This window comes from Halogranum rubrum (assembly GCF_900114455.1).
GTDB lineage: Archaea > Halobacteriota > Halobacteria > Halobacteriales > Haloferacaceae > Halogranum > Halogranum rubrum.
Map to the genome: position 1 here is coordinate 1,588,696 of NZ_FOTC01000001.1, position 54,910 is coordinate 1,643,605.

Consider the following 54,910-nt stretch of genomic DNA (forward strand, 5'->3'; position numbering starts at 1 on the left):
CTGTCGTCGACGTCGTCGAACCGATGGGCAACGAGAACAACGTCTATCTCGCCTTCTCACCCGAGCGAGAACACTCGTTCGTCGCAACCGTCGGCGGGATGCGCTCCGTCGAGTCCGGTCAGCCAGTCGTCGCGCGGTTCCCCGAGTCGGCCATCCACCTGTTCGACGCCGAGACGGGGGCGGCGCTCAAGAACCGCTCGCTCGACGAACTCGAATCGAGCGAACCTCGGCTCTAGGGCTCTAGCCGTCGAACGACTGCAACGCGGCCTCACACGCACCGATGGGGTGATACCCCGGTTCGACCGCCGGCCCCTCGTCGGTGTCGACGTACTCGTTTTCCTCCGTGAGTTTCGAATACCAGTTTCCGCCGGGAGCGACGAGATTCTCGACGGCGTACTCCCACAGACGGTCGTACCACACCTGATACACGTCTTCTCCCGTCGCCTCGGCGAGCACCGCCGCCGCACCGATGGCTTCGGCGACCGGCCAGCCGTACTTGTCGGCGACGATTGGTTCGCCGTCGAGGTTGTGCGTGTAGTAGAAGCCACCGCGTTCGGCGTCCCAACCCTCGGCGATGGCGACGGCGAACAGTTCTTCGGCCCGCGTGAGGGGCCACTTCTCGTCGACTCGGTCGCTCAGTTCGGTCAGTAGTTTCGCCCACTCGGCGTGGTGGCCGGGTTGGTACCCCCACGGGCGGAACTGGTGGGCCTTCTGCTCGACGTTGTACTCCATGTCTGGGTCCCAGTCGGCGGTGTAGTGTTCCCAGATTCGACCGTCGGTCTCCCCGGCTAAGTCGACGGTGAGACGGCGGGCGATGGCGCTCGCCCGTTCGAGGTAGCGCTCGTCGTCGGTGGCGTCGTGCGCCGCGAGGTGTGCCTCGCACATGTGCATGTTCGCGTTCTGTCCTCGGTAGGGTTCGACCGGTTCCCAGTCAGCGTCGAGTTCGCTTCGACACAGGTTCTCGTCTGCCTCCCAGAAGTGCCGCTCGACGAGCGCGTACGTCTCGTCGAGTGCCTCGCGTGCGCCGTCGATACCGACCGTCGTGGCCTCGGCGAGTGCGAGCAGGACGAATGCGTGGCCGTAGGGCGAGCGACGTTCGTCGACCGGGTCGGTGCCGTCGAGGAGCCAGTGGTAGCCGCCCGTCTCCTCGTCGCGGTGGTGGGTGAGCAGAAAGTCGACGCCGTGTTCGGCGGCCGCGAGCGCCCAGTCGGGTCCGTCGTCGCGAGCGGCCCGACAGAAGTTGACGACGAATCGGCAGGTGGCGACGAGGTGCTTGCTGTCGGCGTCGTACACCTCGCCGGTCTGTTCGTCGAGTTGGGCGACGTAGCCACCGCGCTCTTCGTCCATGCACGTCGGGTAGTAGAAGTCGAGGACGGCCCGCCGATGGCTTCGGAGCCACGCCGGGTCTGTCGCGTGAGACGTGTCGAAGGTGTCAGTCATCGCTCGAAACCGATGCGGGCGACCCGCAAAAATATGGGGGGCTCAGGCGTGTTGCTCGTACTCTTCGGGCGTGTAGGTCTTGATCTCCATCGCGTGGATGTCGGTCGTCATGTGGTCGCCGAGGGCGTCGTACACCATCTGGTGCTGTTGGACGAGACTCTTGTCGGCGAAGGCGGGCGAGACGACGACGGCCGCGAAGTGGGCGTCCTCGTGGTTCTGGTCGGGGCTTCGCGGACGAGAGACGGTCGCCTCGGCGTCGTCGATACCGGCCTCGATGAGTCGCTCGATTTCCGAGAGGTCCATGCGGAGAGGAAGGAACTCGCGTGATAAAAGCGGGGCGGTGAGGCGTCGACGGTCAGTCGAGCGCTCGGTACGCCCTGACGCCTTGTGCGAAGCTGATAGCTGCGAGTATGAGCAGTACCGTCGTCAGCGCGGTTACTCCGTCCGTCACGTAGTAGCCGACACCGAACAGGAGGGCGAACAGCGCGACGCCGACCAGTCCGAGGAGGTAGACACGTAAGTCGTCCAGTAGTTGCCCGGTGCCGACGACGCCGACGGTCACGCACAGACCGGCGGCGAACAGTGACCCGACGACGATACCGAAGTAGACGGCTCCCGCCGTGGCGACGAGAAGCAGGAGGCTCCCGGCGACGTATCGTGCGCGGTCGCGGTTCATAGTGACAGTAATCAGAGAGGATTGTGAAAAGTATTCTGACCCGAGGCGTGACCGGCGGGAGTTATCTCTGTCGCGCGTCCACACGGTGACGTGTCCGACGACGTCCCCGCCACCGTCCGGTCGTACCTCCTGACGGAGCACACCGACCTGCTCGCTACCGCCAGTGACTGCGCCGACGCCGTCGTCGCGGGATGGGACGGTAAGTCGACGACGGACCGCGACGCAGTGACCGGCCCACTGACGGCGACGTTACGCCGCGCGGGCGTCCTCGACGAACTCCCGGAGGTGCTCGCGGGCGCTGTCGACGCCGCGGGCTACGCGCTTCGAGCGCAACCGGTTCCCGCGCCGCCGTACGTCGTCGTCACGAGCACGGGTCCGGTGTTGCGGGCGACGCTCGCAGACGGACGACTGGTTATCTCTCTTCGGCTGTTCGCGATCAAGCGTGGTTCGGAAGGCAGAGAACAGCGGTACGTACGCGGGCCGCAGGCTGCAGAGAGAGTCGTCGACGTCGCGTTTCGCTGAGTCAGGTCCAGCGGTCGAGTCCGGTCTGGACGAGCGACTCCTCGATACGCTCGAAGCCGCGAGCGACTTCGTCGGCGTCGACTTCCCACTCGTCGACGACGTAGCTTCGCGCCGCCTCTAGATCCGGGTCGATGTCGAGGTCCACGTCGTAGTCGTCGGTGACCGGCGGGTCGAGAAAGAGGTCTCGAATCCGGTCGGCGTGGTCGATGTGGAGGTCACGCGCGTCGAGGACGCCCCACAGGTCGCCGTGTTCTTTCACTGCCTTCAGCGCCGTCTTCGGGCCGATTCCCTTGATGCCGGGGTTGAAGTCCGTTCCGACGAGGATGGCGATGTCGACCAGTTGTTCGTAGGAGATGTCGTGTTTGGCTAAGGTCGCATCGAGGTCCATCAACTCGGGGTCGCCTTTGCTCGTCAGTTGCCGGAGGGTGAACGGTGCGCCGAAGAGGAGCGTGTCGTAGTCCTCACTGCCGACGTAGTCGGCGTCGCCACGGCGAGCCATGTAGGACGCTTGGGCTTCACCCTCGGCAGGTGCCTCGATGTAGGGCACGTCGAGCAGGTCGAGAAAGTCGCGGGTCGTCTCGTGGATGACGGCCGTGAGTCGCTGGGTGCGCGCTTCGAGGCGGGCGGCCTCGACGGCGTCACCGCGTTCGCGGGCTTCTTCGAGTCGTTCCTGTGCCTTCTCTTTCTGTTCGCGGCGTGCCTCGACTTCGGCGTCTTTCAACTCCGTCACGCCGCCGTCGAAGACGAAAACCGGCGTCAGGTCGTGTTCGAAGAACTTGGGGAGTCCTTGGACGAGACCGACGAGGTTGGCGACTTCGTCACCGCCGCTCGTCGTGTACTTCGCGTCGCTCGTCCACTTTACCGTCGTCGTCAGATAGCGATAGAGCCAGTTGTGCGCGTCGACGGCGACGACGCTCCCGCCGAGTTCGTCGAACGAGACGTCGGAGAGTGCCGCCAGGTCACGGAGGTCCGCGTTTCCCATCGTCTTCACTTCGACCGTCCCGTGCTTTAAGCTCCCGTGTCGTGTCGCTCTCGTCTTCGCGTTCGGCGTCGACTGCGGGCAGGCCGACGACGTCCGGTGGGTCCTCCCCCTCTCTCGCGGCGAGGAACGCGCGCTCCTCGTCGGAGAGGTCACGTTCGCGGAACTCGTCGAGACCGCACTGATACGTGGGTCGGTCCCGTTCGCCGGGTCGTTCGAGGACGAGTTCGGCGAGGCCGGTCTGCCGACCGGTGTAGGCGAACCCGGCTTTGTACATCGCGTGGTACGCGAAGGGGTTGTTGACGGCGATTCTGAGTCGACGATAGCCGTGCGCTTCGGCACGTTCGGCGAGGAACGTGGCGAGTCGTGGCGCGAGTTCCTCACCGCGGTGGTCCGCGTGGACCGTGATGTACCGGAGCCACAGCACGCCGGGGTCCGTCCGGTCTTCGTTGAACGCGACGGCCGCATACACGTCGTCTTCGAAGACCGACGGGTCGACGGTCGACGGGGGGTCAGCCGACGCCGAGGTAGCATCGTCGCTCGCGAGTGTCGGGTCGCGAACGACTGCCTTCCCCGTCGTCGACATCACGAACTTCCCCGCGTAGCTGAACGTCCGGTAATCGAGCCGGAGCGTCGGTCCCTCGTCGGGCCAGCCCAGCAGGGCGAACTCCATACCCCTCGCTATTGGCTGGACGAATAAGAGGGCAAGGCTTTGTATCGAATCGCCCGACAGTCAACTATGCACGGTGTTGGCGACGTTCGGTTCTTCGACCGCATCGCTCGTCTCTACGACTTCGTGATGCCACCTGCGGAGCGCGAGAGGCTGCTCGACGGACTCGCTCGGGCCGACCGCCCTGTCGACCACGTCCTCGACGTCGGCGGCGGGAGCGGCCGCGCGGCGATGGCACTCGAGACGGGAGACCGACAGGTGACCGTCGTCGACATCTCACGGGGGATGCTCTCGCGGGCACGAGGACGTGGACTGTCCTGCGTGCAGGCCGACGCCCGACGCCTGCCCGTCGCCAGCGAGTCGGTCGACGCGGTCACCATCGTCGACGCGCTTCACCACATGCCGACCCAGCGAACGGTGCTCGGCGACGTCGCTCGGGTGTTGGCTCCAGGTGGCGTCCTCGTCGTTCGGGAGTTCGACCCCGAGACGCTGCTCGGTCGAGCGACCGAGTTCGCCGAGAAACAGTTCGGGATGGGGTCGCTGTTCACCGGGCCGGACGACCTCGCGCGAGCGCTCGAACGGGCTGGACTGGACACACAGGTACTCGACCGCGGGTTCGGCTACACCGTCGTAGGCGTGAAACAGGAGAATAATTAGACCCCACGTCAGAGAGACGGTATGGCTAACTCCCAGAAGTCGTTCCTCGAGAAACGCCTCGATGGAGACGCCCTCCCGCTCGCCGTGGGAGACTTCGTCGTGCTCATCGCACTGCTCACGGTCGGCGCAATCAACCACCACACCACCGCCGTCCTCTCGATGCCAGCGGAACTGGCGACGACTATCCTCCCGTTCATCGCGACGTGGCTCGTCTTCGCCCCGCTCATCGGCGCCTACTCCGCCGGTGCGGCCGAGTCGGCCAAAGCGGCCATCCCACTCGCGATTCGGTCGTGGATACCGTCCGCCATCGGCGGCATTCCCATCTGGTATCTGATGCCCGGTAACATCACGACCCTCGTCGGCGCGGCCATCTTCGCGACGGTCCTCGTCGTCCTCGGGTCGCTCGGACTCGGCATCTGGCGCGCGCTCTGGTTCAAACTCTCCTGACGGTTCTCTTCTTTCTCTCCCCTCTCTTCCCGCTCACCCTGTCACTCGAAGTGGTGACGCACGCCGAGATTCACTCGTTCGTCGGGCGCGTCGTCCGTGACAGCACGACGCCGATGACCGACGCGACGGCAGCGATGCCGGCGAGCGTCGTGAACAGCACCGGCGGCGACGCGTAGGTCAGAATCGTCCCGGCGATGACGCCGCCGAGTGCGCCGACGCCGAACACGCCCAGGTAGGTGAAGCCGTACGAGAGACCGCGTGTGCCGGCGGGCGTGTACTCTGCGATGGCTGCCTGATAGAGCGGTTGCACGACGAAGAGTGCGAAGCCGAGGACGGCCCCGACGAGCAGGAGGGGGCCGAACCCGGCGTTGGCGATGGGCAGAAACGCCAGTGCGAGGAGCGCGAGTCCGCCGAACGCGCCCGCGATGCCGTGTTCGATGGCGATTCGGTCGGTGAGTCGCCCGCCGACGTACTGTCCGAGGACGCCGACCATGAGGATGCCCGAGTAGACGTAGTTCTGCGGTTGCAGCGTCTGTTCGCTGGCTCCGACGCCGAGCATCTCGACGAGACCTGCCGGCAGGAGCGACGAGATGGGCACGGGTGCGAAGCCAGGGAGGTCGGCGAGGAGACCGGGGAGGAACGTCAGGACGCCGCGGTAGTAGAGCCCCGAACACATGGCGACGACGAAGACGAGGACGAACTGTCCCGCGAACAGTTTGCGGGATTCCGTGAGGAGTTCGGCGAGCGACGAGATACCCGAGGAGGCTTTCGAGTCATTCGAGTCGCCCGAGTCGTCTGACGCACCGCCATCGGCGGCGACGGCCGCGCTCTCGTCGAACTCCGCACGCGTCGCGTAGGCGGCGGCGACGAGCGCCGGGAGCGCGAGGATACCCGCGACGGTTGTCCAGTCGAACGCGAGGAGGAGAATCGCCGTCAGCAGGGGACCGAGGCCGATACCGACGTTGCCGGCGATACCGTGGTACGCGAAGCCGGTGCCGCGCTCTTCGATGCCTTTACTGATGAGTGCGAGTCCAGCCGGGTGGTAGACGCTCGCGGCCGCCCCCCAGAGGAGCAAGCCGATAGCGACGACGACGAGCGACGGAGACAGCCACAGGAGGAGAAACGAGGCGGCCATCCCGAGGAGGCAGGCGCTGATGAGTCGCCGTGAACCGACACGGTCGACGACGATACCGCCGGGAAGTGCACCGAGGCCGAACAGCGCGTAGCCGGCCGTGACGACGGCACCGAGCGTTGCCTGGTTCACCGGGAACTGGGTAATACCAAGGTCGATGACTTCGTACTGGGTCAGCCAGATGGTGACGAAGATGGGAATAGAGAGTTCGTAGGTGTGGACCATCCCGTGAGCGAGCATCACGAGGCCGGCGATGGCGCGGTCGTTCCGATTCACAACTCTCACTTCCCCCACACCGGGAGTTAACCCTCCGGTCTGGGCAAAAACACCCGGCGCAGACGAGCGGGGTTCTGCCCTTCGTATAGGTGACATAAATTCAGATATTCTGTTAGTCGAGACAATATGCGTGGCCGTCTACGAGAAATTTCCGATTCGGAAGCTGCCGATTTCGATAGTTTCGGGGCGTGTGTCGTGTGTTCACAATCCTATAACTTATGAGGAAGTTACCTCAAACCACCACAGAGAATACGTCTCAGCTACGGGAAAGAATTATATACGTGCTGTCCATAGTTTGTATCGTATTATGACCGGATATTATGACTATGTGCTTGGGGTTATCCCACTCGCCTTGCTCGGAATTACCGCCGTCCTCAGTGTCGTCGGATTCCCCTTGGCGATGGCCGTCCCCGCTGGTGGGGGCGTGGCAGCGCTCGTCATCGGTCACGCACTCTTCGTCAACGGTCCGGTGAATCCGACGGCGCAGTCTCAGGGTCCGCAGGCGCCGCAGACGCCGCAGACGCCACAGACGCCGCCCGTCAACGCCGACTAACGCACTTTTCTCCCTGAATCGCCTGTTGCCCGCAGTATTTTGGTCGTGGCTTCCGTCCGTCGAGTCATGACGGAGACGCTGTTTCTGACGAGCGAGGACGTCACCGGGTTGGCGACACCGGCCGAGTACGTCGATGCCGTCCGTGACGGCTACCGCCAACGTGGACAGGGGGCACCGGCCGAACCCCGTACCAAACTCGCTAGCGACGACCCGAAGGGGATGTTGACCACTTACGCCGCCGTCCTCCCCGATACGGGTGCGATGGGCGGCTACATGTACGACGCCGGGTTCGGTGCCCGCGACGCGTGGTTCATGACGCCGCTCTTCGACGCCGACTCCGGCGAACCACTCGCACTGCTCGACGGAGCGAGTATGAACCCGTTCAAGACCGGCGCGGTGGGGGCCGTCGGCGTCGATGCGCTCGCCCGCGAGGACGCAGAGACGGTGGCTATCATCGGAAGCGGTGCACAGGCCCGCGGACAGCTTCGCGCCGTCGACACGGTTCGTGACCTCGACACCGTCTGGGTCTACTCGCCGACGCCGGAGAACCGCGAAGATTTCGCCGCACAGATGAACACGCAACTCGATGCGAGCGTCGCATCCGTCGCCTCCAGCGCCGCCGCTATCGAGGGTGCGGACATCGTCATCACCGCCACGACGGCGTCGGACCCCGTCTTCGACGGCGAGACGCTCGAACCGGGGACGCACGTCACGGCGATGGGGCAGTACCACCCCGAGAAACGCGAACTCGACACGACGACAGTCGAGCGTGCGACGTACGTGTTCGACCTCCGCGCACGGGCGATGCGAGACGCGGGGTCGTTCATCCACGCCGTCGACGAGGGTGTCGTCGACGAGGACCACGTCCACGCCGAACTCGGTGACGTCGTCGCCGGGACGACCGAGGGCCGTACCAGCGACGAGGAGATTACCGTCTTCGACAGCGGTGGCACCGGTATCGAGACTGTCGCAGCGGCGTATCTCCTCTACGAACGTGCGGTCGAACAGGAACTGGGGACGACGCTCGACTTCGCCCCCGCGAGCGAGGCACTCACGGGCGAGTGAAGAGAGGCGCCGTCCAAACCGGACACTGGCACGCGAACCGAGTGTGAACTGCGGCATCCCAGGGGAACCGAAACCAACCCCCCAGTAAGGCCAAGTTACGCCACCCCCCTCTCACTGACCGTTGTAGCGACAATGTACTTAAGACAGGTCGACGCCGTGACTGCTTTCTGGCCCTTCCTCAGAGCGGAGCAACGTGTGTCGGAGAACCTTCTCGTTCGCGCGTCGCACGCGCATCGAGAGCGCCTGCTGTGAGATACCGAGTTCCGGTGCGAGTTCGGCGAGCGTCGCCTGTCGCGGTGAGGCGAAGTAGCCACGTTGGACCGCGAGAACGAGTGCTTCGCGTTGCTCCGGTGTGAGGCCGAACTGGTGGCCTTGGTCGAACGCCTTCGTCAACGTGTAGACACGCTGGAGATGCATCGGGACGTCGTTGTCCGAACAGTAGTTGTAGAAGTTCGCGAGCGTGTTGTGGTCGGGAAAGCGGACACGGAACGCCCACTTGTCGCTGTTGCCGCGCACTTCGAGAATCGTCCCGTCGGTCTCGCCGATGCCGGAGATCAGGTCGTCGATTCCGTTCCACTCGATGCGGTAGAGTACGCTGTCGCGCACTCGGTCGAGCGACGTGAGTCTCTCGACGTTCGGGTCTTCGAGGACGTGTCGCTCGAACGCTTCGAAGTTCGCGCCGGTCGCCCAGAGAAAGGGGAGGACGCCCGCGTCGGTCGGAACGACACGTTCGAGTGTGAGTTCCATTCCTTCTGCGGTAGCGAGCGCCGTGCCGAAGAGGAACTCGTCTGTGGAGATAGTGAACTCGACGATGACGCTCATCGAGAGACTATCGCGTCGGAGAGGCTTAACGCTGTCATCGAATCCCCCCCAGTCCGCCGCCTCCGGTACGTTCAGGTCGAATCGGTCCTTGCCTCGCATATGCAACTACATTGGCACCGCCGTGACCTGCGGGTAGCCGACAACCGCGGACTCACGATGGCTGCCGAGTCGGGCACCGTCGTTCCGGTGTTCGTGTTCGACGACGAGATACTGGCGCACGCCGCGTCGCCGCGAGTTCGGTTCATGCTCGACGCACTCGCCGAGTTGCGTGCGTGGTACCGCGACCACGGGAGCGACCTCCTCGTCGCACATGGCGACCCGAAGGAAGTGCTCCCCGAACTCGCAGACGAGTACGACGCCGACCGTGTCGTCTGGAACAAAGACTATAGTGGCCTCGCTCGCCACCGTGACGCCGCCGTCCGTCGAGCACTCGACGAGGCCGGCGTCGGCCGCGACGTCGTCCACGACGCGATTCACCACGAACCAGGGTCTATCACGACGAACGACGGCGAACCCTACTCCGTCTACACCTACTTCTGGAAGAAGTGGCGGAAACGAGAGAAAGAGTCTCCCTACGATGCTCCCGACGCCGACCGACTCGCCGACGTCTCGGGCGACGAGTTACCCTCAATCGACGAGTTGGGGTTCGACGAACCCGACGCCGACGTCCAGTCGGCCGGGACCGCCGCCGCCCGAAAACGGCTCGACGCGTTCTGCGACGACGCCATCTACCGCTACGACGAGGACCGCGACTACCCCACTCGGGATGCGACCTCTCGGCTCTCGACGGACCTCAAGTTCGGCACCATCGGTATTCGAGAGGTGTATCGAGCGACCGAGGAGGCGAAGGCGGCCGTCGCAGACGAGAGTGACAGCGAACCGGATGGCGACGAGGGAGACGCCGAAAGCAACGACGAAGCCACGAACGACGACGTCGAATCCGTCGAGGAGTTCCAGTCGCAACTCGCGTGGCGGGAGTTCTACACGCACGTGCTCTTCTTCAACCCCGAGGTGGTCTCACAGAACTACAAGGAGTACGACCACGACATCGAGTGGCGGAACGACGCCGACGAGTTGCAGGCGTGGAAGGAAGGGAAGACGGGCTACCCCATCGTCGACGCCGGGATGCGCCAGTTGCGAGAGGAGGCGTACATGCACAACCGGATGCGGATGGTCGTCGCCTCCTTCCTGACGAAAGACCTGCTCGTCGACTGGCGCGAGGGGTACGCCCACTTCTGCGAACACCTCGCGGACCACGACACCGCCAACGACAACGGCGGGTGGCAGTGGGCCGCGTCGACGGGCACCGACGCCCAACCGTACTTCCGTATCTTCAACCCGATGACGCAGGGCGAACGGTACGATGCCGACGCGGAGTACATCAAACAATACGTTCCCGAACTGGCGGACGCGACCGCCGACACCATCCACGAGTGGCACGAACTGTCCGAGATGGAACGAGAGCGTGTCGCCCCGGAGTATCCAGAACCAATCGTCGACCACTCGGAACGCCGCGAGCAGGCGCTCTCGATGTACAAGCGGGCGCGGGGGGACGACGAGAACGACTGAGCGGGAGGTGAGGAGTTCGTGGACTTGTTGGACGAGGGCCAGTGTTGCCGAGTCACCGATACAGCGAGTAGGAGATGAGACCCATCCCGACGAGGACGAACCCGGTTCGGAAGAGCCCCGTGTGGAGGAGGTTCGGGAAGTAGCTGTTCAGAAGCGAGCAATCCATCACGCCACCGAGGCTGATGAAGACGAACCCACCCGAGATGTAGAGCATCGTCGTACTCTGGTTCCGGCGATAGCCACGGTACGCTTGATAGGCGATGAAGAACCCGAGTGCGATGACGAGTAGGTTGGCTGCGACGAGTGCGGTACTCATTTGTCTCCCCTCCGGATGTCTTCCCAGACGCGAGTGAAGCGGTCTGCGACGTCAGATTGTTGTGTAATAGTCACGTTCAGCGCTCCGTTTTCGATGTCGATGTCGATGTGTTCGACCGCCGCCTCGTACGTCGTGTAGTGGTTTCCCGACGGGTCGAGTTCGGTCGCTTCGGTCACGAGACCCTGCGCGACCAAGTCGTCGACGCGACGGTAGACGGTCGTCAGTGACGCGTCACACGCCTCGGCCAGTTCCTGTGCCGAGAGCGATTCCTGACTCGTCGCCGTGAGAATCGACCGGGCGTACTCGTCGTGGAGTAGCCGGAGCACAGCGAGGTCGTCGGGGTCGTCACTCACAGGTTGTCCTCTCGTCGTGGGTATTGAAACCCTGTCGGGTGTTTTCCGAGCCAGCAAACGCCGACCATCCGTTATACTCGTCGTCGGAGAAGGGGGCCGTATGTCGCGGCAAACACGGCGAGCGCTGTTGCGCGGAACGGCAGTCACAGCTATCGCTGGACTCGCAGGCTGTAGTGCAACGGGGTCTACTGGGTCGACCGAAACAGTGGCAAACACAGACACCGGGTCGTCCGAGTCGACGGCGACGGAGCGGCCCACCGAGTCGACAGCGACCGCAGAACCGACTACGACCGTCTCGTCGAAACCAGTCACACCGGCGATGCACGCCGCCTCGGAGACCACCGGGTTCGGCGTCGACTTGGCCGGAGTGCCCGTCGTCGGTGACGCCGACGCGACGCTCGACCTCTACTACTGGAGCGACTACCAGTGTCCGTTCTGCCAGAAGTTCGAACATCGGACGCTCCCGAAACTCGTGCGGACGCACGTTTCGGAGGGCCGACTCCGCATCCCGTTGCTCCAGTTCCCGAACATCGGCAAGAACTCCACGACGTTGTCGGTGATGTCGCGATGCGTCTGGCGGCAGACCCGCGAGAACACCGAAGCGTTCTGGAACTGGCACACGACGATGTTCGAAGAACAGGGGTTCCCGAACGGCGACTGGTCGAAACGGTCGAACCTGCTGGAGTTGACGAGGGGAGTCGAGGGTGTCGACGCCGACGCCGTCGACGCTTGCATGGAGGAGAACCGGGACGCCATCGTCTCGAAAGTCGAAGCAGAACGGAAGCGAGGGCAGAACGCCGGACTCGACGGGACACCATCGTTCGTCGTCTACGACCCCGAGGCGGACCGAAGTGCCGACCTGCAGGGTGCACAGCCGTACTCGCGGTTCGACAGCACGGTTCGGTCGCTGTTGGAGTGACCATGTCGGGCCAGACTACGGCGACCCGGTGGCGAGGGCGAATCCGACAGTTCGGGTCACAACTCGGGCGAGCACTGGTCTACCCTTTCTCGTCCGGCCCGCGAATAGTCACGACGCTCGTCGTCGCCGCCGTCACGTTCGTGCTCCTGATACTGAGCACCTTCCCGACGTACACGATGCAGATGCTCGGGGCTGGCGTCCAGCGATATCTGGTGCAGGCGTTCGTCGACCTGCTGTACACGACGTACCGGTCGGTCGGCGTGGTGGGTGTCAGCCTCATCGTTGCCTACGCTGTCCTCACCGGCGTCGCACTGGTGAACGTCGCTGCGCAGGTACGACTGACGGGCGTCGCCAGTCTCTCAGACCTCAGCGGCGTCCTCCCCGGACTGTTCGCGTCCGGGTGTGCGAGTTGCGGAGCGGGGGTCCTCGGGTTCCTCGGGTTTACGGGCGCACTCGCGGTGATGCCGTTCCACGGGGACCTGCTCCGGGCGGGTGGGCTCCTCCTCTTGCTCTTCTTCCTCGGGCGTGCCGGCGACCCGCGCCGGTGTCGCCTCACTTGAGTCCCGCAAGTCTCGCCGACCGAAGAGTATTCTCTTTACCCGGAGAAGGAGAGACGTGACCACCGACATCGCCATCCTGCTCTACGACGGCTTCGACGAACTCGACGCAATCGCGCCGTACGAGGTGTTCCAGAACGCGGCCGCACTCGGCGCAGACTTCTCCGTTCGTCTCGTGACGCTCGACGACCGAACGCAGGTAACCGCGAGTCACGGCCTCCGGGTCGAACCCGACGGCACACTCGACTTCGACGACCGCCCGGACGTGCTCGTCGTCCCCGGCGGTGGCTGGAACTCACGGAGTGAAGCGGGTGCGTGGGCGGAGGCCGAACGCGGTGTCGTTCCCGACGCAGTTGCGACGCTCCACGACTCGGGCGTCACCGTCGCCTCGGTCTGCACCGGCGGGATGCTACTCGCCCGAGCAGGTTTGACCGACGGTCGGCCCGCCGTGACGCACGCGAGTGCCGTCGACGACCTGCGAGATTCCGGTGCCGACGTGGTCGACGCTCGCGTCGTCGACGACGGCGACCTGCTCACGGCGGGCGGCGTCACCTCGGGGCTGGACCTCGCACTCCATCTCGTCGACCGACTCGCAGGGTCGGCTATCGCCGACCGAGTCGCCACAGAGATCGAGTACGAGCGTCGTTTCGAGGTTCACGAAGAGACGAAATAACGCTGGACTGCAACGGGTCGTGAGACGTGGTAACAGCCGTCTCCTCAAGCTTTAACAGGATTCCGAACCATCCTCCTGCCGGAGGCATTATCATGAGTTACGAACTGGACCCACTACCGTACGATTACGACGCACTCGAACCGCACATCTCCGAGCAGGTGCTGACGTGGCATCACGACACCCACCACCAGGGCTACGTCAACGGCTGGAACTCGGCCGAAGAGACGCTCGCAGAGAACCGTGAGAACGGTGACTTCAGCTCCTCCGGCAACGCAATGCGCAACGTGACGCACAACGGCTGTGGGCACATCCTCCACGACCTGTTCTGGCAGAACATGTCACCGGAGGGTGGCTCCGAGCCTGAAGGCGACCTCGCCGACCGTATCGCCGAGGACTTCGGCTCCTACGACGCCTGGAAGGGCGAGTTCGAAGCCGCCGCGAACGACGCCAGCGGCTGGGCGCTGTTGGTCTACGACAGCTTCTCGAACCAGCTTCGTAACGTGGTCGTCGACAAGCACGACCAGGGCGCGCTGTGGGGTAGTCACCCGATCGTCGCACTCGACGTCTGGGAACACTCGTACTACTACGACTACGGCCCGGACCGCGGCGACTTCATCAGCAACTTCTTCGAAGTCGTCGACTTCGAGGAACCGTCGGCGCGCTACGAGCAGGCTGTCGAACTCTTCGAGTAAGTCGAAAACGGTCGCATCCGCGGCCACAACCCCGTGATTTTTTCGAGGGCAGTCCCCCAGACTGTCGAGTCTACTCTGTGTCGTCGGTCGGAACGAGTTCTGTCACCGAGTACTCGTCGAGAATCGTCTGGAGCTCTGCGGAGAGCGCTGCGAAGTCGTAACCACCTTCTCGGCGGTCGAATCCGGCGAGGACGCCGATACGGGTGTCGTCGTCCGCGAAGAACGTGCGGAACAGTTCGGAGGAGGCGAACCCTCTGACCGTGTAGTCGTAGTCGCGAGCGTAGAGCGACTCGTAGGTATCGCGGGTGATGTACCCGTAGCGTTCGTTGTCGATGAAGGCGTCGACGTCGAGGTCACTGAGTTGAGATTCGATATCTGCGCGGAGATAGAGATTCTGGTGTGTCCACTGGTCGAACAGCCAAACATCGCGCAGCGCACCTTCGCCAAACGACTGGAAAGTCGCGACGAGTGCCTCCGTCGCGTCGTCCATACACCTCCCTTAGGGCCCCAAGTGATAACGGTTGTTGTGCGATGGAGATACGTTGTAACCGTTCCTCGGAGAGCCATGTCGAAAAGAGCAGTAGGCCTTTCGGGGCGTCGGTCGTATCACGTCGTATGCCGAGACCGAAAGACGATTTCGAGGAGCTCTATCCGTGTGACTTCTACACTGCGGAGGAACTGCTCGACGACGACCAGATGTACAGCGTCTACGAAATCGCTCGACTGCTTCAGGGACTCGACGTCGACGCCGAACTCGACGTCGGAACCGAGGAGATTCTCCTCGATTGGGCTATCCCGTGGGTCATGCGAAACGCCGACGATCTCGTCGTCGGTGAACCACCGAGCGACGAAGAGCCAGGGTACTACGGGCTGAAGTCGGACGACTGAGAGACACCTAATCGAGAGTTTGGAATATATTCACAATCAAATACGTCGCTGACAGAGACTATCGTCTATCGTTCCGTAGCTGTCAGAGGCACATCCGGTCTGTCGGCGAGTTCGAAGACTCAGTAGAGTCGCGCCGCCTGACCGGCCAGTTCGATGTCGCGGTACGGGTCGTCGACGACGCTCGGTCCGTGACCGACGTGTAGCGCTTCCAATCGTTCATCCGCTTCGGCGAGCAGTCGCTCGATACTCTGGACCAGCAAGTCGCGGTCACCTTCTTCTAAGTCGGTGCGACCGAAGCCGCCGTTCTGAAACACCAGGTCACCAGCGAACAGTATCTCACCATCGGTCGAGAGAAAACAGAGGTGGTCGTTCTTGTGTCCCGGCGTGTGAAGTGCGCGGAACGTCCGGTCGCCCATCGTTACGTTCTCTTCGTCGGCGATAGCGTGGTCGACGACAGGGTGGGCCGAATCGTAGCCCCACACCTCGACGTCGAACGCCTCACAGACGGCATCGAGGTTCCCGATGTGGTCCGGATGGGTGTGCGTGAGCACGACTGCGTCGAGGTGGTCGGTCTCCTCTCGGAGGTGTGCGACGGCGTCGAAGTTCGACCCGGCGTCGACGAGGACGGTCCTGTCGCCATCGACGAGGAAGGCATTGCTCGTGAACGCCTGCACGCCGTGCGCGATGTTGTGGATCATTATCTTCGATACTCGGGGGACCTACTTCGCTCTTGTCGACTTGAGCGTCGAATTCGGTGTCTGTCGCCTGTCACGGTCGGACAGCGACACAAATGGGGCCGGTGACGACGAGGCAGAAAGACGACTGCAAGTGCCCTCTTCTCCTTCAGGGTCGTCCAGACTGTGTCGATTAAAGCCATGACCAGAAGTGTCAATAAGGCTAATATACTTCTCAGATTAACATTCTGCTGTAAATGAATCGTCGAACTTACATGAAAGCGGCAGGCAGTACAGTAGCACTCGGAGCACTCGGTATCTTCTCTACCGGAACAGGAGCCGCCGCGACCCTCCAAATCAGCGCAGAAAACGTCACCGTCTCCAACGACGACGGTTCCGTCAGCCTGGTCACCATCGACCCAGCGTTCGACATCAAATGGAGCGGATTCGACGATACAGTCGCCAAAATCTTCTGTCTCATCGAAGCCAAAGTCGGCGATGGCGAATACCAACCGATCTATCGCGCGACACCGTGGCTTACCGGCATCAACAACAATGCCGAATTCGATGAAAGCGGCCCCGGAAAGAGCGGTCACTACACAATCGCTCACAGCCTCTCCGACGCACTCGCTACCGACTCACGGTTCGTTAACAGCGTACCCGGTCCGCTCGTCATCGCGGACGAACAAGGCCGTCCGGACTACGGGTTATTCAACTGGCAAAATGTCCCCGGTGCAGACCTTCAGAGCTACCTCGACGGCACCAGTATGGATTCCGCAAGTTGGTACTCAAATCTGGATGAATCCGGGCAAACCGTCGACGTCACCGGGAACGAGCACGTCCCTCAAAACAACTACCCCGAGGTCGACGCCGGCTACTACGGTGCGGCCGCACTTGCCAGCGAGTTCAACAACGACGCCGACGGCACTACGAACCAAACCACGGTCAGCCTTCGTTACACCTTCGAGTTCCTGCGACCCAACGAGAGCTATATGAAGTGGGGCAAGGATGAGTACAAGAATATCTCCAGCATCGAAGCCTCCGACATTGATGCCGGGAACTCTGAAATCGTCATGAACGGTGAGGACAATAACCACTTGTTTGCCACCCCGAGCGGCATCCCCTACGAGGAACTTCACGCCTACGCCGAGAGCCACGTCGGCATTATCGTCGCTGAAACGAGCTTCGACGTCATGGCAGAAAACCGCCCTGCAGGGACCACGTCAAGCGGAACCTCGAACACTGAGGCGTTCTAACACGATGGAACTCACCAGGCGACGCGCAATCTCCTCGATTGCTGCCGCAGCGATTACTGCGCTCGCTGGCTGTGAGAGCGCTGGACCTTCAGGGTCCGAATTGCAGACTGAGACGCAGAGCACGCCCCCATCCGACGACCAACCGACGAGAACGACCACTGACGACTCGCCGAACCCCTCCGACAAAACACCGGCCTCCTCCGACGAGGCACTGATAATACCGGAGCCAACACCGGCCCCCTCCGACGAGGCACCGATGACACCGGAGCCAACACCGGCCCCCTCCGAGGAAACAGCGACACCCGAAGATAACACGGGTGGCGGCGGTGGCAACACGGGTGGTGGCGGCAGAGACTCGGCCTCAGACTCCGATTCCGAGGATACTGAGCCGATTTCGACAGCACACGTGACCGGGAACTCGAATCCCGACGCATCTTAGCGAACGTCGGCTTTTGTGAGCAGAAGACAGTTTTACACTCGAATACGACGGTTTGCGATTCGAGAGGGTGCAGTGAGATGGGATAGAGTTTTGCGGTCATGGACGGCTTGCCTTCGTATGGACGTACGTCTACTCGAAGCCACGCAGAACCCGGAGGAACTCATCTGTCGCGGTGCTCGCAACGACTACATGAGCGAGTTCAACCCCGACATGTCGTTCGAGGAGACGATGGCCTCCGTCGACGGCGACACGATGGAGGAGAAGAAACGAACGCTCATCGGCCACCTGATGACCCACGGCCACTTCGGCCCGTTCGAGCATCCGAGCGCGACGTTCGCCATCAAAGGCGTCAGTCGCGCCTGCATGGCCCAGATTACGCGCCACCGACACGTCAGTTTCGACGTGCAGTCGATGCGCTACGTCTCGTTCGACGACGTCGACCCGGAACGCGTCGGCGACGGCGAGATGGTCGTCACGCCGCCGTCGGCGTCGGACCCGAACTGGGTCGGGCGCAACCAGAAGGGCGGCGCAGTCGACGAGGAGACCATCGCCAAGCGCGAAGAAGTGTTCCAGAACTCCGTCAAACGCTCCGTCGAGGACTATCAGGAACTCTTGGACCTCGGAATGCCGCCGGAGGACGCCCGATTCGTCCTCCCCATCGGGTCGAAAGTCAACATCGTGATGACGATGAACGCCCGGATGTTGATGCACATCGCCGACATGCGGGCGGCCGCCGACGCTCAGTGGGAGATTCGCCAGATGACCGAGGAGATTCTCGACCACGCCGAGGAGTGGTGCCCGGTGACGTTCGACTACTACAACGAGAAGATGCGGAATCGGAAGAACCGTCTCGCGCCCTGAACCAGTCGAGGGCTATGATTTCGTAGCGAATCGCGGAACTATTTGTGCCCTTTGAGGTTGTAGATTCTTCTGCTCGTTGAAACCTGTGTGCTGAATACAGCGCACGAATCGGTCATGGACTCAGCAGCCACTACGAGAGAATCAAATCGCTCAGAACAGGTCAGTTACTGATTGTGGGGGTGTTCTAAAAGCGGTGGTCCTCGTCGCTATAGTTTATAATTGTACTCATCGGCTTGCATTTCTGAGTCTCTTTCAACTTCACCTTTGGCAACGAGCAATAGCAGCACCAGCATCATGATGCCGACGAGTACGAGCATGCCGATAGTCCCTATTGATAGCCCCATATTCACCTTACAGTTTAATGTCAAATAATTATTGGGATGTGAACAGGTGCTACTCAGCGGTTAGTTCAGTGTGGATACGGCGGAATAAGTGAGTCCTCTGTGCTGCATACACCCTCTGAGTGTTGAGTGTTGCACGTCTTTTGTGACAGCGTTCGGTGAAGTTTCTGTGACCGTGCTGAACTCAGGGCGCAAGTCGGTCACTTTCGGGTTGTCATCTAGCAGTAATTCTTAGTAACAGACACGAGACAAAAATCGGCGATTGTTACTTGCTCTCTGCTACCCACTCGCCATCCAACTCCCCCTCTCGGATGACCTTTGCTCGGGCTGTAAATTGCTGTTCGCCGTAATAGGAAGAATCCGTTGTGAACGGGAGCGCGATGGTACGCTTAGTAAGCTCTGCAGGGATAACGAAGGTTTGCGTGCTCACGTGATTGTACGCGTCATCAATCAGAAGTTCTGCTCTGACTGTGACGTTTCCGGTGGTACCTCCTTGTTTCTCAACGACCCCCACTACGAGGGCAGTCTCTTCATCAACTAAGTACGAGCGAACATCCCGTAGAGTAAATCGTGGCTCTGGTTTGCTCTGAGTGAATAGGCAACCAGCAGTGCCCATACTAAGGATAATTCCAATGGTGGATAGGGCTGTACGCCGGTTCATACCAGACAGTTGGAATAGAGTTGATAATATTGTTTCTGAGACAGACCACCCTTGCTCACTTTTTGCACCCTGAATTTTGACACATCTGCCTGTTCAAGTGTGAAACAAGGATTTGTAGGTTGCTGAACTCACCCTCTAAGTCTTGCACGCACTTTCTGACAGCCTCTATGGAGGTTTCTGAGTTTGAAAAACAATCTGTCATTTTGTTGATTGGTCTCAGGAAGAACAACACGCAAGTCATCCCCGAGAAGGTCGTTGAGTTATATCCACTGCGAAATCGACTAACGAAGTGACCGACGCGGCGGGAGCAACCACAGACGAGCGAACGACCGTCACAATCGCTATATCTGTTCTCAGCGAACGGGTGTCCATGGAAGAGGACGTCCACTGCTATACCGGCAAGGACATCGAGGTCAGCTACGATTCGAACCGGTGTATCCACGTCCGAGAGTGTGTTGAGGGATTACCGGGTGTCTTCGACCCTGGCCGTCGACCGTGGGTCGACGCCGACGGCGCCACGGCCGATGAGATCGCGGCTGTGGTTGAGCGGTGTCCGACCGGGGCGCTGCAGTACGACCGCCTCGACAGTGGCAAAGACGAGAAGGTGCCTAGACGAAACACGGTAACCGTCGCCGCCGACGGCCCACTGTACCTCCGCGGCGACGTCCGGATACGGACGTCGACGGACGGGACGCTTTTAACGGACACACGTATCGCACTTTGTCGGTGTGGCCACTCCGAGAACAAACCGCTCTGTGACAACAGCCACGATCGGGTGTTCGAGGCTGAAGGAGTCGAACCGGACAAAACAATTGTCAGTGACGTTACCCCCGAGACAGGGACAGTCGCGAACGAGACCGGCTCTGAAAACGACGGAGAAGACCGCTCTTCAGGCCCGCTGACGGTTACGTTGACGAAAGACGGCCCGTTCCGGCTTTCGGGGTCGTTCGACCTCCGGCACGTCGACAGCGAGCAGAACTCCGAGTCGGCCGCGCTCTGTCGGTGTGGTGCGTCAGAAGACAAGCCATTCTGTGACGGAACCCACGCTCAGGTGGGCTTTTCGACCACCGAGAACGAGTGAATTGTAACAGCCGAGTCGGAAGTAGAGGAGGTAGATCGGGCGTCGTTACTGCCTACCGACCTCAATGATTCACACGCCTCTAGGGGGTTGGCTTCTCGCTGAACGAAGCTGGCGTGGACTACGTAATCCCTCGAAGGAAGACGAGCCGTGTGAAGAACTTCATCCAGCGGATGGAGCACGAGGTTGAAGTCGAACAGGACTACGCGATTTACGGTGATATCGACGGCGAAGCAACGAACGCGCGGGCAGAGACGAACTTCGTGGCAGTGCCGAAGAGAAACGCCGATGAGGACGATGACAAGGTTGAGAAGACGATTGGGTTCGTCACGAACAAAGACGTTGACGACGAGATTCGCCTTGACCGTGTAGAAGCGAAGGGAGTCGTAGACCGGTATCGGCGACGCTCTGCGAGTGGTCAAATTCCGTGCCGTTTCCACGCATTCGATGGCGTCTCACCGCGAGAGGTAGTTGATACGATACCGATGTGGCCTGTCCGAACCACGAATAGCCCCAGAAACGCGTGAAAATAATCTATCCTCCGAAGCTCTGGACCTCCCCGCTGCGCTGAAGTCAGGCACGTCCCAAATAATCGGTTGGATTCGTTCGATACAGAGAGCCATTTCTAACAGAACCCAAATAGGTTCCGGCGGTCATACTGAACTCAACGCGCGTATCTTGCAGAGAACGTCGTCGCGTCCGGAGGAGGAACGCGACGGCGGCCGAGGCGAGCGAAATTCGTAGTCGAAACCCTCGACCGATGTCGGTAGCCATTGCAGTACCTTCGGTAACGAGTCACAGAAGGACGAAACCGTAAATCCCAGCGTACCGGGTCACGCGCCTCGAGGGATTCGCGTCCGTCGGTTACGCTCCCAGCCAATCGTTGTTGCTGATTTCGTAGCCGTTCATCTTGCAGTACTTTCGAGCTCGCTGCCGGACGGCCCGCGAACTCGGGCGCTTGCCGTCGGTTCGAATCTGCTCGACGATCCACTCGCTTACGACGGTGATCCCTTCGTCGTCGTCGTCTGGCGTGACGTCCTCGAGCGCGTCGAACGTCTTCTCGTACACCTCGTGTTGCTGGGCGCGGTCGTCGTCGGGGAGTTGGGCCTCAGCTTCGGCGGCCGCGATCCGTTCCATCGCCGCGTCGATTGACATAGTCTTTGCTACCACTCGCGCAGGCATAAACACCGGGCGTCAGAACACGTCGACCCGTCCCACGACGAGGTCCTTCCTGACCGTCTCCACAACGTCGAGCTCCGCCTTGACAACATCCGCGACCGCCTCGCGGTCACCGGCAGTCGTCGTCACGTCGACGGCCCACGGGATCACCGATCCTCAAGGAGCTGGACGCCGCTGTACGTTGCGGCGATCGACTCCTCGAGCCGGCGGGGATTTGCAATCCCTTGAGGTTGTGGGAGTAGACTCACTCTCCTCGGTCACCTGCTACATACACACTCTAAGTTCAGCACGTACTTTCTGACAGTTCCTGGGCAGGTTGATGGCACTCGTACGGTGGTGGCCGAGCATACAGTTATTCAGATTGATTTTCTACTGTCATCTATGGTTCTCCCGTCGGTACTGCGCCCACGCAGGATCCTCGTCTTCCCTGCGATAGCCCTGTTTGGTCCTGGACTTCAATTCGTGTATTCCCGTGCGGGAGACTACTGTGACGTGGCCTTCGCCTATCAGAAGTGCTTTGAAGCCAACCCATTCCGCTACATCGCCTTCGTTATGCTCGTCGCACTGGCGAGTTACCTTGGTGCCACTGTGTTCGTCACGCTGTTCCCCGTTGAACAATGGGCGTCCCGCTGGTGGCTGGCAAGGTCGCGTTTGCACCGTCGAGTCGGACACTCTTGACCCTCGGTGCCACGCTGCTCATCTACCTCACGACGTTCGCACTGCTTGCAGCACAGAACACAACTCCCCCTTGGCTTCTCCGGACGGTCGTCGCCATCTTAGCTGCGGTATTCATGTTACCGGCGTTTGGGCCTCTGATGCTACTCTACGCACTGAAAACCGAACAGTTTGCTGGTCTCGTCATCGTCGGCTTTCTGTTCTCCGGCATCTGGGTGTATCTACTTGCGTCAGTTGTCGGTGGTTTCTTCGACTCAATCGCTCGTCGCTCCGGCCAATCAAGGAGTTACTAGTCCGGTTGAAAATGTCGTCCTTAGCATCGACCAATCAACCGTAGTGGCTAAAACAAACACGGAAGCAATGATGAACTCACCCTCTATACTCAGCACGCTGGCTCTGGCAATCTTCAGACACTAACAACTCGCTGTCTGACTCGTTCTTCGAACCTCTCTCAGTTCTCAGAGGCGGTCGACGTACCACGAAGCCACACCGACACAGAAGAGACCAAGTCCGGCACCGACGACGACGTCAATCGCCCAGTGGATGCCCAGATACATCGTCGCGAGGCTGATACTCACAGCGAACACCGAGGCGATGGCGAGCCAGTACGGGTAGACCTTCCGCGTCTGCCACGCCAGTGCGGCGGCCGTCACCGAGAGCGAGGTGTGTAGCGACGGGAAGACGTTCGTGTTCGTGTTGACCTTGCTCGTCAGAATCTGCGTCTGCGGGTACGTCGAGTAGAGCAGTGGGTCGACGAGGTCCGGAATCAGGTTTCGCGGGCCGTACGAGATAAAGAGGGTGTAGAACACCAATCCGAGCGAGTAGTTCAGCGCGTAGGCGAGCGCCGTCCGCTTCAGCGGTTTGAGGTCCCGAAGTGAGAGATACGCGATAAAGGGGAAGACGAGGAGAAAGACGTAGCCGAAGATGTAGACGAACGAGAAGTAGGCGGTGAGTTCCGGCGTCGCGACTGACTGGATATCGGAGACGGTCGCTCCTTCGATGGCGAAGATGTAGGAGGTGACGTTCAGCCCGATGAGCCACGATATCTCGGGGATGATGTCCCTGACGACTTTGTTGACGATGAGGACGGCGACGAGCAGTCCCAGATACGGGAGTGCCTCGCGGAGACGAGCGCGTTTCTCCTGTCGGAGCGTCTGGAGTCGGGTCGGCCCTACGACGACGAGACTCGTGAGTCCTAAGAGGACGGAGACGCCCACGAGGACTTGGACTAACAGAACCGAAAGCGTCGACAGCGAGTTAGCCACTCAACAGTCTCCCATCTTCGGTGTAGCGATAGCCGAGGTCTCTGAACACTTCGCGGGCCGCATCGACGTCGAGTTCGCCGTTCGACCCGTGGAACGGGAGTTCGGGGTCTGTCTGGTCCCAGTGCAGTGCCGGCGGTACGGCGTCGCCGTCGCTCCCGAGCGGTGAGGAGGCGGGCGAGGCGTACCCCCGAAACACGTCGTCGACGAGGTGTCCTTTGTCGACGAGTCCGGCGATTGCTCGTCGGAACCGTGGGTTGCTGAGCGGTGCACGGCGGACGTTGTAGCCGACGTGGTAGAACTGGTTCGACTCCGCGACGTGAAGCGCGAGGCTGTCGTCCTGTCCGATGGTCGAAACCTCCTCGGGGAGAAGCGGCGACGCCGTCGCGTCCGCCTCGCCACGCTGGAGGAGTTCGACGGCCGCCCCGCTGGACGGAACGAGTTTGAACACCAGTTGGTCGAAGGTCGGGACGTGGAACTCGCCCGCCCGCCCGTCGACCGACCCGCCGGCGAGGAAGTGGTCCTCGAACGGTTCGAGGACGACCGACTGCTTGACCGTCGAGGAGACGAACTCGAAGGGGCCGCTTCCGACGGGGTTCGGGTTGTTCCAGACGAGTGCCTTCGTCACGTTGCTGTCGGTGTTGAGACTCGACCCCATCGCCCGGCCGGTCTGGTTCGTCCAGATGTGTTCGGGGAGGACGGGAACGGTGAACACGCGCTCGGCGACCGGTTCACTGACACGGCCGAATTCGAGACGGACCTCGCGGTCGGACGTCGCCTCGGCACTGTCGACGAGCGACGTCAACTCACGGAACCGAGGCGACGGGACGGGCGTAGACGACGACCCGAACGACGTGTCTTGCAAGAACGCGAAGGTGAACGCCACGTCTTCGGCCGTCAGCGACGTGCCGTCGTGCCACGTGAGGTCCTCACGGAGTCGCAGGTATCCGACGAGTTCGTTGCCGTCACCCTCCGTGACGAGTTCTATCGACTCTGCGAGCCACGGGACGACGTCGCCGTCGACGTAGCGTGCCGGCGCGTCGTACAGGAGCGAGGTGACGCTGTCTGGACACCGGAACTCGACGGCGAGCGGGTTGAGGTTCTCCGTCGGTCGGGAATCGGAGAGTGTCATCTGGAACACAGTCGGTTCCGATTCGTCCGGCGTCTCCGCAGTGGTGGTCTCGACGGCCGTCGTGTTCGCAGACGGCGTCTGCGTGTTGACAGTCGACGAGTCGGTGTCGACGGCTTCGCCCGTCGCCTGTTCCGTGAGCGAGAGATACCACGGAACCGAGTGGACGGGCAGGTCGTCGCGGCCGACGAACCGACCATCTCGGGTCGACCGAATCGTCTCGGGGAAACAGACGGTCGAGAACGGCTGGTTCCGGACCAGTTTCTGTTGAATCGTATCCAGCGTCTTGTCGCGTCGGTCACTCGTCACGCGCGTCTGTCGGTCGAGCAGGTCGTCGAGTTCGAGGTCGGCGTAGCCGAAGGGGTTCGACCAGCCGATTTCGACGTCGAACGCCGAGTGCGTCAGCGGTCGAAGGAAGTCGGGGTCGTGACTTCCCGGATGTTGTGCGACGTAGACGTCGAACGACTGGTTGAGGAGGACGTCGCGAAACAGTTCTTCTCGACTCATCGGAACGACTTTCGCGTCGATACCCACCTGGTTGAGGTTCGTCACGAGGAACCGCGCGATACGCGTGGCTCGTGGGTCGGCGTCGGCCGGGAGCGTCTTGACGGAGAGCGCTAACTGGTCGGCCGTGTCGCGCCCAGCCGTCGACTGAATCGAGCGGATACAGCCACTCGTCGCTCCGACGCCGAGCGTCGCGAGCACTGCGCGTCTTGTGAGGCGGGAAGGGGTGTCGTCGTCGTGTGTCATCTCAAAGTACTGTTTGAAGTCGTGTGTATCTAGTATCGACGTTCGTAGGCCACATTATTACGTGCCGTCTAATGGGGTCTCCATAGTGTTATAGTCCGATGAACAGCGGCCACGCGAGGACGCAGGCCCACAACACCAAGCCGATCTTTAGCGGTCGGTTCCAACGCTCTTCGGGCGTTCGGTACGAGGCACTCGCCGCAATCAATCCGACGATTCCGAGGACGGCGAGTCGGTGGAGCACCACCGCAATCGGGAGCACGTCGATGCCGATCGACTGGTAGTCGAGGATGAAGCCGAGACCGAGACCGAGAATCGCGATACCGGCCCAGTCGAACGGTTCGCCACTCAGTGGGAAGGTGAGTGCGGCCGCCGGGATTCCGACGGCGAGACAGAGGTAGAGCGTCCCGGCGACGAGTTTGACTGGAAGCCCCGGTACTGCCGTCTCGCCGGTGATACTCAGCGTCCGGACGAGCAGCGGCAACGACAGCAGACAGGCGAACAAGAGTGCGCTTCGTTGTCCGAGGCCGTCAGAGAGCCACACCGTCAACTGGTCGATGGCCGTCTGTGAGGTGTTTCGCGCCTCGGCGAACCCGGAGAGGAGGAGCGCCCCCCAGACGATGTTCGCCGAAGCGAGCGATCGGAGGTCCACGACCGACACCCAGCCGTCGGCGTCGGAGATACCGCCGTTTGCAAACCGTTCACGGCTGACATCGGCGGTGTAGGCGGTTCCAAAATATTCCGTTTCGAGATGATGTTGCGCCGTTGCGAGCGATCCAACAGTGTGTCTCAGTCGGAACCAATCCCAGTGTTCGTGGTGCGCTTGAATCGCTGTCCACCGCGCACCGTCGGTACCGCCTTCGTAGAGGCGGAGGTGATAACGAGAGCCGAAGTACGTCCCGTCGTGCAGTTGTGCCGTCTCGGTCACCCACTCGCCTCCGGCGTTCGGCGTCGAGACGTAGGTGTATCGAGTCGCTCCGGTCGTCTCACCCCACGCGATATCCGTTCCCTCGACGACGAGCGGTTCACCCTCGTCGTCGACGCCCTGCCAGTCACGGTCCAGTTGCTCCCACTGGCTGTCTCGCTGGTTGCGGAGTTGTGAAACGACTCGTGCAGTGTTGCCTCTGACGACGGCGTTGATCGGCAGCGTCAGCGACTCGAAAGACCGGCCTCGACTGGTGAACGGCCAGAGTTGTGCGTCACTCTCTTCGGAGGGGTTGACGAGACGAACGTCGTCGGGGCCGCGTCGCGTCACGTCTTCTGTCGAATGAGGTGCGACGAGACCAGGTTCGACGACCAAGAGGGCGAGGAGGAGGACGAGAAACGTCACGACGGCCATTCGACGTCGTGATCGGGGACGCGAGCCGTGCATCTCTACAATCCGATACGGAGGTTGTTGAAATGAATCTGACGGATGGTCAGTTGGCCCGACCAGTGACCCGGAAGACGATGGCTCCGTCGTTCTCGTAGACTGGTTCGTATCCTCTCGTGTCGATGAGCGACCGTCTGAGAGAGCCATCTGCGGTGTACTCGACGCCACGAATCGTGTACTCGCCTTTCGGGACGTAGAGGTAGTCGGGTGAGACGTCGTTCGTCGCGAGTGTCTGCGTGACGCAGTCGGCGTCGCCACACTCCGAGATGTCGTTGTAGAGTTCTATCTGGTGGTTGTACTGTGCCGGTGTCGTCCACTCGACGCCCCACGGACCGATTAGAATCCCTCGGTCGGTGAAGAGTGGGAACCACTCTGCTGCGTCGCCGAGGACGACGAACTGGGTTCCCGGTTCGGTGTTCGCGGCCACCCAGTTCATCGCCTTCTCGTCTGCGCTGTCCATGAACGGCGGTTGCGTCGAACTGTGGTCGTGTGCGGAGTCGAGCATGCCGCCGGCGAAGGCGACACCGACGGACGCCGCGAGGAGAACGACGGTGAGCGTAACGATGGTTCCGGCACGTCTGCTGTGCGGAAGCGAGACGTGTCGACGGAGCCACGGCACGACGAGTTCGACGACGAGTGCGGCGGCCATCATCGACCCGGCGACGAACATGAACCGGTCTTTCCCGATGACGTACCCGCTCGCGATGAGCCACGTCGGCAGGAACAGTCGACGCGTCTTGATGAACCACGCCGCACCCGCAAACGAGAGCAGGTAGAACGGCAGGACGATGTCGGCGTCGATGTAGACGAACGAGTCGAGGAGACGGCCGAGTCCGCCCCCGAGTCCACTGTGCGTCCCAGCGGCGGCGAAGAAGATGCCGGGCCCGTGTAGTTGAACCACCTGCAGCCACCACGGCGAGGCGATGACGACACCGCCGCCCGCGACGATTGCACCGGCGACGAGGCCGACGACCGTTCGGTCGAAGAACAGGTAGACGAGGAGCCAACTCATCCCGAAGAACACCGTGTAGACCGGATGGGTCAACACGGTGAGTGCGAAGAGAATCGTCCCGACGGCTACCAGTTTCAGTTCACCGCGTCGGTGGACACGGAGGGCCGTGTAGATGCCGAGCAGTGCGAGGAAGAACGCAGGTGCTCTGACGAGGCCACCGGCCGAAAGATGCCACTGTAGCGTGTCCGGAGTCACTGCGAGCAACATCGCCGCGACTGCCGCCTGTCGACGCGACGGGAGCAACTCCCTCGCGATGAAGTAGAAGACGATGGGATGTACTGCGGTGAACAGGACGGGAACGCCGAGGCTGATGGTTATCGGGTCGAGTCCCAAATCGAGGAGGACGGCGGCGACGCCGAACATCAGCGGCGGGTACGCGAAGGGGATGCCAGTCTCAGTGTAGAGCGGAATCGTCTCCGGCAGTCCGTAGCCATGGGCGATAATCTCCTCGGCTATCTGCAGGTAGAGGCCGGCGCCGTACGCGGGGTACGGATGTGTGAGCAGGTACGACAGCACGACGACGACGCTGACACAGGGGACGAGTGCTGGCCACACCCATTCGGGGAGTGAATCTGCCGTGTGCCGAGCATTCGAGAGTGCGTGTGACGCTCTTCCACCGATACTCTGTGTGCTTCTGTCGGGAGGGGAACTACTGTTTGCCATCGTATTCAACTCGTGTTCTCTGTGTCGTCAGTCGTCTCACCGTCGCCGTTCATCGCTTCGACCGGAGTGAAACCGGTGCGTGGAACGCGACGCCGTACTTCGACCACCGCCACTCGAGGGCGACCCACCCGACGAGCGTCAGGCAGAGTGCGACCAGTGCGAGCAGATGTGGAATCCCCATCCAGACGGGGAGGACGTACATCACCGCGTTGAGTTGCGGGCCGACGAGGCCGGAACTGCTCTCGCCGTCGCCGCCAGTTTCCGCGTTCTCGCCGCCACCGGTTCCGGCGGAGGCGTTTCCGGACTCGTTGGAGTCCATCGGCGACCCGCCGGTACTCTCGTCGCCCGTACCGAGTCGTTCCGCCTCGTACGGGAACGCGATGTCGGCGCTCCAGACCTTCTCACCGTTCTCGTCTATCTCGAAGACGCGGTTGCCGTTGGAGTCCGTAATCAGGGTGTGGCCGTTCGGCAACCGGTCGGCGTCTCGTGGCCACTGGAGTCGGTCGTCACTCCACTGCCAGTTCTTCGACCACGAGTCGCCGTCTCTCGTGTACTCGACGATGCGGTTTCGCTCCGAATCGGCGACGAGGACGGCAGGCCCACCGTTCGCCTCGGGCATGTAGTCCGGATTGTGCTGTTCGTAGAGCACCGAGTGGTCGTCGTCGGTGCCGAGCGTCCAGTTCTCTTGGAGGCCGGTCTCGCGGTCGAGAAAGACCACTTGGTCGTGGTTTCGGAGGCTGACCATGATGCGTCCGTCGTCGAGAACCTCGACGTCGTTCAGGTGTGTCCAGTCCTCGGGGAACGGTCCGCCGGAGTCGGGCGTGAAGTCGCTTCGCGCCTCCCACTCCCACTCGATGAGGTTCGTCGTCGTGTTGACCACGTAGACACGGTCCTCGGCGATGTCGGCGACGACGAGGCTGTCTTCGTCGAGTCTGTCGACGTCGTGCCACCGCGTGGAATGCTTTCCAGGCGTGATACCACTGTATACCTGTTCGACCGCACCGGTGGTCAAGTTTACGCGCTCGACACCGTTTCGGGTACACACCGTCTCACCGCCACACTGTGACTCGTTCAGGTGTTGCGCGTAGACGTACTCAACGGTGGCCTGGGTCTCCGGAACGGGGTCGACGTCCCAGTAGCGCGTGTGTGAGTCGTTGTAGTAGAGGACGCTCCCGTTCGGGGCGAACGCGATGAGTTCGGCGTTCGCCCGCGGTCCGTCACTCTTCTCGCCAAGCCACGTGTTCGAGTCGGTGGCGACGACGGTGATGTTGTCGCGAGGTTCGACGGCCTGTTGGTTGGTCGCAGCGCCGTCGGCTTGTTCTCCTGCTCCTGCTGCTGCTGTCGTTCCGGCCGTCATGTACCCGTAGCCGATGGTCGTCACCGAGAGGACGACGACAGCCATGACACAGAGCCGCACGAACCGACGGGTATCCATTACCTGTACTAACGAGCAGTGTCTGGATTATTATGAGCCAGTTAAGCCGAGACGGGTCTCAGTTGCCGGAGCGGTGACAGTACGTCGTGGATTAATCTGACGTTTGACGGATGAAACGGCGGTTACGGCCGCTTCTCGGCCCCTTCAGGGGACTGTTTTCGCGTGAAACGTCCCGAAACCGACGGGAAACAGCGTCTCTCACGCGGTTATTCGTGTTTTATTGATGATAAATGGCTGCGCGGCCGACCGTAGAGTCTCGTCGACTACATCACTGTGGCGCTAAAAGAGGAGACCGGAGTCGTGACAACAGAAGTATAAGAGAGGCCACAGAGGCTCCGAACTGCTTTGTCGCTTCCACACGTCTCAGTGCTATGGCCCACTCGAAGACAGACCTGTCGTTCCGCGAACGATACGGGGAGACGTACTGGAACCGGCAGGCGAACCCGAACAGCGGCCTCACACGACTTGCGACGGGGCCGCTGCTCATGTACGCACTCTACCGACGGAGTTGGCGACTGGCCGCGGCGACGGTCGTGTTCTCGCTTCTGAACCCGCTCCTCTTCTCAGAGCGGACAGAAGACAGTGACAGTTGGTTCACTCGTGCGTCCAGAGCCTCCGAAGCCGAAATCGGAGACGGCGTCCCGGTGTTCAGTGGTGAGTGGCCTGCCGTCCTCAACGTCCTGAATCTTCCAGTGTTCCTGTACGCGCTCTACTCGGCACTCGCACAGCGACCCGCGAGAACGGCGACGGCGACGGCGCTGTTCGTGGGGTTGAAGCTCTGGTATCTGAACGAGTTGGTGACGGACTACGACGAGCGGAAAGCAGCAGAGTGAGGCCCCGAATCAGCCGAGACTGCCCTCCATCTCCAGTTCGACCAGTCGGTTGAGTTCCACCGCGTACTCGATGGGTAACTCGCTCGTGATGGGTTCGATGAATCCCGAGACGATGAGCTGTTTCGCGGCGTCGTCGCTCAGCCCGCGAGATTGGAGGTAGAAGATGTCGTCGTCGCCGATCTTCCCCACCGTCGCTTCGTGAGCGACGTCGACTCGACTCTCGTGAATCTCGATGTGCGGCATCGTATCGGAGGTGGACGCGTTGTCGAACATGAGCGCGTCACACTCGACGGCGCAGGCGGCGTTCGTCGCGCCGTGGCCGATGCGGACGAGTCCACGGTAGTTCGTCCGGCCGCCACCCTTGCTGATACTCTTGGAGACGATGGTGGACTTCGTGTCGGGCGCGTTGTGGTAGACTTTGGCGCCGGTGTCGATGTTCTGCCCCTCGCTGGCGAAGGCGATAGTGATGTGGTTGTCCGACGCGCCGCGCCCGTTGAGGATAGTCGCCGGGTAGAGCATCGTCACCTTCGAACCCATGCTGCCGGAGACCCACTCCATACGCCCGCGTTTACCGACGATAGCGCGCTTGGTGTTGAGGTTGTAGGTGTTCTTCGACCAGTTTTGCACCGTGGAGTACTGGACGTGCGCGTCCTCCTTCACGAACACCTCGACTGCGCCGGAGTGGAGGTTGAAGACGCTGTACTTCGGTGCTGAACAGCCCTCGATGTAGTGGACTTCACTCCCCTTCTCGGCGATGATGAGCGTGTGCTCGAACTGGCCCATTCCGGCAGAGTTCATCCGGAAGTACGCCTGTACGGGCATATCGACGGAGACGCCTTCGGGGACGTAGACGAACGACCCACCGGACCAGATGGCTCCGTGCAGGGCGGCGAACTTGTTGTCGCTCGGCGGAACGCACTTCGTCATGAAGTACTCCTCGACCAACTCGGGGTGTTTCTGGACGGCTTCGTCCATGTTGCAGAAGACGACGCCCTTCTCCTCCCACTCTTCGCGCATGTTCTGATAGACGATTTCGGACTCGTACTGCGCGCCGACGCCGGAGAGCGAGTTGCGCTCTGCCTCCGGGATACCGAGTTTGTCGAACGTGTCGCGAATCTCCTCGGGTAAGTCGTTCCAGTCGCGGACGCCGCCGCGCGTCTCGACGTCGGGGCGGATGTACGGGACGATGGCGTCGACGTCGACTTCCGAGAGGTCCGGTTGCCCGGGCCACCCAGTCGGCATCGGCATCTGCTGGTACAGTTTCAGTGCGCGCAGACGGCGCTGGAGCATCCACTCGGGTTCACCTTTGTCAGCCGAGATGACGCGAACCGTCTCCTCGTTCAGCCCCTTCTCGGCTTGAAACGCCGACTTCTGGGCCATCTTGAAGTCGAACCGCGACTGCGAGTCTGTGGTGCGGAAATGTTCTTCAGCCGTGGTCAGTTCTCGCTTCTGTGGCTCTTCACTACTCATAACAGCTGAGTATGGGCTTCGAGGCGATATGAGGCTGTCTGCGGCCGTTTCAGAGAACCGGCACGATGGGTTCGAGCGACTAGGGTTTATACCCGGAGAACACCTATCTCACGGCATGACAGCGACGTTCGAACTCTACGTAGATACGCAGGGCGAACACCGGTGGCGTCTGGTGCACGCGAACGGCAACATCATCGCGTCGAGCGGCGAGGGGTACGCCTCCAAACAGAAGGCGAAACAGGGAATCCAGAGCGTCAAGACGAACGCCCCGGACGCCGACGTCGTAGAAACGATGGGGACGACGCGCTGAACGTCGAGTTGGGTTGCAATCGCCGGCGAGACGGAGACAGAGTCGACTGTGCGGGTGGCTCGCCTTTACAAGGGTTTTTCCGCGACGGGTCCGTATCCGGGTGTGATGACTGACAGCGTTTCGTCACCGACTGGACGGGAGGACGAGCGATGAACCGGAACGACCAGCAGGCCTACGACCGGGGAACGTCGCTGTACTCCCCCGACGGGCGAATCTACCAGGTGGAGTACGCCCGTGAAGCCGTCAAGCGCGGCGCACCGAGCGTCGGCGTTCGGACTCCAGACGGCGTCGTCCTCGCCGCACAGAGTCGCGCCGGGTCGTCGCTGATGGTCCAAGAGAGTATCGAGAAACTCCACAAACTCGACGACCACGTCGGCGCCGCGAGTGCCGGACACGTCGCCGACGCGCGCAAGCTCGTCGACTTCGCTCGCCGCGAGTCACAGACGAACCGCCTGCGCTACGGCGAACCCATCGGTATCGAGACGCTGACGAAGGAGATTACCGACCTCATCCAGGAGAACACCCAGCGCGGTGGCACCCGCCCGTACGGTGCGGCGCTCCTCATCGGCGGTATCGACAGCACCGGTCCGCGTCTCTTCGGAACCGACCCCTCGGGGACGCCCCACGAGTGGAAGGCCGTCGCCATCGGCGGCGGACGCGAGACCATCCAGGGCCACCTCGAAGAGGAGTACCGTCCGGACCTCGATCTCGACGCCGGTGTCGAACTCGCCGTCAACGCGCTTCTGACCGAACTCGAAGAAGTCGAAGCCGCCGACCTGAGTGTCGCCGTCGTCTCCGAGGACGGCTACCGCGACCTGACGGTCGACGAAGTCGACGAACATCTCGACGAGCGCGCGACGAGCGACGGCGAAGAAGACGAGTAGTCTTCGTGCCGGTCGACGACTCTCGCAGCGCTTCTCACCTCACGGCGACACTTCGCCGAATCACGACGTTTCCGGTGAAATCACTCGACGCCCAGACGGTCGAGTCCGTCGAACTCGTCGCGAACGGCGGACTCGCGGGCGACCGAGAGTTCGCATTGTTCGACACCGACGGCGAGTACGTCAACGGCAAGCGCACCCGACAAATTCACCGCCTCCGGTCGACGGTCGACCGCGAGACCGGCACGATTACGCTTCGGACACCGGAGCACGACGCCGTGACCACCGCACTCGACGCCGACGACGAGACACTCACCGACTGGCTCTCTGCGTTCTTCGGCGAACCCGTCGCCCTCCGACGCAACAGTGCAGGTGGATTCCCCGACGACACGACGGCGTCCGGACCGACGCTCGTCAGTACGGCCACGATTCGCGAACTCGCCTCGTGGTACGACGGTATCGACGAAGACGGGATGCGCCGCCGTCTGCGGGCGAACCTCGAAGTCGACGGCGTCCCCGCGTTCTGGGAAGACCACCTCTTTGCAGACCGGGACAGTCGCGTCGCGTTCACCGTCGGCGACGTCGGTTTCGAGGGCGTCAACCCGTGTCAGCGCTGTGTCGTTCCGAGTCGTGACCCCGACACGGGCGAGGAGCACCCGAACTTCCGTGAGACGCTCGTCGAGAAGCGTCGCGAGACGATGCCCGCCTGGAGCGGCGGCGACTGGTTCGACCACCACTTCCGCGTGATGGTCAACACCGTCGTCCCCGACTCGGAGTGGGGGAAGACGCTCACCGTCGGCGACGAGGTTCGGGTCGGCGAGACTGTTCGCGACGACTGAGGAGGACAGCAACGGCGACAAGGCTGATTAGTGCGCCGCCGGTATCAGCGGACGATGGGCGACTTCTTCGGATTCTATCGCGACTACGCGCAGACGGGCGTCCACGCGGCGAGCACCGCCGCTCTCACCGCGTTCGGACTACTCATGCGTTACCACGAAGGGTTCGCAGTGGTAGCGATACTCGCGTACCTCGCTCCGCTGGCGTACCGCTACCGCCAGTATCGGAAGAGCGACGGTGTCGACGAATCCGGCGAGTTACGTGAATCCGACGAACACGACGAATCTGGCCAACCTGGCGAACACGACGAACACGACGACTCTGACGAGCGACGAGTGACCGCCGAGGAGCAGCGTCCGTCCGGTGGACAGACCGAAGACGAAGGAAAGCGAGAGCAAACGGGGTCCGCGCACGACGACCCGGCGGAGTGGGGAGAAAGCCCCGCCGAGACGACGGCCGACCTGTACGACGTCGTCGGCGTACCGGCCGCCGGAGAGAACGTCTCGGCCTACGCAGTCGGTGCAGGTGGCCTCGTCCTCCGGCATGGGCCAGAGCAGTGGGAACCAGTCCTCGAAGACGGGCCGGGTGCGGCGGGTAACGCCCTCCGCGGCGTCGACGCGACGAGTGACGGCGACGGCGTCTGGGTTACAGGTGACGGCGGGTCACTCGGCCGTCTCGACACCGAGACGGGACGGCACACGGACCACACCGCGCCGGGCGGCGACACCAGCAACACGACCGATATCGCCGTCGCGGGGCCGGACGGGGCAGAGACGCTCTTCGTCGCCGATGGTTCCGGGCAGGTTCGCCGTGGGCAGTACGACGGCGAGACGGTCCGGTGGAGCGACCCCGTGAAACCGGGAAGCGGGTCGAGTCTGTCTGCCGTCGAAGCGGTCGACTGGGGCGGAGACGAAGACGAGCATGCCAGTTGGGTGTACGCCGTCGACACGAACGGTGGCGTGTTTCGGTCGTCGACGGGTGACGAGTGGGAGTCGGTCGGTATCGACGGCGCGAGTGCACTGACGGACGTGGCGGTCGGAGATAGCGACGAACTCTTCGTCACGAGCGACGACGGGACGCTCTCGCGCTACGACGGCGCGGTGTGGACGCCCGTGGAGACGGCCGAGAGTTCGCTCCGAGGTATCGCCGTCGGCGAGAACGTCGGTGTCGCCGTCGGCGACGACGGGACGGTTCTCGAAGCAGAAGGGAGACACTGGACCCGTCGAGAGACGTTCAGTGCAGAGTCGCTGGCCGCGAGCACCGTCGCGGTCGAACACCTGTTTGCGGTCGGTGAGGCGGGGACGATACTGGAACGAGGGCGGTGAGGTCCGACTCACCACTCGGAGAACTTGTCGCGGCGGTAGAGGTCGAGTTCGCTCACCGTCGAACGCTCCTGTTTCGCACAGAAACAGATGGCGTCGGCTATCTCGCTCGGTTCGGTCACCTCGCCGGGGTCGAACCGGTCTTCGAACGACTCGCCGTAGATGTCTCCGAACTCGGTTCGGACCTCCGAGGGGTTGACGACGGAGACGCCTACGCCTTCGTCGCCGACGTCCGCCTCGACGCTGTGGGCGAACCCGCGAACCCACCACTTGGTGGCCGCGTACACCGGATTGAACGACCGGGGGTACTGCCCGGCGAAACTCCCGACGAAGACGAGGTTACCCGACGACTTTTTCAGGTGTGGCAGTACCGCGCGGGTGACGAAGAACACGCCGTCGACGTTGGTGTCGGTCATCACCCGGTACTCGTCTGTGGTCATGTCTTCGACGCTCGACCCGCGGGCGAGTCCGGCGTTGTTGACGACGACGTCGATGCCGTCGAACGCACCGACCGCTCGCTCGACGGCGGCGTCGACGGCCAGTTCGTCGCGCACGTCTGTCGGAACGACCAGTGTCTCGACGTCGTGGGCGGCCTCCACGTCGTCGGCGATCTCTTCCAGTCGCTCTTCGCGGCGAGCGAGAAGGACGACGGCCGCGCCTTCACGAGCGAGTGCGTGACTCGTCGCTTCGCCGATGCCCGAACTGGCACCGGTGACCAGTGCAATCTCACCGTCGAGTGTGTCTCCCATGTGTGATACTCTATTGCAAGCCACCTGACCGTTTCCCCTGCCGAATCCCCTGTCTTTAGGTCGGAAGGTGTGAACACACACCTCATGCACGTATTCAGAGGCGGGCACGTCGTCGACGTCGACGGCGTCCGTGAAGCCGACGTCGCCATCGAAGACGGTCGAATCGTCGCCGTCGGCGACGTCGAAGCGGGAGGCGAGAGCGACACCGAGACGGACGTCTCGGGGCAGTTCGTCGCACCCGGACTCGTCGACGCCCACGTTCATCTGATGATGGACGGGCGACCCGACATCGCCACTACCCGAGGAGACAGCGAGTCGACCGCCGCCTACCGCGCGGCAGCGAACTTGCAGGCCGCCCTCGACGCGGGCGTGACGACGGTCCGGGACCTCGGCGCACGCGACACACTCGCGCTCGACGCCGCGAGAGCGGTCGAGTCGGGCGTCTTAGAGGGGCCGAGAGTGCTCGCCTCGGGGCAGAACGTCGTGATGACCGGTGGTCACGGCCACTGGTTCGGACGCGAGGCAGACGGACCAACGGAAGTTCGAAAGGCGGCGCGTGAGCAACTGAAACGCGGCGCAGACGTCGTCAAGTGTATGGCGACCGGTGGCGTGCTCACCGAGGGTGCGAAGACCGGGTTGCCGGAACTCTCTCTCGACGAACTGGAGGCGCTCGTCGACGCCGCGGCATCGAAAGACGTCCCGACGGCCGCACACGCTCACGGGAAAGAAGGTATCGAGAACGCCACTCGCGCGGGAATCACGAGCGTCGAGCACGGAACGTTCATGGACCGCGAGACGGCCGAGTTGATGGCCGAGCGCGGAACCTACTGGGTGCCGACGACGGCGGCCATCGTCGGTATCCTCGAAAACGGCGTCGAAGCCGGCATCCCCGAGGAGGCAGTCGCCAAGTCCGAGGAAGCCGCCGAAGCGCACGAACAGGCCTTCGAGTACGCACTCGACGCGGGTGTCTCCATCGCGATGGGAACCGACGCCGGAACGCCGTTCAACTTCTTCGCCGACATCCCGCAGGAACTAGAACTCCTCGTCGACCGGGGCCTCACACCTGAGCACGCGCTCGAAGCGGCGACGGTCAACGCGGCCGACCTCCTCGGTCTCGACGACGTCGGGAAGGTCGAAGAAGGCTATCGAGCGGACCTCGTCGTCCTCGCAGAGAATCCGACGACGACCGTGAGCGCGTGGCGACATCCGACGACAGTCGTCGCCGACGGCGACGTGGTTCGCTGACCGAGTCGACTGCTCAGATTAGGTTCCTTCCTCTGTGTCTTCGCTATCGTCATCGCCATCACCGTCGTCTCCATCGAGTGCGACGACGAGTTCGGCCGCGACGGACCGAGCGGTGGCGACGTCGCCTCCGGGTGCACTCCAGTCGAGCCGCTCGGCACGAGTGAGTTCCATCCCGACGGCGCGACAACCGTAGCCGAGTTCGGTGAGGCCGACGACCAGACGGTCGTCGACGGCCGGTGGCGCAATCTCCGCGTGACGGTCGAGTCGACTCGACAACGGGAGCAGTCGTCGCTGAAGGCGGTCGTAGGAACGAGATTCACCGTCGTCGAGCACCTGTTGTGTCTCTCGGACGACCAGACGTGCTTCCTCGACCCAGCGACTCGCCCCGTCGGGACTATCGACCCACTTCGGCGGAGCGAGTACCGTTCCGACGACGAAGATAGCCGTCGCGACGACACCGAGGAGTGCAGCCTGAAACAGGAGTGTCAGACCGACACCGGGGTCGGGTGCCATGCTGTGACAGACGTCGGCGAGAGACAAAACGTCACGCACTGACAATCCCTCCTGTTGTCCAGTCAGCGAAACCGACCTATCGGTCGAGGACGTACCGACAGTATGGCATCCGACGCACCCGAAGCGGCGTTTCAGATCCGTCACAACACCGAACCGGGAACCAGTCTCATCGCGGGGTTCGCCAGTTTCGGCCTCGCCGGAGTCGTCGCCGCCGACTTCCTCGTCGACCAACTAGCCCTCACCGAGATGGGGCACGTCGTCGCCAGTAATCTGCCGGCGTTTACGCCGTTCGAAAACGGCACGCCGCGACATCACTCACGGCTGTTTTCGCGGGACGACCTCGACATCACGGTGCTCGTCAACGAACTGTTCATCCCCGACTGGGCTGGCAACTCCTTCGCGCAGTCGATTCTCCAGTGGGGCGACGACCACGCTATCGAGGAGATTACCGTCCTCTCGGGCGTGCCGCTCTCGCACGTGAGACACGACGTGTTCTCGATTGCGACGAGCGATTACCAGTCCACCCGACTGACCGGGAGTGGCGTCGAACCGATGGCGAGTGGGTCGCTCACCGGCGTCAACGCGGGTCTCATGGCGCGTGGTATCGACTCGCCGCTCCGGACGGGGTTGTTAGTGACGCCAGTTCACTCGCAGGTTCCGGACGTCGCGGCGGCGATTCGCCTCGTCGAGACGGTCGAACAGCTGTACGGACTCGACATCGATTCGACGCCGCTGGAAGCGTTCGCCGCCGACGTCGACCAGTACTACCGTGACCTCGCGGCCCGCGTCGACGCCGCCGAAGAGGAACGGGTCGACGACCGAATGTATCTGTAGAGTATCCGCTGAGTCGGGAAACCGAGTGACAGGGGAGTGAGAGTGGAGCTAGTTGACAGCGTGTCAAAAGCTCTTTTGGCTCGCCCCGTGTTGGTGTCTTCGATGGAGTTTCCGGGTGTCGCCGTCGCGGTGCTCGTCGTTGGTCTCGTCGTCGCGCCAACGGCAGTCGCCGGTGTGGTCGACGACCGACACCACGCCATAGACGGAGTCGGTGCCGCCCAAGAGTCGTTCGACCGCAACGAGGTTCGGCTCACGGTCTACGAGAACCGGAGCGCACGGTGGACGTTCCACTACGAACGGACGTTGTCGAACGAGAGCGAGCGACAGGACTTCGACGCGTTCGCAGAGGAGTTCAACTCGAACGAGACGCAGTTGTACCTCGGGTTTCGACGCGACTCGAGTGCGTTGGTCGCCGACGGAGCCAACATCACGGGACGCGAGATGGAAGCGACCGGTTTCGCCCGGCGCGCCGACGTGACGTCCAGTCTCGGCAACGATATCGGCATCGTCGAGATGTCGTTCACGTGGACTTCGTTCGGGGTCGAGAACGCTGGGCGAACGGTCGTCGGCGACGTGTTCGAAGGCGGTCTGTATCTGGGACCACAGCAGTCGCTCGTAGTCAGTCCCGGACCAGAACTGCGCTTCGAGTCCGTCGAACCGTCGGGTACGCAGTCGAACAGTTCGTCACTCCCAGCGAGTGACTCGGTGACGTGGCAGGGAGAACAGGAGTTCACCGACAACCGCCCACAGGTCGTGTTCGTGGCCAGTCAAACCGGCGACGGCGAGAGTAGCGGAGTCGGCGGCACCGAGATAGACGGGAACACCGGTTCGATGGAGGCGGCCACTACTCCCTCGTTTTGGGCGGGAGACTCGCTCCCGATGCTCGTGGGCGTCGTCGGCGTGCTCGTCCTCGGTGGGGCGGCGACTGTCTGGTACCTTCGGCGCGAGGCGTTCGGGCCGTACGCCGAGAGCGGCGACGAAGCGGAGCAAGCGTCAGAGCCAGTCGGCACGGCCATCACCGAACCCGCCGTCTCCGACGAGGAGTTACTGACCGACGAGGACCGCGTCGTCCGAATGCTCGAAGCGAACGGTGGGCGGATGAAACAGGTCAACATCGTCTCCGAGACTGGCTGGTCGAAGTCGAAGGTCAGCATGCTCTTGACAGATATGGAAGAAGAGGGACTCATCTCGAAGCTTCGCGTCGGCCGTGAGAACGTCATCAGTCTCAAAGGTCACGAGCCAGAAGCCGCCGGGTCGCCGTTCGACGACGAGTAAGGACGTCAGAAGCGAGAGAACGACACACACAGCAGGGATAAAGCGCAACTGTTTTTACTGTACCCTCGATACATCTGAGTGTAGACAGACGTGCTCTGTTGGTGTAGTCCGGCCAATCATATCACCCTCTCACGGTGATGACCAGGGTTCGAATCCCTGACGGAGCATTCTCCCGTTTTCAAACTCGCGAGCAATTGCTCTCGTAGTCGTCTCGAATAGTTCACTCACCAGCGACGGCGGCGAAAGAGGCTACCGTCACCGCGTGGTACTACTCCACATGGCGGTGACTATCCGACGAGCGAGCGAGGACGACGTCGAGGCGATTCGAGCGGTCGCACGAGCGTCGTGGACGGCGGACTACCCGACGATTCTGAGCCGTGAGACGGCCGAATCTGGCGTCGACGAGTGGTACGAGCCGCGACAGTTGCGAGCGGACTTGGGTCGTCCCGCGACGTGCGTCTTCGTCGCCGAGCAAGACAGCGAGGTAGTCGGGTTCGTCCACGCCCTGTGGAACCGCGACGAGGGAGTCGTGTTCCGTATCTACGTCGGTCCGGACCACCGAGGGGCCGGTATCGGGACCGAACTCGTCGAACGGGTCCGAACCGAGATGGAGACGCGAGGGTCCGAGCGACTCACGGCGATGGTGCTCACGGCGAACGAAGTCGGACAGGGGTTCTACGAGAGTCTCGGCTTCGAGCGCGTCGATGAAAGTGAGACTACTATCGGCGGAGAGTCCTACGGAGAGTACAGCTATCGACTGCTGTTGTAGCGTCGACCCAGTAGTCGAGAACGGAGAGAACGAGCGGTTACGTCTGAGTACTTCTGATTACTTCTGGTGGGTGAAGATGACCGCTCGTTCGTCGTGGACGGCGACACAGAGGTCCAAGGATTTACTCAGGTTGAGGCTGGTCGCGTTCTCTTTGCAGACGACCATATCGTCGAACGACTCTTCGCACGCAGGACAGGACATCGCCACCGTGTTCTGGTACGACTTGATTGCCGAGTTCTCCTCTCTGGGCGTCAACGAGGAGACGAGTTCGTCGAAGTTGTCCATGACTAGGCGACCCGGTGGCGATTATTAAACATTGTGTCGTGTGTACAGCCACCATGAGCGCACAGGGGTGTCCGAACTGTGGAGCGCCGTACCGCCGAACTGCGTCGACGGACGACGAGTTGACCGGCGAAGTCTCACTGCCAACCGAGTCGTACGCACAGGTCTGCTACCAGACGCGTCTCACGAAAGAGAAGTACTTCGGGTTCACGCTCTACTTCCATCCGGAGACGCTCTACGCCGTCGAAGAGCGAACCGACGAGGGGTGGCGACGGGTGAGACTGTTCGCGACGGAAGCGACTGCCGACGACGAACGGACGAAACGCGAACGGGTTCGAGACGACACCGACTATCGAGTCCGAGAGCTTCCACTCTCCGGTGGGCAGCAGTAGCCTCAGAAATAGTTAAAACTGATTGGACAGACCACCGTCAGTCGAGGTCGGCGCTCGTGTCGACGTCTCGGAGGATGCCCGGGTCGTCGACGGCGACGCGCGTGAGTTCGATATCGTCGAAGAGTGCTCGGCCGCCGCGGTCGCCGTCGACGTCGGCGAGTGCGTCGAACTGCCGCCGGTGAAAGACGACCGGATTGCCGCGTCGACCGTCGTACGTAGGAACGACGGCGTCGGCACCCGTCTCGCGAGCAGTGACGACGAGTCGGTCGACCGTCGCGGTTGCGACGTCGGGCATGTCGCCGAGGGCGAAGACGGCGTACTCGACGTGGTCGGGGAGCGCGTCGACACCGGCGGCGACAGACGTCGCCTGTCCCTCGACGTACTTCGGATTCTCGACGGTTTCGACGGCCATTCCGGCGAGTGATGCCCGCACACGCTCGGCGTCGTGTCCCACTACGACGACCACGGGGTCGACGGCGGCCAGACAGAGCGTCCGTGCGGCGTGGACGACGAGCGGTTCGCCGTCGACGACGGCGAGCAGTTTGTTTCCGCCGTCGAATCGTGACCCGAGACCGGCAGCGAGAAGCACTGCACCGACCGTCTCGGTCCTCTCGTTCGTGTCGGTCGTGTAGGCCATCCCGGTCGCCTCGGTTCTCTCGCTCGCGTCGTCTCTCACGTGTCTGTCGGTCGTTGGTCGTACAATTACTTAACTCCGTGGTGGCTCGTGGAGTGGTCACACACCGACAGTTATCAATTCGAGTAATTAGACACTGAATTATATATGGCCACTGTGCGCGTACTCGGACGATACTTACAATGTTCGGGCTCTTCGCTGCACTCCGTGGAGACGGCGCGTCCAACGGAGACGACACCGACCCCGTGAGGGGGACCGCACAGACGACAGTGTCGGCGACGGCCGACACCGAAGTCGCCGCCGACGTCGGCAGTCTCGCTACGCTCACGAGTGCGTCTGTCGTCGAGAGCGTCCTCGACGGGTTGGACCTCCCGATATTCGTCGTCGACGACGAGGGCTGTTTCACCCACTCGAATCAAGCCTGTCGGGACCTCTTCAACCGTCGACGAGGTGAACTCCTCGGTGACTGCCTCTTCGACTACGGAGAAGCCGACAACTCCGTCATGCGCGACGTACTGGAGTCGGGAACTGCCGTCGAGAACCTCGAAGACACCGTCGTCGTCGACGGCGACGAGGTGCCGGTCAGTCGGAGCGTCTTCCCACTGTTCGACGGCGAGGGAGTCGTCGTCGGTGCCGTCGAAATCAACCGCGACATCAGCGACAAACTCGACCTTCAGCGACGCGAAGAGCAGTTAGAGACGTATCAGTCGTCGGTCGTCAGAGAGTTGGACGAGAGCATCGAGCGGTTCAGCCGTGGAGACCTGACCGTCGAACCGGAGATTTCCGACCCCGTTGCCGACTTCCCGGCCATCCGCAACGTCCACCGCGAGTTCGCCGGGATGGCTCAGAACCTCTCTGTCGCCATCGAACACACGCGAACGACGCTGGCAACCGCCCGCGAGCGCGCAGACGACTTGGAAGCTATCGCCGCGGAGATTGCGGCCCAGACGGAGCAGACGATGGCCTCTGCCGAACAGATCGGCGAGTCCAGCGACCGCGTCTCGACGCTCGCAGAGAAACAGACCCAAGAGGCAGACGTCGCCGAAGACAGCGTCTCGGAACTCTCGGCGTCCATCCAAGAGATCACGGCGAGCACCCAACAGATAGACGTCCGGGCGAGTGAGGCCGCCGAGACGGCAGTGGCGGGAAGTCGCGAAGCAGAGAGCGCCATCGAACGGATGCAAGCGGCCATCGAAGCCTCCGAGGAGAACATGGCAACCGTCGAGTCACTCGAATCGCGGATGGAGGCAATCGACGAGATGACCGAGATGATCGCCAAGATCGCCGACCAGACGAGTCTGCTCGCGCTGAACGCCAACATCGAGGCAGCACGGGCCAACACCGACGGTGCAGGCTTCAAAGTCGTCGCCGACGAGGTGAAGTCGCTCGCCGAGGAGTCGAAAGACGCCGTCGCCGACATCGCCGACACCGTCGACGACCTCCGACTCGGTATCTCGGAGACGGCCGACACCATCGAGACGAGCAACGCCGAGGTGAAAGCCGGGGCCGACGCCGTCAACGACGTGGTCGACCGTATCGACGACATCGCAGACGCCATCGCCGAGACGAACCAAGGCGTCAGCGAAATCGCCAACGCGACCGAGAACCAGGCGACGAACGCCGAAGTCGTCCTCGACGTGGTCGGTGACCTCGCCTCGCGAAGTACGACCGTCAGTGGGCAGATGCAGGAAGTCGCTGCCGGGGTGAGCCAACAGACGACGGCCATCGGTCACGTCGGTACCGTCGCCGACGAGGTCAGCGACATCTCCTCGGAGATGACCGTGCAACTCAGACAGTTCGAACTCGGCGATTCGGTCGAGTCGGTCGATGCGCAGAACGGGGCGCAAGCGCGGGCCGACGGTGGGTTCGAGTTCGAGCGTCAGTTCGAGCGAAAAGTCGACGACTCCGGTTACAGCGGGACGCCTTCGTCGAAGCGCGGCAGGTAGTCGCGGTCGCCTTTCTCGACCTGTAACTCGTCGTCTTCGACGACGACTTTGCCGCCGACGATGGTGTGCGTCGGGAGACCGGTCAGTTCTTGCCCGTGGTACGTCGAGTACCGTGGTTCCATCGTGTGGTAGAAGTCGTCGTCGACGACCTTGCTCTTCTCCAAGTCGACGATGACCATGTCGGCGTCGGAGCCTTCGACGAGTGCGCCCTTGCGCGGGTAGAGGCCCCAGCGCTTGGCGTTGTTCTCGGCGCAGACTTCGACGAGACGCTCCATGCTGATGCGGTTCTTGTTGACGCCCTCGCTCATCATCACGGGGAGGAAGTACTCGATACCGTTGTTGTCGCCCGGGATGGCCTCCCAGACGTCACCGTGTTTGCCCGTGTCCTTCTCCTTGAACTCGATCTTGTGCGGGCAGTGGTCCGTCCCGACGTAGTCGACGACGCCCGTGCGCAGTCCTTCCCAGAGACGCTTCTTGCTGGCCTCGCCGCGGAGGGGCGGCGAAATCTTCCCCCACGTCCCGAGTTCCTCGTCGTGTTTCGTGTGCGAGAGGAACGCGGGAAGCGTCTCGGCGTGGATGTTGACACCCTTGTCCTGCCAGCGCTTACAGATGTCGACGCCCTCGCCCGTGCTCATGTGGACGATGTACGAACGCGAGTCCGTGTACTCGGTGAGTTGGGCGATCTGTTCGATCTGCATCGCCTCACAGATGTTCGGCGCGCTCTCACACCACGCGAGCAGGTCGTTTCTGCCCTCTTCTTGCAACTCTTTGCGGCGCTCGATGGCGAGGTCCTCGTTCTCGGCGTGGAACATGACGACGCCGTTCGGGATGTCCGCGACCCGGTCGAGCACCTTGTAGGTGCGCCCGGCGTCCGAGTGGTCGATTCCCAACTCCGGCGAGGCGTTTTTGTACCAGTTGAAGAAGACCTTGTACGAGCGAATCCCTTCCTCGGCGAGACCCTCTATCTCCTCGACGTGGTGGTCCTGGTGGACGATTGCGTGGTACGCGAAGTCGATGTAGGAGTTCTCCGCGCCGACCTCGCGGAAGAAGTCCATGTCGGGGAGGTACGGTTCACGCTGGAGCAGGAAGTTGACGACGGTGGTGACGCCGCCGTGGACTGCACCACGCGTCTCCGTCTCGAAGTCGTGGGCGAGTCCGTCGTGGTAGTCCTCGAACTCGTAGCGCGACAGCCCCCAGTGGACGTGGGGGTCGATGAAGCCCGGGATGAGGTAGTTGCCCTCGGCGTCGATCTCCTCTTCGGCGTCCGGGAGGTTCGACCCGACGGCGACGATTCGCCCATCTCGGGCGGCGACACCGCCGTGGATAGTACCTGACGGTGTGACCACTTTGGCGTTGACTACGCGGAGGTCCGCGGTCATTGCTGACATATCGTTTGTCGAATCTTGACACCGGGACTTATAGCTATGCCTTCGACCACAGACAGTGTCAGCGGCGTGTGAACTCGCAACTACAGGTTCCGCCGAACTATCACGAACATCTACGAGAACCGCCATTTTCGACGCGAGAGGCAGGTATTTCTCACCACTGACAGAGTCACACACGCATGACCACCAACACGCTCCGAACGGCACTCGACGCCGACACCCGAAGCCTCGCGACGCGAGTCATCTGTCCGTGGCCCGGCGTCATCGAGGTGCTCGGGCAAACCGACGCGTTCGACTACGTCGAGTTCGCCGCCGAGTACGCTCCCTTCGACCTCCATGACCTCGACCACATCGCGCGCACGGCCGAACTGTCGGGGCTGTCGACGATGATCAAAGTCGACGCGGAACCACGGACGTACCTCGCACAGCGAGCGATGGCGGCGGGCATCCAGAACGTCCTGTTCGTCGATATCCGCACGGCCGAGGACGCGAGAGAGGCAGTACGTGCAGTTCGGGCCGAACCGACCGGAACGAACGGCGTGCGAAAGGACCGCCGAAACGGCTACGTCGGCGGATATGCGTCACCGGAGGAGATCGTCACGTGGTGTGACGACGCCGTCGTCGCCCTCATGATAGAGAAGCGCGAGGCGATGGAGAACCTCGAAGACATCCTCGCCGTCGAAGGCGTCGACATGGTCCAGTTCGGTCCGGTCGACTACGCGCTCAGCATCGGCAACCCCGGCGGTCGGCACTCAGAAGAGGTCCAGCAGGCACAACGAGAGATGATAGACATGGCGCTCGACGTGGGTGTCACGCCGAGAGCAGAGATCAAGATGCCCGACAACGCGGACGACTACCTCGACAGAGGTGTGAGCCACTTCAGTCTCGACACCGACGTGAACATCCTCCATCGGTTCTGGCAGGAACAGGGGACCGAACTCGGCAACCGTCTCGACGACGTCGCTCACGACTGACGAGTCGTCGCGGCAGAACGCGGTGAAACGGTCGGGTAACGTCTCTTCTCACGGGTCGTCGCGACGGTCGAGCACGGGTTCGAGAGCGCGCTGAAACGACTCTGTCGACGGCGGATAGATGGTCAGCGGTTTGGGTCGGCCAGCGACGCGAATCCGGACGCGGTTGCGCTTGCGATAGGTGAGATAGAGGCTCACGACTCCGACGACGGCGAACGCGAGGCCGAACAGCACGTCGAACTGAGTGGAGTAGAGACCGTAGCCGACGACGACGAGACCGAGGATACCGACGAACCAGTCGACGTCTTCGAACGTCACTTCCTGAATGTCGTCGGCGTCGACGCGATACCGGGCGTCCGTCTCGACGACGAGCGACGACTCGGTGACACCCGCCCAGCCGCCGTGGCGGAGGTCGGTCGTGAACTCGAAGCGCTCACCGTCGGGCGGCGTCTGTGTCATCGTCTCACACCTGTGGGATGGAGGGTGGTTACTGTTTCGGTGGAACCCGTCACGGTACCTGACAGCGCGCGTCTCGTCGCGCGCAACGCGGAAGCCGTGACGGTGTGAGAACCGACCACACGGCACCCGACAGCGTGCGTCTCGTCGCGCACGAGCGCAGTCGCTCACGGAAGTAAGAACAGTGGTGTGGAGAGCGAGAACAGTACTTCAGTCCGCGCGGGAGGCTGGAGTGTCGTCGTTCGACCCGAAACGCTGCCAGAACGGGACGAAGTCCGCGTCGTCTTCGGTCATCATCTCCCACTCGACGAGGCCGCGTTCCTCGCGAGTGCCGTCGATGGTGTTGTCGAGGAAGAAGGCGATGATGCCGCCGACGGCCATCCCCGTCGACCCGATGACGAAGATGGTGTTGGCGACGACAGTCGACCCGAGGACGCCGCCGATGACAGCGACACCACTGAGGCCCTCTTGGAAGGCAGCGGCCGACCCGACCTGGCCCATGTAGGCCGGAATCGCCAGACCGGCGAAGAGCGCGATACCGACGATGAACACGTTACGATTCGAGTCGAGGTCGATGAACTTCAGGTTCGACAGTCCGACAGCGGTAATCTGCCCGAACATGACGATGTAGAGGCCGCCGACGATGGGAGCCGGAATCGTCGCGAACAGTTGACCGATAGGACCGATGAAGCCGACGACGAGCATGACGATGGCACCGATTTGGACGACGTATCGGGAAGCGACGCCGGTGATGCCGATTGCGCCGACGTTCTCCGTGTACGACGTCGACCCGTTACCCGTACCCATGATACCGGCGAGGGTGTTGCCGATTCCCTCCATGCCGATACCGTGGTCGATGCGACGACTCGACGGTGCACCGCGACCCGCCATCCGTGCGACGGAGTGATAGTCGCCGAAGGATTCGATTGCCGAGGCGAGCATGCCCGCAATCATCCCGATGATGAACGCGGGGGTGAACCGCGGAATCCCCCACTGGAACGGCATGATGGGCTGGACGAGGTTCGCTGCGGCGACCGAACTGAAGTCGACGAAGCTCACACTGCCGGGTGCGTAGTAACCAGTGACGGACATGACCGCCGCGAAGCCCCACGCGACGACGATGCCGATGAGCACCGGGAAGAGTCGGAAGACGCGGTGGTACTTGTCGAGGTACTGTGAGAAGAGGATGATGGAGACTAGCGTGATGCCGAGAAGCCACCAATCCTGTCCGCTACCTGCCGCGTCGAAGTTGGGGTTCGTAATCTGTGGTGTGCTGAAGAGTGCGAGACCGATGAGCGCGATGACGGGCGCAATGACGATGGGTCCCATGTAGCGCTTCAGTTTGCCCATCACGCCGAGGTAGCCGATGGCGACTTCGGCGAGACCGGCGACGATGACCGCACCTTGTAGTTCGAGAATCGCCGTCTCCCAGAGAGGACCGGACGGTTCGCTGGCCGCGACGACGCCGATGATGGCGAGTGCGGGTGCGAGCATCGAGAACGTCCCACCCTGTACGATGGGGTACCGGTTACCGATGGTCGTCTGTGCGAGCGTCGAGAGGCCAGAGACGACGAAGAACGTCCCGATGAGACGCCCGATTTGTCCGGGGGCCGCCTCGAACATCCCCAGCGCCCCCGCGAGTGCGAGCGGAATGGCGACGGTTGCCCCGATCATCGTCAAGTAGTGCTGGAAGCCGAGGAACACCGACTCCCCGAGTGGCGGCTTCTCGTCGATACCGTACTCGATAAAACTGGACGCCTCGGGGGCGCTCGCTCCACCTTCTGGACTTATCGTGTTGTCGTCACTCATGGTTGAATTCCTATTCGTGCATTGGATTGTCTCTCATAGAGAGATATGTTGGATGATGGCATGGGCCTTCCACGGAAGTGTGCTTGAAGCATTAGCTTAAATCTACCGCAAATTTTACTCGAATCGGACGACGAAACTCACCTCGCGGTGTGCAAACGTTTTTCAAGGTGCTCGGAGTGCGGAGCGTATGGGTGCAGAACCGAGCTACGGCGTTCACGCCGAGCTGGACGTCATGGTGGAGATGCGAGACGGAACCCGTCTCGCGACAGACATCTATCGACCTGTCGACGAATCGACCGGAGAGCCGGTCGACGAACCGCTTCCCGTCCTCTTGGACCGGACACCGTACGGCAAGCGTGGACGGATGGAACGACACGGCGAGTGGTTCGCCGAGCGCGGCTACGTCGTCGCGATTCAGGACTGTCGCGGCCGCTTCAACTCCGAGGGCGACTACTACATCTTCGTCAACGAAGCCGAGGACGGCCACGACACCGTCGAGTGGCTCGCCGAGCAAGACTACTGTGACGGCCAAGTCGGAACTATCGGCACCTCCTACGGCGCGTGGGTGCAGAGTGCGCTGGCGACGCAGAATCCGCCGCACCTCGCGGCGATGTTCGTCAACCAGGGTGCGGCCAACGGGCGGAAGGCGACGTTCCGACACAACGGTACCTTCGAACTTCGGTGGCTCTGCTGGGCGTTCACGCTCGGCGGCGGATTCGCGCAACGGGCGTTGGAGGACCCGGACGTGCAACAACTGCTCGCGAACGTCGACGTGCGCGACGTCCTCGCCAGTAGTCCCGTCCTGCCCGGTCAGTCGCCGCTGCGACACATCCCCGACTACGAGGAGTGGGCGTTCGACATCATGACGAAAGGCGACGCCGACGACGAACTCTGGCAGTCACCCGGCGTCAACTTCGAGGCGCACTACGACGAGAGTGCCGACGTCCCCACCGTCTACTCGGGCGCGTGGTACGACTCCTACACGAAGGCCACCTGCGACAACTTCGAAGCGTTCGCCTCCCGGAGCGAGAGCGACCAGTTCCTCCTCATGGGGCCGTGGACTCACGGCTGGAACACCTATCCGCTTCCCTCGTGGAACAAATCCTACTCCGGCGAACTGGAGTTCGGCGACGACTGTCTGATGGACTACCAACAGACCCGTCTCGACTTCTTCGACCACTATCTGAAAGGCGAGGACACCTGGAGCGACCAGTCGACCGTCCAGTACTTCGAGATGGGACACGGCGACGGCCACAGCGCCAAAGACGGCCGCCTGTTCCACGGCGGCGAGTGGACCAGCGCCGACGAGTGGCCGCCGGAAGAGACGGAGTTCACGAACTACTACATCCACGGCGACGGGACGCTCTCGACAGAGGAACCCGAAGAAGACGGTGGGTCGACGACCTACGAGTTCGACCCACAGGACCCGGTGCCGACGCTCGGCGGCAACTGCTCGTCGTACATCACGTACGAACCCCGCGACGAGAACATCCTCGAATACCCGCTCGCCCAGCGCAAACTGCAGGACCTGACCGGTCGCGGCGGGTTCGACCAGCGGACGCGGCCGGACACCTTCGGTGCGGAAGCCCCCTACGGGCCGCTCGAACAGCGTGACGACGTGCTCGTCTTCCGGACGCCGCCGTTGGAAGAGGATATGGTCATCACCGGCCCGGTCCGAGTCAGCGTCTTCGGGTCGACGGACGCCGCCGACACCGACTTCACCGCCAAACTCGTCGACGAGTATCCCGCCTCCTCGGAGTTCCCGAACGGGTTCGCGTTGAACCTCTGCGACTCCGTCTGTCGCGCGCGATACCGCGGCTACCGCGACGACGAGGACTTCGTCGAACCCGGCGACGTCTACGAGTTCTACATGGAGCCGTATCCGACGGCGAACGTGTTCAAGAAGGGCCACCGTATCCGACTGGACATCTCCTCGTCGAACTTCCCGCGATACGACGTCAACCACAACACCGGCGGACCACTGTACGGTGACCGCGAGTACGAAGTCGCGACGAACACCGTCCACCACGACGCGCAGTACCCGACGCACATCGAACTCCCGCTTCAACCCCGATAGTCGTCTTCGGCGACACGTCCGGCGGATTTTTCGCGTCGCTCCTGTCTCTTGATAGTCCGGGCCACGGCAACACTTATACAGGTGGTATTCATTATCGACACGTACCTGCATGAGTCTCCCTACCATCCGGGCGAGGGTTACTCGTCGACCGGCGGGTCAGGAGGTGGTCGTCTGATGAAGCCGGCCACCTTCGAGTACCACCGCCCTGCAACGGTCGCCGAGGCAACCGCGCTCCTGGCAGAACACCACGACGCCGAACTGATGGCGGGCAACCAGTCGCTCGGCATCATCATGGCGAACCGACTGGCGACGCCGGACCACCTCGTCGACATCAACGACCTCGACGAACTGGCGTACGTCGACGTCGACGACGACACCGTCTCCGTCGGCGCGCTCACCCGCCACCGCGACATCGCCGCCTCACCGGACCTACAGGAGGCCATGCCGATGTTCTCCGAGGCGGCCGAGCAGATTGCCGGCCCCAGCGTCCGCAACCTCGGTACGCTCGGCGGCAGTATCGCCGAAGCCGACCCCGCGGGGAACTACCCGACTGTCCTCGCGGCGCTGGACGCCGACCTGCACATCACCTCGTCGGAGGGCGAACGAACCGTCCCCGCAGCGGAGTACTTCATCGCGTACATGTTCACCGACCTCGCGGAGGACGAACTCATCACGGGCGTGTCCGTCTCGCGTGACCCCTTCCCGACGGACCGAACCGGGATGGCGTTCCTCGAACAGAAACCGGCTACGCAGACGTGGCCGACCATCAGCGCCGGAACGGCAGTTCGTGTCGACGACCCCAACGCGGACGAACCCATCGTTGAGGAGGCGCGTGTCGCACTCGCGAACGCCGCCGACGTCCCGCTCCGCGTCGACGCCGCCGAAGAAGCGGTCGAAGGCGAACCCCTGAGCGAGGAGACGCTGGCGGCCGCCGCGGAGGCGGCTATCGACGAGGCCCGTCCGGGCGGCGAGATGCACGCAGACGAGGAGTACAAACGAGAACTGGCCGGCGAGTACACGAAACGCTCGCTCGAAACGTCCTACGACAACGCACAACACTAACTTCACAATCATGATGGAATTCAACGGCGAATTTACTTCGGACCACGACCGCGAAACGCTCTGGAAATACTTCACCGACCCCGAGATTCTGGCGTCCTGTGCGCCAGGCTGTGACCACATCGAGATGGTCACTCCCTCGGAACTGAAAGCGACTATCGCCGTCGGCGTCGGCAGCGTCAAGCCGACGTTCGACGTCGATATGGTCGTCACACGGACCGTCGAACCGGAACTCCTCGAGATGCAAGTCGAAGGTGACGCCAGCCGAAACTCGTTCGACACCGTCGCCGAGATGCGCCTCGTCGAGAACGCAGACGGGACGACCACCGCCGAGTGGGAGGCGCAGGCGAACGCCTCCGGTCTCATCGCCAGTATGGGCCAGCGTGCACTCGGCAGCGTCGCCGGTCGCATCGTCGACAACTTCTTCCAGGACTTAGAGGACAAAGCCGACGAGGGCGTCCCTGCCACCTCGAAACTCGAAGGCAAAGCCGGCGCGGAAGCGTCGCTCGAAGGCTAACTCGAACGTTCCGTTACCAACAGCCGCGTCACTCCCTTTCTCGGTCGGACTGAAACCCACACCCACACACCCACACTCGACGTCGAGCGACGCCACTCCATCGTCTCTAGAGAGAGTAGAGCGGTCGCTACGACGATTCACGGAGTGCTACGGCACGGAGTCGACGAAGTGGACGAAGTGTGTGGCGAAGTCGAAGGAATCGAAATGCGAAAATCGAGCAGGCGACGCGGTGCGGAGTCGGCTTACTCCTGCGCTTCTCGGACCTTCCGTCGGAGACGGTCGGGCGTCGCCGGAATCTCGTCGGCGACGATGCCGAGCGGTTCGAGCGCCGCGTTGATAGACGAGGCGATGGCCGCCGGGCCGTCGATCATCCCACCCTCACCGGTCCCTTTCGCGCCCGTCGCGGTGAACGGCGAGGGCGTCTCGGTGTGGTGGAGTTCGAGCGGTGGGATGTTCTTCACCGACGGGAGCAGGTAGTCGAAGAACGTGACTGCCTGTGGCTGGCCCGACTCGTCGTAGCCGAACTCTTCGAGCAGTGCCGCACCGATACCCTGTGCGAGTCCGCCGTGAGCCTGTCCCTCGACGATGTCGGGGTTGAGTTGCGTCCCGCAGTCGCGCAGCGAGTAGAACTTCAGAATCTCGACCTGCCCGGTCTGCGTGTCGACTTCGACGATAGGTGCGTTCGCGGCGAACGCCGCCGTCGGGTAGACCGGGAACTTGTTGCGCAGTGCCTCGTCGAACTCGGGCAGTTCCGTCACCGGGTGCTGGTAGTCGTAGCTCACGCGCGTCTTCGGGTCGTTGATACCGCCGTCGATTGCCGCGAGGTCGGCGAGCGAGAATCGGTCACCGCTGTCTACCCGTTCGACGCCGCCGTCGCGGTAGACGACGTCGTCGACGTCGATACCCCACTCCTGTGCGCCGAGTTGCCGGAGGTTGCCCTTCAGTTTCTCGCCGAGACCTTTCGCGGCACCCGAGAGCATCACGGCCATCCGCGACGCCGCAGAGCCGTAGACCGTCGGCGCGGTGACGCTGTCGAGGTAGCCGGTGTCGATGTCGCTCGGCAGGATTTCGAGTTCGTCGGCGAGCAACTGCGCGACGATGGTCTGGTGACCCTGTCCGGAGGAGTCGGCGGCCAACCACGCCTGAATCGTGCCGTCGTCGCGGACTTCCGCACGGAGATGTTCGGGCAGTTCGGCGACTTCGTCGCGGTCACGTACCTTCAGTGCCTCCCGGTCGCTGCGCTGGCGGTCGGTCCAGTCGGACCCACTCACGCCGGGTTCGATGAGAAGTGTGTAGCTGACGCCGCGGTACTTCCCCTCTTCGCGCTTCGCCTCGACGACCGCTGGGTCGAGGAGGCCACCCTCACAGACCTCTTTCTCGTCGACGATGTCCTGGATGTGGTCCAGCGCCTCGGGGTAGTCCCCGGAGTCGTAGACGTTGTGCGACGCGATGGTGTACGGCATCTGGTCGGGTTGGACGAGGTTCTTGTGCCGGAGCGCCGTGGGGTCGATATCGAGTTCGCGGGCCGCCTCGTCCATCGCCATCTCCAGTGCGTAGAGATGCGGCGGAACACCGAAACCGCGGTACGCGGTCTGTGAGGTCTTGTTCGTGAGCACGAGGTCGTAGTCGTAGCGCACGTCGCGGATGTCGTACGCGCCGGAGACGACCGACAGCGGCTTGAGCGCCTGATTGACCGGGTAGCGGGGGAACGCGCCGAAGTCGTCGACGAACCACGTGTCGAGGCCGAGAACCGTTCCGTCGTCGTCGAGGGCGAGTTTGACGCGGTACTTGCGGTCGGTACAGTGCATGTCGCCACCTTGCAGGTTCTCGACGCGGTCCTCGACGAACTTCACGGGCGTGCCGTCGAGATGCTGACTCGCCATCGAGGCGAGCGAACAGTAGCGGTGAATCGCAATCTTCGTCCCGAAACTCCCGCCGATGTCGGCGGGGACGTTCACGCGAACTTTCTCCGGCGGGTAGCCGAGCGTCTCGTAAATCGTGTCGTCGACGAGCGTGTGCAGTTGGATGTTGCAGTCGACGTCGAACTCGTCGTGGTCGGGGTCGTAGGTGGCGACGACGCCCGCGGTTTCGAGTGGCACTCCCGAAATCCGGCCCCACGAGTACTCGCGTTCGACGACGTGTGCGGCGTCCTCGAACGCGCCTTCGGGGTCGCCGAACTCCAGGCACTCGCCGTCGGGGACGTTCGTGCCGACCGACTCGTGGATGACTACCTCGTCGTCGCAGGCCTCGATGGAGTCGACCACCGGTTCGAGTACGTCGTACTCGACGCGAATCAGGTCGACGATGTCCTCGGCGACGTAGCGGTCGGTAGCGACGACGGCGGCGACGGGTTC

At 62.5% G+C, this 54,910-nt stretch carries 61 protein-coding genes and 1 tRNA gene (2 of these 62 running past the window's edge); 34 read left to right on the forward strand and 28 right to left on the reverse strand.

Annotated features, from left to right (window positions below; all coding sequences use genetic code 11):
* Positions 1 to 236 carry the end of an ABC transporter ATP-binding protein gene (locus tag BM083_RS07905; protein ID WP_089868023.1) on the forward strand. 892 nt of this gene lie to the left of the window's left edge, so the window shows 236 of its 1,128 coding nt (coding positions 893-1,128); the start codon falls outside the window, past its left edge; its stop codon occupies positions 234 to 236.
* Between the two features lie 4 nt (positions 237 to 240).
* Here the strand turns inward: BM083_RS07905 and BM083_RS07910 are convergent, their stop codons facing one another.
* Genes BM083_RS07910 through BM083_RS07920 form a run of 3 tightly spaced genes read right to left on the reverse strand, consistent with a single transcriptional unit; the run spans position 241 to position 2,116 of the window.
* The gene (locus tag BM083_RS07910; RefSeq protein WP_089868026.1) at positions 241 to 1,440 is read right to left on the reverse strand and encodes an AGE family epimerase/isomerase; all 1,200 of its coding nucleotides are present in this window, start codon (positions 1,438 to 1,440) and stop codon (positions 241 to 243) included.
* 42 nt (positions 1,441 to 1,482) lie between these two features.
* The gene (locus tag BM083_RS07915) at positions 1,483 to 1,743 is read right to left on the reverse strand and encodes a BolA family protein (protein ID WP_009367374.1); all 261 of its coding nucleotides are present in this window, start codon (positions 1,741 to 1,743) and stop codon (positions 1,483 to 1,485) included.
* A gap of 52 nt (positions 1,744 to 1,795) precedes the next feature.
* On the reverse strand, positions 1,796 to 2,116 hold the full coding sequence (locus tag BM083_RS07920) for a hypothetical protein (protein WP_009367373.1): 321 nt from the start codon (positions 2,114 to 2,116) through the stop codon (positions 1,796 to 1,798).
* A gap of 90 nt (positions 2,117 to 2,206) precedes the next feature.
* On the opposite strand from BM083_RS07920, the gene BM083_RS07925 reads away from it, so the two are divergent.
* Positions 2,207 to 2,638 (forward strand): DUF7988 family protein, encoded by a 432-nt coding sequence (locus BM083_RS07925; RefSeq protein ID WP_089868029.1) that lies wholly within the window; start codon positions 2,207 to 2,209, stop codon positions 2,636 to 2,638.
* Between the two features lies 1 nt (position 2,639).
* Here BM083_RS07925 and fen read toward each other — a convergent pair whose 3' ends face one another.
* Both fen and BM083_RS07935 read right to left on the reverse strand, forming a co-directional pair.
* On the reverse strand, positions 2,640 to 3,620 hold the full coding sequence (gene fen / locus BM083_RS07930) for a flap endonuclease-1 (protein WP_089868033.1): 981 nt from the start codon (positions 3,618 to 3,620) through the stop codon (positions 2,640 to 2,642).
* Entirely contained in the window at positions 3,598 to 4,290 is a 693-nt protein-coding gene (locus tag BM083_RS07935) for a GNAT family N-acetyltransferase (RefSeq protein WP_089868037.1), read from the reverse strand. Before BM083_RS07935 ends, fen begins: the two co-directional genes overlap by 23 nt.
* Before the next feature lie 66 nt (positions 4,291 to 4,356).
* Between BM083_RS07935 and BM083_RS07940 the strand changes: the two genes are divergently transcribed.
* Together BM083_RS07940 and BM083_RS07945 are read left to right on the forward strand one after the other, a co-directional pair.
* Complete coding sequence (locus BM083_RS07940) at positions 4,357 to 4,944, forward strand: class I SAM-dependent methyltransferase (RefSeq protein ID WP_089868044.1); 588 nt, start codon at positions 4,357 to 4,359, stop codon at positions 4,942 to 4,944.
* A gap of 21 nt (positions 4,945 to 4,965) precedes the next feature.
* A complete protein-coding gene (locus BM083_RS07945; protein ID WP_089868049.1) occupies positions 4,966 to 5,391 on the forward strand; it encodes a DUF3054 domain-containing protein in 426 nt (141 codons plus the stop codon).
* 70 nt (positions 5,392 to 5,461) lie between these two features.
* On the opposite strand, the gene BM083_RS07950 is transcribed toward BM083_RS07945, so the two are convergent.
* Positions 5,462 to 6,763 (reverse strand): MFS transporter, encoded by a 1,302-nt coding sequence (locus tag BM083_RS07950; protein ID WP_218148955.1) that lies wholly within the window; start codon positions 6,761 to 6,763, stop codon positions 5,462 to 5,464.
* 343 nt (positions 6,764 to 7,106) lie between these two features.
* On the opposite strand from BM083_RS07950, the gene BM083_RS07955 reads away from it, so the two are divergent.
* Together BM083_RS07955 and BM083_RS07960 are read left to right on the forward strand one after the other, a co-directional pair.
* Entirely contained in the window at positions 7,107 to 7,352 is a 246-nt protein-coding gene (locus BM083_RS07955) for a DUF8015 family protein (RefSeq protein WP_089868057.1), read from the forward strand.
* A gap of 66 nt (positions 7,353 to 7,418) precedes the next feature.
* On the forward strand, positions 7,419 to 8,417 hold the full coding sequence (locus BM083_RS07960; RefSeq protein WP_089868061.1) for an ornithine cyclodeaminase family protein: 999 nt from the start codon (positions 7,419 to 7,421) through the stop codon (positions 8,415 to 8,417).
* Positions 8,418 to 8,555: 138 nt separating this feature from the next.
* Here the strand turns inward: BM083_RS07960 and BM083_RS07965 are convergent, their stop codons facing one another.
* Positions 8,556 to 9,239 (reverse strand): helix-turn-helix domain-containing protein, encoded by a 684-nt coding sequence (locus BM083_RS07965; RefSeq protein WP_089868065.1) that lies wholly within the window; start codon positions 9,237 to 9,239, stop codon positions 8,556 to 8,558.
* Between the two features lie 99 nt (positions 9,240 to 9,338).
* On the opposite strand from BM083_RS07965, the gene BM083_RS07970 reads away from it, so the two are divergent.
* The gene (locus BM083_RS07970) at positions 9,339 to 10,808 is read left to right on the forward strand and encodes a cryptochrome/photolyase family protein (RefSeq protein ID WP_089868069.1); all 1,470 of its coding nucleotides are present in this window, start codon (positions 9,339 to 9,341) and stop codon (positions 10,806 to 10,808) included.
* 52 nt (positions 10,809 to 10,860) lie between these two features.
* Here BM083_RS07970 and BM083_RS07975 read toward each other — a convergent pair whose 3' ends face one another.
* Together BM083_RS07975 and BM083_RS07980 are read right to left on the reverse strand one after the other, a co-directional pair.
* Positions 10,861 to 11,124, reverse strand: coding sequence for a DUF7521 family protein (locus BM083_RS07975; RefSeq protein ID WP_089868073.1), 264 nt, complete (start codon positions 11,122 to 11,124; stop codon positions 10,861 to 10,863).
* Entirely contained in the window at positions 11,121 to 11,477 is a 357-nt protein-coding gene (locus tag BM083_RS07980) for an ArsR/SmtB family transcription factor (RefSeq protein ID WP_089868077.1), read from the reverse strand. The genes BM083_RS07975 and BM083_RS07980 overlap by 4 nt, the downstream gene beginning before the upstream one ends.
* A gap of 100 nt (positions 11,478 to 11,577) precedes the next feature.
* Between BM083_RS07980 and BM083_RS07985 the strand changes: the two genes are divergently transcribed.
* From BM083_RS07985 to sod, 4 genes are all read left to right on the forward strand, one after another.
* Complete coding sequence (locus BM083_RS07985; protein WP_089868081.1) at positions 11,578 to 12,396, forward strand: DsbA family protein; 819 nt, start codon at positions 11,578 to 11,580, stop codon at positions 12,394 to 12,396.
* Between the two features lie 2 nt (positions 12,397 to 12,398).
* The gene (locus BM083_RS07990; protein WP_177197568.1) at positions 12,399 to 12,956 is read left to right on the forward strand and encodes a hypothetical protein; all 558 of its coding nucleotides are present in this window, start codon (positions 12,399 to 12,401) and stop codon (positions 12,954 to 12,956) included.
* Between the two features lie 55 nt (positions 12,957 to 13,011).
* Positions 13,012 to 13,626, forward strand: coding sequence for a DJ-1/PfpI family protein (locus tag BM083_RS07995; RefSeq protein ID WP_177197569.1), 615 nt, complete (start codon positions 13,012 to 13,014; stop codon positions 13,624 to 13,626).
* 92 nt (positions 13,627 to 13,718) lie between these two features.
* Positions 13,719 to 14,318 (forward strand): superoxide dismutase, encoded by a 600-nt coding sequence (gene sod / locus BM083_RS08000; RefSeq protein WP_089868085.1) that lies wholly within the window; start codon positions 13,719 to 13,721, stop codon positions 14,316 to 14,318.
* 70 nt (positions 14,319 to 14,388) lie between these two features.
* On the opposite strand, the gene BM083_RS08005 is transcribed toward sod, so the two are convergent.
* Positions 14,389 to 14,808, reverse strand: a complete 420-nt coding sequence (locus BM083_RS08005; RefSeq protein WP_089868088.1) for a DUF7522 family protein — start codon at positions 14,806 to 14,808, stop codon at positions 14,389 to 14,391.
* A 125-nt stretch (positions 14,809 to 14,933) separates the two neighbouring features.
* On the opposite strand from BM083_RS08005, the gene BM083_RS08010 reads away from it, so the two are divergent.
* Positions 14,934 to 15,206 carry a DUF5827 family protein gene (locus tag BM083_RS08010; RefSeq protein WP_009367357.1) on the forward strand — a complete coding sequence of 91 codons (273 nt, stop codon included), beginning with the start codon at positions 14,934 to 14,936 and terminating at the stop codon, positions 15,204 to 15,206.
* 119 nt (positions 15,207 to 15,325) lie between these two features.
* On the opposite strand, the gene BM083_RS08015 is transcribed toward BM083_RS08010, so the two are convergent.
* On the reverse strand, positions 15,326 to 15,904 hold the full coding sequence (locus BM083_RS08015; protein ID WP_089868092.1) for an MBL fold metallo-hydrolase: 579 nt from the start codon (positions 15,902 to 15,904) through the stop codon (positions 15,326 to 15,328).
* Positions 15,905 to 16,137: 233 nt separating this feature from the next.
* On the opposite strand from BM083_RS08015, the gene BM083_RS08020 reads away from it, so the two are divergent.
* The 3 genes from BM083_RS08020 to thyX all read left to right on the forward strand — a co-directional run bounded on the left by BM083_RS08020 (position 16,138) and on the right by thyX (position 18,436).
* The gene (locus BM083_RS08020) at positions 16,138 to 17,136 is read left to right on the forward strand and encodes a hypothetical protein (protein ID WP_143085694.1); all 999 of its coding nucleotides are present in this window, start codon (positions 16,138 to 16,140) and stop codon (positions 17,134 to 17,136) included.
* Positions 17,137 to 17,140: 4 nt separating this feature from the next.
* On the forward strand, positions 17,141 to 17,575 hold the full coding sequence (locus tag BM083_RS22785; RefSeq protein ID WP_143085695.1) for a hypothetical protein: 435 nt from the start codon (positions 17,141 to 17,143) through the stop codon (positions 17,573 to 17,575).
* Positions 17,576 to 17,692: 117 nt separating this feature from the next.
* A complete protein-coding gene (thyX, locus tag BM083_RS08025) occupies positions 17,693 to 18,436 on the forward strand; it encodes an FAD-dependent thymidylate synthase (protein ID WP_009367355.1) in 744 nt (247 codons plus the stop codon).
* A 606-nt stretch (positions 18,437 to 19,042) separates the two neighbouring features.
* Here the strand turns inward: thyX and BM083_RS08030 are convergent.
* A complete protein-coding gene (locus tag BM083_RS08030; protein ID WP_089868098.1) occupies positions 19,043 to 19,438 on the reverse strand; it encodes a hypothetical protein in 396 nt (131 codons plus the stop codon).
* A 370-nt stretch (positions 19,439 to 19,808) separates the two neighbouring features.
* Here BM083_RS08030 and BM083_RS08035 point away from each other — a divergent pair, with 370 nt between their 5' ends.
* Together BM083_RS08035 and BM083_RS08040 are read left to right on the forward strand one after the other, a co-directional pair.
* Positions 19,809 to 20,519 carry a CDGSH iron-sulfur domain-containing protein gene (locus BM083_RS08035; protein WP_089868452.1) on the forward strand — a complete coding sequence of 237 codons (711 nt, stop codon included), beginning with the start codon at positions 19,809 to 19,811 and terminating at the stop codon, positions 20,517 to 20,519.
* Between the two features lie 149 nt (positions 20,520 to 20,668).
* Positions 20,669 to 21,043: a hypothetical protein gene (locus BM083_RS08040; protein ID WP_143085696.1), complete on the forward strand. Its 375-nt coding sequence runs from the start codon at positions 20,669 to 20,671 to the stop codon at positions 21,041 to 21,043.
* A 337-nt stretch (positions 21,044 to 21,380) separates the two neighbouring features.
* On the opposite strand, the gene BM083_RS08045 is transcribed toward BM083_RS08040, so the two are convergent.
* Positions 21,381 to 21,671: a hypothetical protein gene (locus BM083_RS08045; RefSeq protein ID WP_089868104.1), complete on the reverse strand. Its 291-nt coding sequence runs from the start codon at positions 21,669 to 21,671 to the stop codon at positions 21,381 to 21,383.
* A 39-nt stretch (positions 21,672 to 21,710) separates the two neighbouring features.
* Positions 21,711 to 21,845, reverse strand: coding sequence for a hypothetical protein (locus BM083_RS23950; protein ID WP_281244166.1), 135 nt, complete (start codon positions 21,843 to 21,845; stop codon positions 21,711 to 21,713).
* Positions 21,846 to 22,312: 467 nt separating this feature from the next.
* On the opposite strand from BM083_RS23950, the gene BM083_RS08050 reads away from it, so the two are divergent.
* Positions 22,313 to 22,663: a hypothetical protein gene (locus BM083_RS08050; protein ID WP_089868107.1), complete on the forward strand. Its 351-nt coding sequence runs from the start codon at positions 22,313 to 22,315 to the stop codon at positions 22,661 to 22,663.
* Between the two features lie 165 nt (positions 22,664 to 22,828).
* Here the strand turns inward: BM083_RS08050 and BM083_RS08055 are convergent, their stop codons facing one another.
* From BM083_RS08055 to BM083_RS08075, 5 genes are all read right to left on the reverse strand, one after another.
* A complete protein-coding gene (locus tag BM083_RS08055) occupies positions 22,829 to 23,635 on the reverse strand; it encodes a phosphatase PAP2 family protein (protein WP_089868110.1) in 807 nt (268 codons plus the stop codon).
* Positions 23,628 to 25,511, reverse strand: a complete 1,884-nt coding sequence (locus BM083_RS08060) for an ABC transporter substrate-binding protein (protein WP_089868114.1) — start codon at positions 25,509 to 25,511, stop codon at positions 23,628 to 23,630. Before BM083_RS08060 ends, BM083_RS08055 begins: the two co-directional genes overlap by 8 nt.
* Before the next feature lie 88 nt (positions 25,512 to 25,599).
* Positions 25,600 to 26,847: a hypothetical protein gene (locus BM083_RS08065; protein ID WP_177197570.1), complete on the reverse strand. Its 1,248-nt coding sequence runs from the start codon at positions 26,845 to 26,847 to the stop codon at positions 25,600 to 25,602.
* 79 nt (positions 26,848 to 26,926) lie between these two features.
* Entirely contained in the window at positions 26,927 to 28,555 is a 1,629-nt protein-coding gene (locus tag BM083_RS08070) for a glycosyltransferase family 39 protein (RefSeq protein WP_089868120.1), read from the reverse strand.
* A gap of 49 nt (positions 28,556 to 28,604) precedes the next feature.
* Positions 28,605 to 29,957, reverse strand: coding sequence for an arylsulfotransferase family protein (locus BM083_RS08075; protein WP_089868454.1), 1,353 nt, complete (start codon positions 29,955 to 29,957; stop codon positions 28,605 to 28,607).
* A gap of 404 nt (positions 29,958 to 30,361) precedes the next feature.
* On the opposite strand from BM083_RS08075, the gene BM083_RS08080 reads away from it, so the two are divergent.
* Entirely contained in the window at positions 30,362 to 30,823 is a 462-nt protein-coding gene (locus tag BM083_RS08080) for a DUF6653 family protein (protein WP_089868123.1), read from the forward strand.
* Positions 30,824 to 30,832: 9 nt separating this feature from the next.
* Here the strand turns inward: BM083_RS08080 and sufB are convergent, their stop codons facing one another.
* Positions 30,833 to 32,293, reverse strand: coding sequence for a Fe-S cluster assembly protein SufB (sufB, locus tag BM083_RS08085; RefSeq protein ID WP_394327586.1), 1,461 nt, complete (start codon positions 32,291 to 32,293; stop codon positions 30,833 to 30,835).
* 115 nt (positions 32,294 to 32,408) lie between these two features.
* Between sufB and BM083_RS08090 the strand changes: the two genes are divergently transcribed.
* From BM083_RS08090 to BM083_RS08105, 4 genes are all read left to right on the forward strand, one after another.
* Complete coding sequence (locus BM083_RS08090; RefSeq protein WP_009367345.1) at positions 32,409 to 32,603, forward strand: HVO_2922 family protein; 195 nt, start codon at positions 32,409 to 32,411, stop codon at positions 32,601 to 32,603.
* Between the two features lie 149 nt (positions 32,604 to 32,752).
* Positions 32,753 to 33,487 (forward strand): archaeal proteasome endopeptidase complex subunit alpha, encoded by a 735-nt coding sequence (gene psmA, locus BM083_RS08095; RefSeq protein WP_089868126.1) that lies wholly within the window; start codon positions 32,753 to 32,755, stop codon positions 33,485 to 33,487.
* Between the two features lie 5 nt (positions 33,488 to 33,492).
* Positions 33,493 to 34,323, forward strand: coding sequence for an MOSC domain-containing protein (locus tag BM083_RS08100; protein ID WP_089868129.1), 831 nt, complete (start codon positions 33,493 to 33,495; stop codon positions 34,321 to 34,323).
* 54 nt (positions 34,324 to 34,377) lie between these two features.
* Positions 34,378 to 35,646, forward strand: a complete 1,269-nt coding sequence (locus tag BM083_RS08105) for a hypothetical protein (protein ID WP_089868131.1) — start codon at positions 34,378 to 34,380, stop codon at positions 35,644 to 35,646.
* Positions 35,647 to 35,654: 8 nt separating this feature from the next.
* Here BM083_RS08105 and BM083_RS08110 read toward each other — a convergent pair whose 3' ends face one another.
* The gene (locus BM083_RS08110; protein WP_089868134.1) at positions 35,655 to 36,392 is read right to left on the reverse strand and encodes an SDR family oxidoreductase; all 738 of its coding nucleotides are present in this window, start codon (positions 36,390 to 36,392) and stop codon (positions 35,655 to 35,657) included.
* An 84-nt stretch (positions 36,393 to 36,476) separates the two neighbouring features.
* Here BM083_RS08110 and BM083_RS08115 point away from each other — a divergent pair, with 84 nt between their 5' ends.
* A complete protein-coding gene (locus BM083_RS08115; RefSeq protein ID WP_089868137.1) occupies positions 36,477 to 37,637 on the forward strand; it encodes a metal-dependent hydrolase family protein in 1,161 nt (386 codons plus the stop codon).
* Positions 37,638 to 37,655: 18 nt separating this feature from the next.
* Here the strand turns inward: BM083_RS08115 and BM083_RS08120 are convergent, their stop codons facing one another.
* Positions 37,656 to 38,150: a hypothetical protein gene (locus tag BM083_RS08120; RefSeq protein WP_089868140.1), complete on the reverse strand. Its 495-nt coding sequence runs from the start codon at positions 38,148 to 38,150 to the stop codon at positions 37,656 to 37,658.
* A gap of 102 nt (positions 38,151 to 38,252) precedes the next feature.
* Here BM083_RS08120 and BM083_RS08125 point away from each other — a divergent pair, with 102 nt between their 5' ends.
* From BM083_RS08125 to BM083_RS08140, 4 genes are all read left to right on the forward strand, one after another.
* Positions 38,253 to 38,984, forward strand: a complete 732-nt coding sequence (locus tag BM083_RS08125) for a proteasome assembly chaperone family protein (RefSeq protein ID WP_089868143.1) — start codon at positions 38,253 to 38,255, stop codon at positions 38,982 to 38,984.
* Between the two features lie 102 nt (positions 38,985 to 39,086).
* The gene (locus BM083_RS08130) at positions 39,087 to 40,259 is read left to right on the forward strand and encodes a helix-turn-helix transcriptional regulator (protein WP_089868146.1); all 1,173 of its coding nucleotides are present in this window, start codon (positions 39,087 to 39,089) and stop codon (positions 40,257 to 40,259) included.
* Between the two features lie 92 nt (positions 40,260 to 40,351).
* A tRNA-Glu gene (locus tag BM083_RS08135) sits at positions 40,352 to 40,426 on the forward strand.
* Between the two features lie 110 nt (positions 40,427 to 40,536).
* Entirely contained in the window at positions 40,537 to 41,028 is a 492-nt protein-coding gene (locus BM083_RS08140) for a GNAT family N-acetyltransferase (protein WP_089868150.1), read from the forward strand.
* Between the two features lie 57 nt (positions 41,029 to 41,085).
* Here the strand turns inward: BM083_RS08140 and BM083_RS08145 are convergent, their stop codons facing one another.
* Positions 41,086 to 41,313, reverse strand: coding sequence for a DUF7385 family protein (locus BM083_RS08145; RefSeq protein WP_009367335.1), 228 nt, complete (start codon positions 41,311 to 41,313; stop codon positions 41,086 to 41,088).
* A 53-nt stretch (positions 41,314 to 41,366) separates the two neighbouring features.
* Here BM083_RS08145 and BM083_RS08150 point away from each other — a divergent pair, with 53 nt between their 5' ends.
* Entirely contained in the window at positions 41,367 to 41,702 is a 336-nt protein-coding gene (locus tag BM083_RS08150; protein WP_089868154.1) for a hypothetical protein, read from the forward strand.
* A 37-nt stretch (positions 41,703 to 41,739) separates the two neighbouring features.
* Here BM083_RS08150 and BM083_RS08155 read toward each other — a convergent pair whose 3' ends face one another.
* The gene (locus BM083_RS08155; protein ID WP_218148936.1) at positions 41,740 to 42,378 is read right to left on the reverse strand and encodes a nucleotidyltransferase family protein; all 639 of its coding nucleotides are present in this window, start codon (positions 42,376 to 42,378) and stop codon (positions 41,740 to 41,742) included.
* A 140-nt stretch (positions 42,379 to 42,518) separates the two neighbouring features.
* Between BM083_RS08155 and BM083_RS08160 the strand changes: the two genes are divergently transcribed.
* Positions 42,519 to 44,282: a methyl-accepting chemotaxis protein gene (locus BM083_RS08160; protein WP_089868157.1), complete on the forward strand. Its 1,764-nt coding sequence runs from the start codon at positions 42,519 to 42,521 to the stop codon at positions 44,280 to 44,282.
* Here the strand turns inward: BM083_RS08160 and BM083_RS08165 are convergent.
* Entirely contained in the window at positions 44,246 to 45,670 is a 1,425-nt protein-coding gene (locus tag BM083_RS08165) for a dihydroorotase (RefSeq protein ID WP_089868160.1), read from the reverse strand. The two genes, BM083_RS08160 and BM083_RS08165, sit on opposite strands and share 37 nt — an antisense overlap.
* Before the next feature lie 176 nt (positions 45,671 to 45,846).
* Here BM083_RS08165 and BM083_RS08170 point away from each other — a divergent pair, with 176 nt between their 5' ends.
* Positions 45,847 to 46,641 (forward strand): HpcH/HpaI aldolase family protein, encoded by a 795-nt coding sequence (locus BM083_RS08170; RefSeq protein ID WP_089868163.1) that lies wholly within the window; start codon positions 45,847 to 45,849, stop codon positions 46,639 to 46,641.
* Between the two features lie 48 nt (positions 46,642 to 46,689).
* Here BM083_RS08170 and BM083_RS08175 read toward each other — a convergent pair whose 3' ends face one another.
* Both BM083_RS08175 and BM083_RS08180 read right to left on the reverse strand, forming a co-directional pair.
* Entirely contained in the window at positions 46,690 to 47,097 is a 408-nt protein-coding gene (locus BM083_RS08175; RefSeq protein ID WP_089868167.1) for a hypothetical protein, read from the reverse strand.
* 207 nt (positions 47,098 to 47,304) lie between these two features.
* Entirely contained in the window at positions 47,305 to 48,903 is a 1,599-nt protein-coding gene (locus BM083_RS08180; RefSeq protein WP_089868170.1) for a uracil-xanthine permease family protein, read from the reverse strand.
* 187 nt (positions 48,904 to 49,090) lie between these two features.
* Between BM083_RS08180 and BM083_RS08185 the strand changes: the two genes are divergently transcribed.
* The 3 genes from BM083_RS08185 (at position 49,091) to BM083_RS08195 (ending at position 52,556) form a co-directional block, all read left to right on the forward strand.
* Positions 49,091 to 50,980 (forward strand): CocE/NonD family hydrolase, encoded by a 1,890-nt coding sequence (locus tag BM083_RS08185; RefSeq protein WP_089868175.1) that lies wholly within the window; start codon positions 49,091 to 49,093, stop codon positions 50,978 to 50,980.
* Positions 50,981 to 51,154: 174 nt separating this feature from the next.
* Positions 51,155 to 52,042 carry an FAD binding domain-containing protein gene (locus tag BM083_RS08190; RefSeq protein WP_009367326.1) on the forward strand — a complete coding sequence of 296 codons (888 nt, stop codon included), beginning with the start codon at positions 51,155 to 51,157 and terminating at the stop codon, positions 52,040 to 52,042.
* A gap of 10 nt (positions 52,043 to 52,052) precedes the next feature.
* A complete protein-coding gene (locus tag BM083_RS08195; RefSeq protein ID WP_245756865.1) occupies positions 52,053 to 52,556 on the forward strand; it encodes an SRPBCC family protein in 504 nt (167 codons plus the stop codon).
* 242 nt (positions 52,557 to 52,798) lie between these two features.
* Here BM083_RS08195 and BM083_RS08200 read toward each other — a convergent pair whose 3' ends face one another.
* Positions 52,799 to 54,910: the 3' portion of a xanthine dehydrogenase family protein molybdopterin-binding subunit gene (locus BM083_RS08200; protein WP_089868181.1), read on the reverse strand. Its footprint extends 354 nt past the window's final position; 2,112 of the gene's 2,466 nt are visible here — the last part of the coding sequence; its start codon lies off the right edge, out of view — the gene reads right to left on this strand; the stop codon is at positions 52,799 to 52,801.

Bases quoted from the DNA above. Each gene is read 5' to 3' on its own strand.
- BM083_RS07910 (WP_089868026.1), bottom strand. From the start codon at position 1,440: ATGACTGACACCTTCGACACGTCTCACGCGACAGACCCGGCGTGGCTC.
- BM083_RS07915 (WP_009367374.1), bottom strand. From the start codon at position 1,743: ATGGACCTCTCGGAAATCGAGCGACTCATCGAGGCCGGTATCGACGAC.
- BM083_RS07920 (WP_009367373.1), bottom strand. From the start codon at position 2,116: ATGAACCGCGACCGCGCACGATACGTCGCCGGGAGCCTCCTGCTTCTC.
- fen (WP_089868033.1), bottom strand. From the start codon at position 3,620: ATGGGAAACGCGGACCTCCGTGACCTGGCGGCACTCTCCGACGTCTCG.
- BM083_RS07935 (WP_089868037.1), bottom strand. From the start codon at position 4,290: ATGGAGTTCGCCCTGCTGGGCTGGCCCGACGAGGGACCGACGCTCCGG.
- BM083_RS07940 (WP_089868044.1), top strand. From the start codon at position 4,357: ATGCACGGTGTTGGCGACGTTCGGTTCTTCGACCGCATCGCTCGTCTC.
- BM083_RS07945 (WP_089868049.1), top strand. From the start codon at position 4,966: ATGGCTAACTCCCAGAAGTCGTTCCTCGAGAAACGCCTCGATGGAGAC.
- BM083_RS07950 (WP_218148955.1), bottom strand. From the start codon at position 6,763: ATGCTCGCTCACGGGATGGTCCACACCTACGAACTCTCTATTCCCATC.
- BM083_RS07955 (WP_089868057.1), top strand. From the start codon at position 7,107: ATGACCGGATATTATGACTATGTGCTTGGGGTTATCCCACTCGCCTTG.
- BM083_RS07960 (WP_089868061.1), top strand. From the start codon at position 7,419: ATGACGGAGACGCTGTTTCTGACGAGCGAGGACGTCACCGGGTTGGCG.
- BM083_RS07965 (WP_089868065.1), bottom strand. From the start codon at position 9,239: ATGAGCGTCATCGTCGAGTTCACTATCTCCACAGACGAGTTCCTCTTC.
- BM083_RS07970 (WP_089868069.1), top strand. From the start codon at position 9,339: ATGCAACTACATTGGCACCGCCGTGACCTGCGGGTAGCCGACAACCGC.
- BM083_RS07975 (WP_089868073.1), bottom strand. From the start codon at position 11,124: ATGAGTACCGCACTCGTCGCAGCCAACCTACTCGTCATCGCACTCGGG.
- BM083_RS07985 (WP_089868081.1), top strand. From the start codon at position 11,578: ATGTCGCGGCAAACACGGCGAGCGCTGTTGCGCGGAACGGCAGTCACA.
- BM083_RS07990 (WP_177197568.1), top strand. From the start codon at position 12,399: ATGTCGGGCCAGACTACGGCGACCCGGTGGCGAGGGCGAATCCGACAG.
- sod (WP_089868085.1), top strand. From the start codon at position 13,719: ATGAGTTACGAACTGGACCCACTACCGTACGATTACGACGCACTCGAA.
- BM083_RS08005 (WP_089868088.1), bottom strand. From the start codon at position 14,808: ATGGACGACGCGACGGAGGCACTCGTCGCGACTTTCCAGTCGTTTGGC.
- BM083_RS08010 (WP_009367357.1), top strand. From the start codon at position 14,934: ATGCCGAGACCGAAAGACGATTTCGAGGAGCTCTATCCGTGTGACTTC.
- BM083_RS08015 (WP_089868092.1), bottom strand. From the start codon at position 15,904: ATGATCCACAACATCGCGCACGGCGTGCAGGCGTTCACGAGCAATGCC.
- BM083_RS08020 (WP_143085694.1), top strand. From the start codon at position 16,138: ATGAATCGTCGAACTTACATGAAAGCGGCAGGCAGTACAGTAGCACTC.
- BM083_RS22785 (WP_143085695.1), top strand. From the start codon at position 17,141: ATGGAACTCACCAGGCGACGCGCAATCTCCTCGATTGCTGCCGCAGCG.
- thyX (WP_009367355.1), top strand. From the start codon at position 17,693: ATGGACGTACGTCTACTCGAAGCCACGCAGAACCCGGAGGAACTCATC.
- BM083_RS08030 (WP_089868098.1), bottom strand. From the start codon at position 19,438: ATGAACCGGCGTACAGCCCTATCCACCATTGGAATTATCCTTAGTATG.
- BM083_RS08035 (WP_089868452.1), top strand. From the start codon at position 19,809: ATGGAAGAGGACGTCCACTGCTATACCGGCAAGGACATCGAGGTCAGC.
- BM083_RS08045 (WP_089868104.1), bottom strand. From the start codon at position 21,671: ATGTCAATCGACGCGGCGATGGAACGGATCGCGGCCGCCGAAGCTGAG.
- BM083_RS08050 (WP_089868107.1), top strand. From the start codon at position 22,313: ATGGGCGTCCCGCTGGTGGCTGGCAAGGTCGCGTTTGCACCGTCGAGT.
- BM083_RS08060 (WP_089868114.1), bottom strand. From the start codon at position 25,511: ATGACACACGACGACGACACCCCTTCCCGCCTCACAAGACGCGCAGTG.
- BM083_RS08065 (WP_177197570.1), bottom strand. From the start codon at position 26,847: ATGGCCGTCGTGACGTTTCTCGTCCTCCTCCTCGCCCTCTTGGTCGTC.
- BM083_RS08070 (WP_089868120.1), bottom strand. From the start codon at position 28,555: ATGGCAAACAGTAGTTCCCCTCCCGACAGAAGCACACAGAGTATCGGT.
- BM083_RS08075 (WP_089868454.1), bottom strand. From the start codon at position 29,957: ATGGCTGTCGTCGTCCTCTCGGTGACGACCATCGGCTACGGGTACATG.
- BM083_RS08080 (WP_089868123.1), top strand. From the start codon at position 30,362: ATGGCCCACTCGAAGACAGACCTGTCGTTCCGCGAACGATACGGGGAG.
- sufB (WP_394327586.1), bottom strand. From the start codon at position 32,293: ATGAGTAGTGAAGAGCCACAGAAGCGAGAACTGACCACGGCTGAAGAA.
- BM083_RS08090 (WP_009367345.1), top strand. From the start codon at position 32,409: ATGACAGCGACGTTCGAACTCTACGTAGATACGCAGGGCGAACACCGG.
- psmA (WP_089868126.1), top strand. From the start codon at position 32,753: ATGAACCGGAACGACCAGCAGGCCTACGACCGGGGAACGTCGCTGTAC.
- BM083_RS08105 (WP_089868131.1), top strand. From the start codon at position 34,378: ATGGGCGACTTCTTCGGATTCTATCGCGACTACGCGCAGACGGGCGTC.
- BM083_RS08110 (WP_089868134.1), bottom strand. From the start codon at position 36,392: ATGGGAGACACACTCGACGGTGAGATTGCACTGGTCACCGGTGCCAGT.
- BM083_RS08115 (WP_089868137.1), top strand. From the start codon at position 36,477: ATGCACGTATTCAGAGGCGGGCACGTCGTCGACGTCGACGGCGTCCGT.
- BM083_RS08120 (WP_089868140.1), bottom strand. From the start codon at position 38,150: ATGGCACCCGACCCCGGTGTCGGTCTGACACTCCTGTTTCAGGCTGCA.
- BM083_RS08125 (WP_089868143.1), top strand. From the start codon at position 38,253: ATGGCATCCGACGCACCCGAAGCGGCGTTTCAGATCCGTCACAACACC.
- BM083_RS08130 (WP_089868146.1), top strand. From the start codon at position 39,087: ATGGAGTTTCCGGGTGTCGCCGTCGCGGTGCTCGTCGTTGGTCTCGTC.
- BM083_RS08140 (WP_089868150.1), top strand. From the start codon at position 40,537: ATGGCGGTGACTATCCGACGAGCGAGCGAGGACGACGTCGAGGCGATT.
- BM083_RS08145 (WP_009367335.1), bottom strand. From the start codon at position 41,313: ATGGACAACTTCGACGAACTCGTCTCCTCGTTGACGCCCAGAGAGGAG.
- BM083_RS08150 (WP_089868154.1), top strand. From the start codon at position 41,367: ATGAGCGCACAGGGGTGTCCGAACTGTGGAGCGCCGTACCGCCGAACT.
- BM083_RS08160 (WP_089868157.1), top strand. From the start codon at position 42,519: ATGTTCGGGCTCTTCGCTGCACTCCGTGGAGACGGCGCGTCCAACGGA.
- BM083_RS08165 (WP_089868160.1), bottom strand. From the start codon at position 45,670: ATGTCAGCAATGACCGCGGACCTCCGCGTAGTCAACGCCAAAGTGGTC.
- BM083_RS08170 (WP_089868163.1), top strand. From the start codon at position 45,847: ATGACCACCAACACGCTCCGAACGGCACTCGACGCCGACACCCGAAGC.
- BM083_RS08175 (WP_089868167.1), bottom strand. From the start codon at position 47,097: ATGACACAGACGCCGCCCGACGGTGAGCGCTTCGAGTTCACGACCGAC.
- BM083_RS08180 (WP_089868170.1), bottom strand. From the start codon at position 48,903: ATGAGTGACGACAACACGATAAGTCCAGAAGGTGGAGCGAGCGCCCCC.
- BM083_RS08185 (WP_089868175.1), top strand. From the start codon at position 49,091: ATGGGTGCAGAACCGAGCTACGGCGTTCACGCCGAGCTGGACGTCATG.
- BM083_RS08190 (WP_009367326.1), top strand. From the start codon at position 51,155: ATGAAGCCGGCCACCTTCGAGTACCACCGCCCTGCAACGGTCGCCGAG.
- BM083_RS08195 (WP_245756865.1), top strand. From the start codon at position 52,053: ATGATGGAATTCAACGGCGAATTTACTTCGGACCACGACCGCGAAACG.